A 57671-nucleotide genomic window follows, 5' to 3' on the forward strand; every position below is an offset into this window, starting at 1 on the left:
GCTTCCTTCAGATTCCACCTCACGATGGACACCCTTGCCTTCGGCTAATGGTTGGCACTACAAACCCCCATTCAGGACTTTCACCCTATAGCTATTTACCATGCACGGCACACCAAAATAAAAAAGGCCGACAAATGTCGACCTTTTTTTTGTGGGGAGTACTGGATTCGAACCAGTGACCCCCTGGGTGTAAACCAGGTGCTCTGAACCAACTGAGCTAACCCCCCAATATTTACTCTTACAGCGTTCTTTTTATTAGTTGCGATTGCTCTGAACCAATGCCGAAAAACCCAAATTTTTAACTTGCTGGTTTTTCGTGCATCCTCGATAAAAAACGAAATCATAGATTCCTGTTTTATCGGGACTGAGCTAACCCACCAAATATTTTAAAACAGTATCGAAGCACATTAAAAAAGAGGTCAACCAAAATCAACCTCTTTTGTGGGGAGTACTGGATTCGAACCAGTGACCCCCTGGGTGTAAACCAGGTGCTCTGAACCAACTGAGCTAACCCCCCCCAATATGCTTATTTCTGTTTCTGAACGCGCCCCCTTTTCAGTAAGGCGCTGCAAATATAAAACCTATTTTCAGTTCTGCAAAAATTTTTTCAAGAATTTTATCAAAGTACTTCCGCTACAACAAATGTACTGCCCCCTACAAATATCATATCCGTATCATCTGCAACAAGCTGCGCATTTTTATATGCCTCGCTTACTGATGGATACACCTGCCCGATTAAACCAAACTCCTTTGCTCGTGCTGCCAGCTCTTCGGCATCCATGGCCCGGGCAATATCTGCTTTTACAAAATAATAGTTCGCCTGTTTGGGCAAAAGTGCCAGAACTTTCGCCGGATCTTTATCGCCAACAGTGCCAAAAATAAAATGTAACTGTTTATAAGCTGTATTTTCCAGCTGTTGAACCAACGACTTCATTCCATCTTCGTTATGCCCGGTATCGCAAACCGTTAACGGATTGGTGCCGATTACCTGCCAGCGCCCCAGCAAGCCGGTAGTGGCAACCACATTTTCCAGTCCTTCGCGTAAGTTATCTTCTGTTATTTTATAGCCCTTCTCATTTAAAAGATCAACAGCTTTTAATACAACCGGTATATTTTTATGCTGGTATTGCCCCAATAAATCCAATGCTAATTGAGGGTAAACATCCTTTCCCTGCTTTTGCACATTAAGCTGTTGTTTGCCATCCATACTCAACATCGAATAGGCAACGTTGTATTCCTGATCCGCAAAATAAATTGAAGTATCCACTTCCTGCGCCTTTCTGTTAAAAACCGAAGCAGTTTCGTTTTGAGTTGTTCCAATTACCACCGGAACATCTCTTTTTATAATGCCTGCCTTTTCTCCGGCAATCTTCTGCAAAGTATCTCCCAGCAGGTTGGTATGATCTAAACCGATATTGGTAATAATACTTACATCGGGGGAAATAATATTGGTAGAATCGAGTCGTCCGCCTAGACCAACTTCCATTACCGCCACATCAATTTCCTGATCGGCAAAATAATCGAATGCCATGGCTACCGTCAATTCGAAGAACGACGGCTGAATTTTCCACAATTCGTTGTTAGCTTTAAAGTTACTAACCCAATCAACCACATCCGATTCCGGCATCATCTGCCCATTTATTTTTATGCGTTCGCGAAAATCTTTCAGGTGTGGCGAAGTATATAAACCGGTTTTATATCCGGCCGCCTGAAGCACCGAGGCCAGCATATGCGAAACCGATCCTTTTCCGTTTGTTCCGGCAACATGGATGGTTCGGTACTTTCGGTGCGGATGACCATAATTTTCATCCAGCTTCAAGGTATTTTCCAGGGTGTTTTTATAGGCAGCCGGCCCAGTTCGCTGAAACATAGGCAACTGACTAAACAGATAATCTAAAGTAGCTTTGTAATCCAATGAAACGTACATTATAATAAGTCTTTTTTATACAACGGAACTTGTTTATGTGAGCTCCATCTGTTACCACAGTAATTCAACCATTTTAAACAGATGAATTCAATATTTATTAACGGGTGCAAGTTTATTAATTTTTGGCGCATCAGCTCCGATTTCTACCGAAATTATATACATTTAAAACAAATCATTTAGATATGCTGAGTAAAACCAAAAAGAGTAAAATTTTCGTTCTTGATACAAACGTAATTTTACACGATCACACCTGTATTTACCAGTTCCAGGATAACGACATTATCCTTCCGATTACAGTACTCGAGGAGCTGGATAAATTTAAACGAGGAAACGACCTGATCAACTTTCAGGCACGCGAATTTACCCGAGTGCTCGATGAAATTGTTGGAGATGACATTTTTAACGGCGGGAAATCGCTGGGTGCAGGAAAAGGGCGCATACGAATTGAAACCGGAAAACCGTTCTCGGATGAGTTAAAAGCCTCATTTCGTGAAGATATTCCCGATCACAGAATCCTGGCGATAGCAGATTTTACCGCAAAAACTTATCCGCGCCGAAAAACGGTTCTGATCAGTAAAGACATCAACCTTCGGATGAAAGCCAAGTCGCTGGGAATTCAGGCTGAAGATTACAAAACCGACCAGGTAACCGACGAGAATGTGCTGGATAAAACCATCACGACCTTCGATAATTTTGACGATATAGTTATCGACCAGCTTTATCAGCAGGGATCATTTGCAAAGGCCGATGTAAAAGATTTTAATCCCGATGCCAACGAATGTTACATTTTCAGAGGCAACCAGTCGAGTGCACTGGCACGTTACGACGCCAAATCGGAGCGCATTTACCGGGTAGAGAAAAAATCGGCTTATGGCATAAAACCGCGAAATGCGGAACAGACGTTTAGTTTGAACATGCTGATGGATCCCGAAGTAAGGCTTATAGCGCTTACCGGAAAAGCCGGAACAGGAAAAACCCTGCTGGCTTTGGCTGCAGCAATTGAGCAACACCGCCAATACGAGCAAATACTTTTGGCCCGCCCAATTGTAGCATTAAGTAACCGCGACCTTGGCTATTTGCCCGGCGACGCCAGCGAAAAAATCAACCCGTATATGCAGCCGCTATACGATAACCTGGCTGTTATTAAGCATACTTTTAACCCGCGAAGCAACGAGTACCAGCTGATTGAAGAAATGGTGAAAGATGAAAAGCTAAACATAACACCGCTGGCCTACATCCGCGGCCGAAGTTTGTCAAATGCCTTTTTTATTATCGACGAAGCGCAAAACCTTACTCCGCACGAAATTAAAACCATTATTACCCGTGCCGGAGAAGGAACAAGAATGGTATTTACCGGCGATTTGTGGCAAATCGACTCGCCCTATCTCGATATGAAATCGAACGGGCTGGCTTACATGGTGGATCGTATGCGCAATCAGGAATTGTTTGCACACATTAATTTGGTGAAAGGCGAACGCAGTTATCTGGCCGAACTTGCCAGTAACTTGTTATAGAACGTTATTCCGTCCGTCAGCTGACGGATTCGGAATCTATTGAGTAATAAAGATGCTGAAATAAGTTCAGCATGACGTAACACAGAATAATAGATTCAGAAAGAAGTATTTGCAATAAGCAGCTTTTTTCTACCTTTGCAGCCTATTTAGAATAATTCAAGATAGCAAGATGAATTACAAGGGGAAGAAAGCTGCTTTTTACACCTTAGGCTGTAAACTTAATTTTTCAGAAACATCAACCATTGCCGGCTCGTTTAAAGAGGTTGGTTTTGAACGCGTTGAGTTTGATGAAAAAGCCGATGTGTACGTGATAAATACCTGCTCGGTTACCAACCAGGGCGATAAGGCCAGTCGTAATATTGTGCGCAAGGCCGTAAAACAAAACCCTGACGCCATGGTAATTGTGGTGGGTTGTTACTCGCAACTGAAACCCGATGAAGTGGGACACATTGAAGGTGTTGACATGGTGCTGGGGACACAGGAAAAGTTTCACATTCCGCACTACCTTGGCGATTTGCAAAAACGCGAAACCACCGAAATCAGAACCACACGTTTGGCCGATATAAAAAGTTACCACAAAGCATTTTCGTGGGGCGACCGCACGCGCAGTTTCCTGAAAGTGCAGGACGGATGCGACTATTACTGCTCGTTTTGCACCATTCCGTATGCACGCGGACGAAGCAGAAACGACAATATCGTCAACACGGTTAAAGAAGCACAAAAATCCGTTCATAAAGGCTACAAAGAAATTATACTCACCGGTGTAAATATTGGCGATTTCGGTAAATCTACCGGCGAGAATTTTCTTGATTTGCTAAAAGCGCTGGAACAGGTTGAGGGACTGGAACGACTTCGTTTAGGCTCGATTGAGCCAAACCTGTTAAAAGACGAAATCATCGAACTGGTATCCAAATCGAAAGTTATTATGCCACACTTTCATTTGCCTTTGCAATCCGGCTCCGATGAAATTTTGTCGCTGATGAAACGAAAATATTCTACCGATTTGTACCGAAAACGAGTGGAACGTATTCGCGAAATTGTACCACATGCGTTTATTGGTGTTGATGTAATTGCCGGTACCAATGGCGAAACCGAAAAGTATTTCCAGGAATCGTTCGACTTCCTTAACAGTCTGGAAATTTCGCAGCTGCATGCGTTTACCTACTCGGAAAGAAGTGGAACGCAAGCCTTGAAAATTCCGTGGAAAGTTGATGTGGAAGAACGCAAAAACCGCACGCAAAAATACATCAACTTATCGGAGAAAAAACTACGTGCTTTTTACGAAAAACACATAGGTTCATCACAATCGGCACTTTTTGAGGCACAGAAAAGCCAGGATAAAATGCATGGTTTTACCGAAAACTACATTAAAATAGAGGTGCCCTACCAGGAAGAACTGGTAAATAAGCTGGGCAGCGTAAAATTAAAGTCAATTCTGCCAAACGGTAACGTTGCGGTGGATTTCAACGCCTGATTTTTCAATACTTTTGTGCAAAACAGCTAAAAATGGATTACAAAGAACTTTGTTTTCAAGTACAAAATATAGCACACAGCACAGGTAATTTTATCCGTGGCGAGCAGAAAAAGATTTCGGAGAAAAATATTGAAATTAAAAGTGTTGCCAGTCTGGTAACTTACGTTGATAAAACGGCAGAAAAACAAATTGTTAATGCCTTAAAAGAGCTGCTTCCGGAGGCCGGTTTTGTTGCCGAGGAAGGAACTGCCAAATCAAATAATGAAAAATATACCTGGTTTGTCGATCCGCTGGATGGAACAACCAATTACCTGCACGGATTAGCACCGCACTCGGTGAGTATTGCGTTGGCCGAAGGTGATGAATTAGTTTTAGGCGTGGTTTACGAAATTGGCGCCGACGAAATGTTTTATTCATGGAAAGGTGGCCCTGCATACTGCAACGAAGTTATCATTGAAACAGCAAAACGATCAAAATCGGAAGACACCTTGATTGCTACCGGATTTCCTTATTACGATTTCGACAAAGTGGATGAGTACATTTCCGCGATGAAAGAACTGATGCAATCAACACGCGGAATTCGCCGTTTTGGATCGGCAGCCGTAGACTTGTGTTACGTTGCAGCCGGTCGTTTCGATGCATTTTACGAACATGCCCTGCATGCCTGGGATGTGGCAGCAGGCGTATTTATTCTCCAACAAGCCGGCGGAAAAACGACCGATTTTAGTGGAGGCGACAACTGGTTGTTTGGCGGCGAAATTGTTTCGGCCAGCGATGCTTATTTCCCCGAATTCTATGGAATAATCAATAAGCACCTGGGATAGGAACCGTTTTTTGCATATTTTTTCATGCATTTTGTGCCTATTTTTGCATTATAATATATGCACTTTAGGCTATATTTGTATATTAATTTATGCGATTAATGGAACAGATAAACATTCTATATCAAAGCATTCTTTCCCGTACAAACACAAAATTCATTCGATTTTTGTTTAATAAAATTAACCTGGAAAATCGGATGAATGCCATTATAGGATCGCGTGGAGCAGGAAAAACCACACTGCTTCTCCAACTTATAAAACAGAAACTCCCCATAACCAAAACACTCTACCTAAGTGCCGACAATATTTACCTTACAAATTTAAATCTGTTTGAACTGGCACAGAAATTTAGCAACACAGGCGGATTATTCCTTTTTATCGATGAAATCCACAAATACCCAAACTGGTCGCAGGAGCTTAAAATGATCTATGATTATTTGCCCGACCTGAAGGTTGTATTCACCGGATCATCAATCCTCGATATCTACAAAGGATATGCTGATTTGAGCCGTAGAGTACTTACCTATTATCTTCCGGGCTTGTCGTTCCGCGAATACATTGAATTCAAAACAAACAATAAATTACCGGTGTATTCTTTGGAACAAATCGTAAAAAACGAGATTTCATTTGATGGTTTTAAGCCACTGGAACAATTTAGCGAATACATCAAATCAGGCTATTTCCCGTTTTTTAAGGAGCCCGGTTATATCGAAAAACTAAACAACACCATAAACCTGACTTTAGAAACCGATATCCCCAACCATACCGGAATGAATATAGCCACAGTAAATAAGTTAAAGCAACTGCTATACATCGTCTCCCAATCAGTTCCGTTTAAACCAAACATGTCGAAAATAGCCGAAATGATTGGAATAAACAGAAACCAGGTAGCCGAATACCTCCATTATTTTGAACGCGCCGGACTGATTCTTCAACTTCGGGAAGCGACCAAAGGCATAAGGTTAATGGGAAAAGTTCAAAAAATATATCTTAATAACCCCAATTTCATTCATCTGTTTGCAGAAGGAAATCCCAACATTGGAAATATCCGTGAAACCTTTTTCTTTAATCAGATGAGCCCCTATCACCAGGTGTTTTCAGCACAAAAGGGGGATTTTACGGTAGATTCATTAACATTTGAAATTGGCGGAAAATCGAAAAACAACAGGCAAATAAAAAACGTGGAAAATTCATATATTGTTAAAGACGATATCGAATACGGGAGCGGTAACACAATTCCACTTTGGGCATTTGGCCTCACCTATTGATTGCTTTTCTTTGTATCTTGCAGAAAACAAAATACCATGGCAGAAAAACAAATTGCACTTCTTCGCGAACAGCTCGCAAAATTAGACGAAAAGAAATTCGATCTTGATGCCTGGAAAACGCACACCCTCATTTTTTTGGAGCGCATTTTCGGGAAAGACAACTCGAAGTTAAAGTTGATTCAGGACCTGCATTACGATTACTCGAGCTGGAGTTTGCGTGACACCGCTGCTGCCGGAAAAACAAAAGACAAAGACCCGGTAAAATTGCGCGCCAGCGAAATTCTGGAAGCAACTATTCTTGAGCTGGAAACACTCGGGCTTCCCGAAGGAGAAGAAGAACAGCAAAAACTCTGGAAATTACTTCAGGATGAGTTAACCGGAAAACAGGTGAAAGAAATTGAGGCTTTGGCAAAATCAGACGACAAAGAGAAAACAAAAAAAATCAGCGGAATTCTTGAAAACCTCGACAAAGAAAACCTTTCTTTGCTGATCGCAAAACTACTTTTGAGCTGATTTATGAGCAAAGACAAAAAAATTGCCATTGTAATTTTAAACTGGAACGGGCTTAAACTTTTCCCCGATTATCTCCCATCTGTAATCGAACATTCAAAAGGCGAAAACATTGAGCTAATTGTTGCAGACAACGGATCAACCGACCATTCGCTGGAATTTTTGAAAGCCAATTTTCCCGAAGTAACACTGCTCAACCTAAAAGAAAATTACGGCTTTGCCAAAGGCTACAATGTGGCTTTAAACCAGATTGAGGCTGATTATTTTGTGCTGCTGAATTCGGATGTTAAAGTGGAAGAAAACTGGATTCATCCGTGTATCGATCAGTTTGATCGCGATGAAAAAGTTGTTGCCGTTCAGCCAAAGATATTGAGCTTTAATAAACCCGAATTTTTCGAATACGCCGGAGCAGCCGGCGGTTTTATCGATAAATTTGGATATCCGTTTTGTCGTGGACGAATTCTGGACCATGTGGAGAAAGATGAAAATCAATACAATCAGCCGGGCGAAATTTTCTGGGCCACGGGAGCTTGCATGTTTGTTCGGGCCGAAGCTTTTAAAACCTCGGGCGGCCTGGATGCCGATTTCTGGGCACACATGGAAGAAATTGACTGGTGCTGGCGAATGAAAAACCAGGGCTACAAAATTGTGTACGAACCAGCCAGTGTTGTTTATCATTTGGGCGGAGGCAGCCTCGAGTATGGAAATCCCAAAAAGGTTTACCTTAATTTCCGCAACAACTTATACATGCTTTATAAGAACCTGCCGAAAAACAAATTCCTGCCCATCTTCTTAAGCCGAATGATATTGGATGGCGTTGCCGCTGCCAAGTTCCTGTTAGGAGCAGAGTTTAAAGCTTTTGGAGCCGTGGCTAAAGCACATCTCTTTTTCTACAAAAATCTTTCGGCACTGCGTAAAAAACGAAAGGAATTGTTAAAGTTGGCAAGTGTTAACAATCACAAACAGATTTACCCGAAAAGCATTATGTGGAAGTTCTTTGTTCAGAAAAAATATAAATTTGCCGAACTGAATTTCAAGCCGGAATAACCATGCAAAAATTAAAATTTCAAGAGCCCGTTTATACTTACCACATTGATTTTGTTGGACATGTTAACAACATTATTTACGTGCAATGGCTGGAAAATGCCCGGGTAAAACTTATTGAAGCCATGGGGTTGTCCATCGCGCAAATTGCTGTCGACGACGATATTTTACCCATTATTACAGAAACCAACATTCAATACAAAAAGCCCTTCTTCCTGAGTAACGAAGTGCATGTTGAAGTGTGGGTCTCGGAGATCTTCAACGTATCGGCCAACTTTAAATTCCGTTTCCGAAACGAAAAAGGTGAGATCTGCTCCACCGCACAACAAAAAGTTTTGTTCATCGATCGGGGCACACAACGCCCTTCGCGCAAGTTTGTGAAATACAGGGAGCTTTTTGAAAAATACCTTCTGAAAGACAGCGAAATTTAAGAGTACATTCATTAATCGTTTGAACGTCATCCTGAACCTGATTCGGGATTTTTATTTTCCGATTTATCAGGTCGAATAGATTCTGAATCCGTCAGCTGACGAACAGAATGACGTGCTCAGTCATTCTAAATAGTCTTTGACACCAGAACTTTCCTTTGCCAATTAAAAAATCCGTTATACCTTTACTCCCGATATTTACGCAATGGGGTGTCCCGATTAAACTTTGGGACTGAGATTATACTCAATGAACCTGATCCGGTTAGCACCGGCGTAGGGAGAGCGAAAAGGATTTGTTCCTACCTCATTGGTTAGTTTTTTAACCAATTATTCAAAAATGAAAAAATTTAGTTTAATGCTGCTGTTGCAACTAATGGCAGTAATTGCTTTCGGGCAAATGAATTTAACAGGCCTTGTTAAAGGAGACGGAGAAGCTTTGGCCGGTGCCAGCGTGGTAATCGAAAAATCGTTTTATGGCGTTTCAACCCGGGCCAACGGAAGTTTTGAATTTAAAAACCTGAAACCCGGCAATTACACCCTGCTGGTTTCGTTTGTCGGTTTCGAACCTCAGGAAGTTCCTGTTTCGGTGCCAACAACTGAGCCCCTTGAGATCAATCTTAAAGCCAGTAACTTTTTTACTGACGAAGTACAAATTACGGCCACACGTGCCGGAAACAAAACTCCGGTGGCATTTACCAACCTGTCGAAACAAGAACTGGATGCCAATAATTCGGGGCAGGACATTCCTTATTTACTGGGAATTACACCATCCCTGGTTCAGTCATCGGAAGCCGGGGCCGGAATCGGGTACACCAGTTTCAGAATTCGCGGAACCGATCCTACCCGCATAAACGTAACGATCGATGGTGTTCCGCTAAACGATTCGGAATCGCAAGGTGTTTTCTGGCCCAATATGCCCGATTTTGCCAGCTCGGTAGAAAACGTGCAGATACAACGTGGCGTGGGCACATCAACGAACGGAGCGGCGGCATTTGGCGCTACCATTAATTTCCAAACACAAAACGTTAATCCGAATAGCTATGCTGAAATTACGAGCATGGCCGGTTCGTTCAACACGTTTAAAAACAGCGTTAAAGTTGGAACCGGAATAATCAACGACCATTTTACATTTGATGCCCGCTTTTCGAAACTAAATTCTGACGGTTACATCGATTACGGATTTTCAGATCATAAATCAATGTACATGGCTGCCGGATACCACACCGAAAAAAGTTCGGTAAAAGCGAAGATAATCCATGGCGATCAGCGTACCGGAATTACCTGGTGGGGAAATCCCGACGTGGAAGGACTTGGCAGAACGTATAATCCGGCAGGCGAATACGTTGATGAATACGGGCAGACCCAATACTACGAAGATCAGACAGACAATTACAAACAGACACATTTTATCCTGAACTACTCTTCAAAATTGTCGGAATCTCTTCACTTCAACACCTCGTTACATTATACCCGCGGAAAAGGATATTACGAACAGTACAAACAAGATGAAAGTTTCCCGGATTACGGGTTGGAAGATGTGGTGTTAACCGGCGGTGAAATAATAAGCACTACTGATTTAATTCGTCAGAAATGGCTCGACAATCATTTTTACGGAATGGTTTTCGGTTTGAGCTACCAAAAAGAAGCACTGAACTTTACCCTGGGCGGTGGCTGGAACAAATACGACGGCGATCATTATGGGAATATTACTTGGATGCGCTACGCCGGAAAAAGCGAAAAGGATTATGAATGGTATTTAAACAACGGGAAAAAAACCGATTACAACCTTTATGCAAAAACAAGTTACCAGCTTACTGGGGTACTAAGCGCTTATGCCGATATTCAGCTGCGTGGAATTAACTATGATATTACCGGGATTGACGACGACAGAGTGGATATGACAATGAACCACGATTTTCTGTTTGTAAACCCGAAACTGGGATTGTTTGCACAACTCGATGCCAAAAATGCAGTTTATGCATCGTTTGCTTTGGCGCACCGCGAGCCTACACGTGCCAATTTTAAAGAGGCAAAAACCTATCCCTCTTTAACACCAAAAGACGAAGCCTTGTACGATTACGAAGCCGGATATAAATTTAACGGCAACACATCGGCATTTGGTGCCAACCTTTACTATATGTTTTACCGCGACCAATTGGTACCAACAGGTGAAAAAAGTTCAGTGGGTTACGATATTATGACCAATGTTGACAAAAGCTACCGACTGGGAATTGAATTAACCGGTGGATTAAAAATCACAACCTGGTTAAAATGGGACGCAAATCTTACCCTTAGCAGCAATAAAATTATTGATTACGTTGACCATACATCGGGAGCAGGCGGCGATGGCGTTAACTTTAAAGAACTGGGAAATACCGACATCTCCTATTCTCCGAATGTTATTGCAAATAATATTGTAAGCGTTATGCCGTTCAGCAACTTCGATATCAAATTAATAAGCAAGTATGTAGGTGAACAACATTTTGACAACACCTCGAGCACCGACCGGGTAATTGAGGCCTATTTTGTAAACGACCTGAGATTTGATTATTCGCTGGATAACGTTCTGTTCTCGCAGGTAAATCTCTTTGCTCAGATAAATAATTTATTCGATGCCAAATACAGCAACAATGCTTACGGAGGGCACTGGTACGAAAACGGGAAAGATTATACCTGGGCATATTATTTTCCGCAGGCCGGAACAAACTTCATGCTTGGAGCAAGCTTTACGTTTTAACCACAACTTACCAGATATCGCTATAAATAAAAACGGCCGCACTATCTTGTGCAGCCGTTTTTTTTATTGAATATTGTTCTATTGCAAAATCACTTTGCCCTCTATTTCTACCAACAGATCATCGCGGCAAATATCGGCCAGAATATAAACTACCGGCAAATCGCCGTAAAACTTTTTCACCACATCACGAATTTTAGTGTAATCTGTACGGTTCTTAACGTAAACGCGGGTGTGTCCGAATTCCGGATGAGCAACCTCATCGGGTAAAGCAGCCAAAACCTCATCGGCATACAAACGTTGCATATTCTGAATGGTCACTTCGGTTTGTTTTGCCGCATCGCCAACTCCAACCGTATTTTCGCCAATAATAGATGCTGTTCCTGAAATAAAAATCAACTTTTTGTTGCGATACCTGAGATAACGGGCGCGCTCGAACTTTGGAGTGGTTTTCAGGTTACACGCTTCGCCAACCAAAACCTGGTCGGTGTACTGATGTGCCGAAACCTGATCGGGATTATCAACCGGCTGCGTTAGAACTTCTTTTGATTTTACCGCTACATACTCAATTAGCACACCACCGTGAGTCATACCAATTCCCGTTGCTGCCGGGTAGCCGCCTTGCTCAAAAACTTTCCCGTAGGCATCCGAGCGCACGTTGTTAAACTCTTGATAACGCTGCTCTTCGCCATCAAACCCCAGAATATCTTCCAGGTAATTCCACTGGCGAACAATCGAATTTAACGGAAACTGTGCTTCCTCGAAAGTTTCAACCAACTCATCAAAAGCCTTTTCGGCATTTAACTTACAATTGCTGTTTTGATTGGCATGAACGGTTCCCAGCAAAATTTCGGTTGTGCCGTTCAGAAACAAGGCCGTACTATTTTCGCCTTCTGAAAGCATCTGGCAATCCCAGCTTTCCGGATCGTAATAATACGCCTCAACGATTACCTTGCAACTTAATGGCGCCTGCGAAATAAAGCTGATCAGAATTTCGTTTCCAAATCGTTCTTTTACCTGATTACGAACATCCTTTAGCAGTTTATCGTACTCTGAATTTGAATTGGTATCGACAAAGAAATTTAGTTTGAAAATCCGTTTCCCTGAATTGACTTTCTCCAGCTGCTCCAGGCAGTTATTAATTTGCAAACCTAAGCCTTTACAACCGTTTTCAGGTTCTATATATGTTCTGTCTCCGTTTAGAAAATACATCCTACTCCCTCACTCAAAAAAGAAATGAAGCACAAATATGCGCGTTTTTTACTTGAAAATGGTGATTTCAGTCAAAATTCTTGTCATAAGTACAAAGAGCTTATTTCGATAATTCGTATTAACCACCATAAACATTCATCATTACCGGGAATCATGAACCGAAATGAAAGTTAAACAATGTTCGACAAACTCGCCCTCATTCCCTCTCTTCACGAAAAGAGAGACGATTGTATCGCAGGCACAATTAGTGCGAGTCAATAAATTCCGAAGCATATTTTGCTATTAATTTCCACTTGACTTTCGGAAAAAGTTAAGCCACTAATAATCGCCGGTTGCTGTGGCACCGTTTAGCACGGCCTCTGTTGAGCCAATACCCAAACGATCGGCGCCTTGCTCCAAAAAGGCAACTGCCGTTTCCCAGTCGCGAATACCACCCGAAGGCTTTACCTGCATTTTATCGCCAACGGTTTTTACCATTACTTCAATGTATTCAGGCTTCGCTCCGCCGGGGCCAAATCCGGTTGATGTTTTTACAAAGTCGGCACCGGCTTCGTACGATAATTTGCAGGCTTTGGCAATTTGCTCCAGCGTTAAATGACCGCTTTCCTGTATAACTTTTACCAGCACATTGTGTTGGTGCGCCACTTCAACAACGGCTTTAATATCCTCGCGAACATAGTCGTATTCGCCCGATAAAAAGCGGCCGATATTCATTACCATATCAATTTCGTCGGTTCCGTCTTCAATGGCCTGTTTGGCCTGAAATGCTTTTACCGGTGTTGCATCAGCTCCGTGCGGAAAACTGAGTACGCACGATACTTTTACACCACTGTTGTTCAATAATTCTTTGGCGGCTTTTATATCGCAGGGTTTTACGCACATACTGAAAACCTTATTTTTAATGCACATCTCGGCATTTTCTTTTAAATCGGCCAGTGTTTGTTCAGGTTTTAAAACCGCGTGGTCGATGGTTTGTGCTACTTGTTCTTTTGTGTACATATTCTATTCTTCTGTTAATGCTTTTAATATTTCCTGTGCTTGCGCAAAATCGGTGTCAACCACAAACAAATCAATGGCCGAAGGAACACCATCTCCATAACCGGCGGCGAGCCCCTGCTTAAATCTGTCTTTTATCAATGCATTGATACCGGCAGCTTCCAATTCCTGTTTTACCCGATTAATGATCACATCATCTCCGGTAATAAGTTTTACAATTTTATCTTGCTGTTCCATAAGGGGATATTTCGATGTTAATCTTCCATTTCTTTTAAAATCTGCTCCACCTGCTCGTTGGTTTTCGTTAATTTTTCTTTGCAGGTTTTAAGTAAAACCGATACGCGTTTTACTTTTTCGGCCAGTTCATCCACATCCAGCTCTTCGTTTTCAATTTTTTCCAGAATTTCTTCTATCTCGGCCATTGCCTCGCTGTATGATATTTTTTTTGCTGCCATTCTATTTCTTTTTTATGATTTTACTTTCAACAGTCCCATCGGCAAAACGGGTTTCCAGTTGTTCACCAACCGCCACATCGTTGCTCGATTTAATTATTTTTCCGTCTTTCAAAGTTAATGTAAATCCTCGTTTCAATACATTTTCAGGATTTAATAAACGTACTGAATTTTCGTTTATCAGAATGCGATCGCGCTCTTTTGCCAACAGGTTTTGTACACGTCCCGCTAACAGATCCTGCTGATGGTTTAATTTTGCGTCCGCTTTAAATACCGCCTCACCAACCAGCCGCCTCAGCATTCGTTGTGTTTTGCCCATATTATTTTTTGCTTCCACAAACCACACCGAAAGGCCGGAATCCAAACTATGTCGCAGCTCTGTTAGTTCGTTTTGTTTTTTAAACGAAAACCGACTAACATTTTGCTGCAGTTCGTTGCCGCGTTTGCTTAGCTGCCTTTGCCTGTCGTTAATAAAATCGGCAACCGAATATTTTAATCCTTCGGCTATTCTTTCCAGCTTATCCTGCTGAAATTCGAGCGTTTCGCGGGTTAATTGAACAATGCCGTTTTCCAGTTCGAGCAAACGTTCGTAGTAGCGTTCCACACCGCTCACAAAAAATTCGGCTACTGCTGTTGGCGTTTTCATGCGGGTGTGCGCCACCAAATCGATTATCGTATCATCTTTTTCGTGTCCAATTCCGGTAATCACCGGCAACGGAAACTGGGTAATATTCATCGCCAGGTCGTAATCATCGAAACTACTCAAATCGGCCGTTGCTCCACCTCCACGAATTATAGCTACTGCATCAAAAAAGTCGTCGTGAGCAAAAATCCGTTCCAGCGCATGAATTATCGACGGCACGGTTTCGGCTCCCTGCATATACGCCTCAAACAATTTGGTGTAGAACTTAAAACCGTATTCGTTGTTTTCCAGCTGGTTCATAAAATCCTGGTAACCGGCAGCCGTTGCCGACGAAATAACAGCGATTTTTTGCGGCACCAGCGGCAGTGACAGTTCCTTGTTCATATCAAAAACACCTTCGGCCTTCAAACGATTTATAATCTCTTTTCGCTGCATGGCCATGTCGCCAACCGTGTAAGTCGGGTCGATGTCTTTAATATTCAAACTCAAGCCATACGCCGAATGATATTCGACCGTTGCCTGAACCAACACTTTTATGCCTTCGGAAAAAAGCTGCCCGGTACTGGTTTCGAAATACGGTTTTAGCATGCGGTAGGTGTACGACCAGATTGTTGCCCGCGAACGTGCCGTTATGGTGTTGCCTTCTTTTTCAACCAACTCCAGGTAACAGTGGCCACTTCGGTTGTGCTTTAACTCGCTCACCTCGGCAACTACCCACACCGTTCCCGGAAATGCATCAAGCAAGGCATCTTTAATTTTTTGATTCAGTTCCGAAAGGGTAAATTTCTGGTTCATTCTTTACCTGATTTTATTGATTTTAAAGGTTTCAACACCATCTTTTGTTTTTACCAGAAGTAGAAAAATACCCGACTCTGTAGTCTCCAGATTATTTAACGTAACAATGGGGGCAGCCGGGAGTTGCCAGTTGTTTACCATCCGTCCATCCAGCGCGTAAAGTTTTATATCGAGACGGCCTGCCTGAATATTTGTTGCCGACTTCAACACAATCCGGTCTTTTACAGGATTTGGAAAGATTGTCCAGCTCCTGTTCTCCGTTGTAATATCTGCCGCTGCCGGGTTCAATAACGAACACGCCACTTGCATATTCGGAACTCCGTAACCTTGCAATGAATCGGGCGAATTATAAAGATGGCCGCTTTCTTCCAGCGCCGTTTTTATTTCTACAGCTGTTTTTTCAGGGTAGGCCTGCCACAACGATGCCGCCATTCCGGCCAATACCGGCGACGAAAACGAGGTTCCATTGGCAATTCCCACTGTTCCGTTAGAGCGTTGCAAAGTGGTTGAGTAGCCCATTGCTGACACATTGGGTTTTAAAGCACCATCGACAGCCGGACCGGCAGAGGAAAAAAATGCCGGAGAAAAGTTTGCATCTACTGCCGCAACACCTATAACATTCACCCCGTCAGACGGAGCAACAATACGAAACCAGGAATTATCCCGCTCGTTGCCGGCACTTGCAAACACCAGCATTCCGCGCGAGGCCGCTATATTCGCGCCCCTTGTTACACGTGTTGTTTTTCCATCCAGGTCGGCATAAGTGTGGTTGGTGGAGGCATCATCAAATTCGGTATATCCCAACGACGCATTAATAATATCAACTCCAACACTGTCGGCAAATTCAGCTGCTGCTACCCAGTTGTCTTCTTCCACTATGTATTCAGAGTCATTTTCTTCGGATCGTAACAACCAATAAGAAGCCTTGGGTGCAGTGCCAATCAATTCTCCGGGAATATTTCCGCCCATACAGGATAGCACACTCATTCCGTGATAGTTGGTAGAAAAGAAATCATCGCCGGGATTTACAAAATCCTTTGTTCCCAAAATCTGGTTATTCGCCCACAGGCTGTCGAAAGCGGGGAGCTCATCAACTTTGTAAAAGCCGGCATCCAACACGGCAATTTGTATTCCCTGTCCGCGAAAGTTCTCATTGTGCAACACTTGTCCTTCCATCATCCCAATCTGGTGAACGGAAGCACCATAAACAGAAGTATCGATGGGAGCCCGGTCGCTTAGTTGCTCATCAGCGAATTTGTTGTGGAGGCTTTTTGTGGACATACCGGGTTTCGTTAGCTGAACCTCGCGGATAAAACTCCAGTTACCGAGGCTGTCGGCTAATGTCGCCGAATCGCAGCGAACGGTAATACCATTGAGCCATTTTGAGGCATGTACCAATTCCACCTCGAGCGTGAGTACCGAGTCGATATAAGTCTGTTTTACCGGAAGGTCTAATGAATCGACAGCAATATTTTGATTGATACGGCGCTGAATAGCCCGCTCTGAAAGATACATTTCAGGATGATCAAGCGAATACTCCGAATTATTTTTATCGGTAAAACCGATCCAGAAATAATTCTGCGCATGAATAGCTTGCACCCCCAACCACAGCATGCCAAGGAGTAAAATTATATACCTCATTCTAATTAAATGTTCAATACCTATTAAACGTCCAAGTTAATGAATAAATAGCTTTTTACCTTGAACGGCAATCAGTTTTATCGCTGTCGTTGATCACGCATCATATATTCCGACGGGTCTTGTAAAAACTTTTCAGGATCGGGAATAGTGCCTTTGTTTTTTTCCAGGGCTTTCATTTTTAGGTTATCAAAACTGTCGCGAACAGCCGGATTCAGGATTTGTCCGTTATCGTAATAAAGTGTGTACTGCAGGTTGCCCTCTTTATCGAAGTACTTCCACTCGCCGTGGCGCAGGTTATTCCGGTATTCGGCAACCATTTCCTGGCGGCCGTTTTCATAACTTACCAAAAACAAACCATGCCGCATTCCCTGTTTCATTTTGCACTGCATGTAGGGTTCGCCGCTTTTATAAAAAATCTGGTAATCGCCGTCTTCCTTTTCGTTTACCCATTCTTTTTCTTCCATCACTTCGCCGGTATCGTAATACTGATGCGATTTACCGTTTTTCACCCCAAGCTTATATTCTTCGTCGGCAGTAAGCTGCCCATTCTTGTAAATTTTCCAAACACCTTCCTTCTGCTGATTTACATAATTTCCTTCGGCCACTTTTTTGCGCCAAACATCAAAAAGTTGCGTGTAGGCCGTGTCGCCTTTATACTCGATAATTGCTTTAACTTGCCCGCCCGGATGGTAGCGTTTCCACTCTCCTACCGGTTTGTCATCTTTAAAATATCCTTCGTAAAGCAAACGCCCGTTGTCCTGTTTTTTTTGCCAAAGCCCCTGGCGCAAACCATTGGCATCGGTTTGGTTGGTTTGTGCAAAAACCAACGTAGGAAGGAAGATGAGTAAAGCAAGCAAATATCTCATAACACACTATTTTAGGTAGAACGCGAAATTAGGGATTTATTTCAGTTGGCATAAAAAAAGCTTTCCATCAATCGATGAAAAGCCTGTAATTATCAAATTGCAATGTGTCTTTAATAAATTTCTTTGGTCATTCGCTCGGTAGCGATCATGTAGTAACGTGCAAAGTTATCGTCTTTCATAAAAACGTTAAGTTGCTCGCGCCAGCCTTCTGCCTCTTCTGAAAGTTCGGCAATACGTCGACCGGCTTCTTTATCGTTTGGATCGGCACGAAATGTTTTAATCACCGGAATAAATTCATCCATCCAGTCTTCGTAGCGGTCCATCAATTTTTGCTGATCGGCTTCCAACGGAAATTCAGCCTTATCGTTTAATACTTTGGCCGAGAGTTTTTCTCCTGCCACAAGGCTGGCTCCAAGTGTTAAGCCCAATTTAGTCAGAAAGCTTCTTCTGGTTTCTTCGTATTCGTTGCTCATTTCTGTGTTTTTTTAATCCACATTTCAGAAACACAATTTCGTTGGGAATGTTTACAGAACAAAGAAAAATCCTTCTTCATCATCCGATTTTAAGAAATTGAATTCATTTTCTTACATCTCAAACCTTCTTCCACAAAACATACAACACTTATTCAATGCTAGTTACACAACACAAAACCAACACCATCCAAATCCAATTCTTCTCTCTGACTTCAGCAATTGATTATCTCGATCAAAAAACTAATTTTTAATTTTATTTTCTTTGAAATATCATCTTTTTAATTTTTTTAATATGTTTTCTTTGCAGAAAGATACTGCATCAGAATAAATCAGAAAGCGGGTATCAAACAACAAATCACAAAGCTGATAAAACAGCAATGCTTGTAACAAAAACAAAAGAAAACATATTAAAATGAAACCTACATTGTTAGTATTAGCGGCCGGAATGGGAAGCCGCTACGGAGGATTAAAACAGATGGATCCGATTGGTCCATCGAACGAAACGATTATCGACTACTCGATTTACGATGCCATTGAGGCCGGATTTGGCAAAATAGTATTTGTTATTCGGGAAAGTTTTGCGCAGGAATTTAAAGCACTTTTTAACGCAAAAATCGCGGGCCGGATTGAAACAAAGTATGTAACACAGGAGATTGATAAAGTTCCGCAGAATTCTAAATACAATCCGGAAAGAGAAAAACCCTGGGGAACAGGACACGCCATTTTAATGGCAAAAGACTGCATAAACGAACCATTTGCAGTAATTAACGCCGACGATTATTACGGTGCGGGTGCATTTAAAACGATGGCCGATTTTCTGGCAACTGAAGCTACCGACAAGCAAAACTGCATGATTGGCTACGAACTGGAAAACACAATTTCAGAAAATGGCTACGTCTCAAGAGGCGTTTGTTCCATTGATGAAAACGGTTTCCTGCAAGAGGTAAACGAACGCACACACATTGAGCAAACCAAAGAAGGCATCGCCTACAAAGAAAATGACCAGTGGATTTCTCTCGCTCCTGATGCAGCTGTATCGATGAATTTTTGGGGCTTTACACCACAACTGTTCGGTCGTTTGGAAACGCAGTTTACCACCTTCCTGGAAGAAAAAGGCCAGGAACTAAAATCGGAGTTCTACATACCATTTGTAGTTTCAGAAATTATTAAGAACGAAACTACGCAGTTTAAAGTGCTGAAGTCGGATGCGCAATGGTTTGGTGTTACTTACAGCGAAGACAAAGCGAAAGCGGTAGAAGCTATAAACAGCCTGATCGACCAGAATGTGTACCCGTCCAAACTCTGGTAAAACAAAAGTTTACCAATAAATTAAGATAGTAATACCATCGAAAAAGCATTGAACGAAACCTTTTGCTTTTTACGATAGTGAATTAAAAACAAAGCGACAGACAAATAAGATGGCACTAATAAGCTCAATATCAGGAATCCGCGGAACAATTGGCGGACAACCCGGAGAGTCGCTCTCTCCTTTTGATATTTTAAAATTTACAGGTGCGTATGGAACCTGGATAAAACAATCGGCAGAAAAACCAACCGTAGTTATTGGTCGCGATGCGCGCGTGTCGGGACCAATGATTCTGAATTTAATTGTGGGAACGCTGAACAGCCTCGGAATCGATGTAATTGATTTGGGACTGGCAACAACCCCAACCGTGGAAATTGCCATCCCAATGGAAAAGGCAGATGGCGGAATTATCATCACTGCCAGCCACAACCCCGGCAACTGGAATGCGCTAAAATTACTGAACCACAAAGGCGAGTTTATTTCGCAGGCCGATGGCGAAGAAATCCTGAAACAGGCGCAAAAAGCCACTTTCGATTTTGTGGAAGCACAACAAATTGGCACCTACAAAACAAACGAAACGTATATCGACAAGCACATCGAAAGCATTCTGAACCTGCCACTGGTAGATAAAGAAGCAATAAAAGAGGCACAGCTAAAAGTAGCTGTTGATAGTGTAAATTCGGTTGGCAATCCATCAATCCCGAAATTGCTAAAAGCCTTGGCTGTTGCGGAAGTAGTAGAAATATTTGCCGAGCCTCATGGCCGCTTTTCCAGGGTTGCCGAGCCGCTTGAAGAAAACTTAACCGAATTGTGCAAAACCGTAAGCGAAAACAATCTGGACCTGGCAATTGCGGTCGATCCCGATGTGGACCGGCTGGCACTGGTTGACGAAAACGGAAAAGCCTTTGGCGAAGAATATACTTTAGTATCGATATCGGATTATATTTTATCGCACACACCCGGTAGCATTGCTGCCAACCTTTCGTCAACCAACGCTTTAAAAGACATTGCCAAAAAACACGATGTTCAGTTTTACGAGTCGGCAGTTGGCGAAGTAAATGTTGTGGAGCAAATGAAAAAAGTAAATGCGGTTATTGGTGGCGAAGGAAACGGAGGTGTGATTTATCCCGAGCTTCATTATGGGCGCGATGCTTTGGTGGGAATTGCATTGTTTCTTACCCAACTGGCAAAGTCGAAAAAAAGTGCATCAGCAATCAGAGCGCAATACCCGAACTACGAAATGTTGAAAGACAAAATTGAGTTTGATGCGCAAGTTGATTTAAACCAATTATTGCAAGACGTAAAAGCATCATTCCCTGATTGCAAAACCAACGAAATTGACGGCTTAAAACTCTATTTCGAAGATGGTTGGGCACACATGCGCAAATCGAACACCGAGCCAATTGTAAGGATTTACATCGAAAGCACATCGATTGACAGGGCTAAAGAGATAAATACCAAAATTCGTTCAATCACTAAAACCAATTAATATGAACACTGATCTAAAACAAATTGCAGGTAATTTCCAGATCGAAGGAGAAATTGAGTCGATAAAACCTCTTGGCGAGGGATTTATTAACGACACTTTTTACTTAAAAACCGTTGAGGAAAGTACTCCCGACTATCTGCTGCAACGTAAAAACAAAGCCATTTTTACCGACATTCCGGCAATGATGGACAACATCGAGCGCGTTACGCGGCATTTAAAAGAAAAGATAAAATGCAATGGCGGCGATCCCATGCGCGAAGCAATGACGGTAACAAAAAGCAAAAGCAATGAACTTTTTTACCAGGATGAAGAAGGCGAATACTGGGCGATGTGCTACTTTATAAAAGACAGTGTTACCTACGAAAAAGCCGACAGCCCGGAACTGGCTTACGCCGGAGGACGGGGAATTGGCAAATTTCAGGCAATGACTTCTGATTTTGAAGGAACACTGGCTGATATCCTGCCCGGATTTCATAACATCCGCTACCGTTTTCAGCAGTGGGACAAGGTCCTTGCCGAAGATCCGGTGCAAAGAAAAGCAGAAGTTCAGGAGGAAATCGGCTGGATTGAAAGCCGCAAAGAAGAAATGCTTAACTTCTGGAAGTTGGTAGAAAACGGCACCATTCCGGCACGTGTAACACACAACGACACAAAAATCAACAACATACTTTTTGATGATAAAGGCGATGTGTTATGCGTGATCGACCTCGACACGGTATTGAGCAGCACTGCCCTAAATGATTTTGGAGATGCCATCCGATCGTATACCAACACCGGTTTGGAAGACGATGAAAACCTTGAAAACGTTTCGATGGATATGGAAACTTTTACCGCCTACGCCAAAGGTTACCTCTCGGAAACCCGCTCATTTCTTACAAAACCGGAACTGGATTATTTAGCATTTTCGGCCAAATACATTACCTACGAGCAGGTACTCCGCTTTTTAATGGACTACATTGACGGCGACAATTATTACAAAATAAAAAGCCCAAAGCATAACCTCGTTCGTACGCATGCCCAATACAAATTACTGCAAAGCATTGAGGAACAATTTGAAGAAATGAAAAAGGTTGTAAGCAGCTTAACGACTAATTAGGCATAAAAAATGGACATCCATTCTATGTTATCTTTAGTACCTGGCACGTCATGCTGAACTCGTTTCAGCATCTTTCCCGTCCAATAATGAGCGGACTGAGAGAGATTCTGAATCCGTCAGCTGACGGACAGGGTGACGTTCCGGATGTGATTAATTGCTGACATTCAAATAAAAAAAAATCACCAGAAGACAATTGGTATAAATTGCCTTTTGGTGATTTGTTCGGTATTAACTTCTACGCTAACTCCCGAAATATTTAAATTGAATTATTCCTGTGGCAGCGCACTAAAGTCGATGTCGGGAGCCACTCCCAAAACCGGGCGCTCGTGATTGGTATCAATCGGAGAAGTTTCGTTGAAAAACCCACAGTTTTTTAGATAAAAACCATTGTCGCCGCTAATGTAACCTCCCGCGTAATCCAATCGGGCCTTATCGCGTGCAGTAGGATCGGCCGTAAACTTTGCTTTGGTAACTTCGTGCCATGCGCCGTTTGTGTCGTAAACCCACTGATTGTTGTAGTAAGCCATACGTTCAATCGGGCCGGTTTTGGTGTCGAAGTTCTCCAAAAACGAATACATACCGGTTAAAAAGGTAGCCAATTTCGGACGTCTCCAGGTGGCAACAAAAAGCCACTCTTCCTGCTCGGTATCGAAAAACCAGGCCGAATAATCGGTAGTATTTTCGCCACTGGGTTCCGCTTTCAGCAAAAAGCGGTAAGTTGTCCCGGCTTTCCAATTCAACTGCATATAACTTTGTCCGCCCGAACCTTCATTCCCAAAATCGTTGGTTGTTGTATTGGCGCCTTTGGCAATCAGTTGTACGCGCTGATCTTCAGGAATCGTACTTGGATCATCAGTAGAATACGGACTCCACACCGAAAACAGCACTCTTCGTTCGGTAGTAGAATTTACCTGCATGCCAAAGTAACCCTGTCCAAAACCGTTTGCCATGTAATACGATCCGATCACATCGTTACCTTCAGGAACCGTTACTTCGTTGTAAAAATATACAACATCCGATGCCTCAGCTGGCACCGTGTACCCTAAATGCACCGACGGGCCACGGCGTCCCCAATAGAAATAATCTTCGTTTGAAAAATGCACGCCTGATTTGCAGGCATCGCCGCCCAGCGAAACCGATTCAACTGTTGCAAACTGATCGGCAGTTTTATCTACACCTTGTAAATCGAGGTAATAATAGCCAGGCTCCGACACGGTGAACGAGCCTACAAATTCCATCCGGTTGGTGGTATTATCAAAAACAAGCTCAGTGGTCTCGTTTAAAAAAGTAGCTTTTAGCGTTGAACTGCCGCTGCTTACTTTTGCATTTACGCCAATATGAATGCTGCCTGCCGACTCTACCCGAAAATAAGTGCGCAACACTGAATATTTTGTACTCCAGCTAAAATTTTTAAAATCATCGGTTTTTACCTGGTTTCCACCAACATTGGTAACAAACCAACTGTTTCCTTCGCACGGAATTTGGTACGACATCGCTGGTATTTCCTTTTCTTCTATTACTTCATCTTTTTGGCATGAAATAACTGAAAGCGGAAAAACCAACAATACAAATAACAAGTTCAGTTTAAATTTTTGTCTCATCTGGCTGCTGTTTGAAAAAAATCAGACTTTCGAGATGCAAAGATACACCACAAAAGTCTGATTTATTATCATTTATAATTGATTACGGATTTTGAATTAAGTTTGGCTGTGCCAAAATCTGAGCTTCCGGAATATAATCCACAACACGAGCACTGGATGCCGGCACTGTTAACAGTGGGTTTGCGCCCCTGTCGTGCGTTCCCGGATATCTTCTGTCCAATGTTAAACCATTTCTGAAAATATCGTAACGGCGGTGTGCTTCGAAAGCCAACTCTAAACGGCGTTCATCAAGAACAATCTCCATTATGGTTTTGCCTTCAGGAACTTCATCGTAAGTAGGAATATTTGCTCTTTCCCTGATCAGGTTCACATCTTCAAGAGCTCCATCGGTATCGCCGGTTTTTGCGCGTGCTTCTGCACGGTTCAGATACATTTCGGCTAAGCGCGAAATAATTGGAGAGAACAATTGTGGCTGACCTTCCTGGTTCGAACATTTTATTACAAAGAACTTAGGATATCCCTGACGTACCGGCATTTTTTTATCCAAACGCACGTAAGTTTTTCCGCTAATGAATTCGCCTTCGGTGATGTAATATTTTGTTACGCCATCAACGTCTTCAGTCATTACTGTTTGTGTTCCGTTGTACTCGTACTCCCAGTTTTCGCCATTAAGCGTAACATCATACATTTTAAACATTCTCGAGCCTGCAGGAGAAGACTTGTCGTACGAATAAGTGATTTCGTAAGTGTCGCCATCGTTGTACTGCGGATCGATAAATTTGTGTCTTCTGTCGCTTGGATTTTCATCCAGCAAATCCCGGTATGGTTCTGATGCGTACATTTCGCCCCAACCCACTCCGTCGATTGTTGCATACATGCCACCAAAGGCATACCAGCCGTAATCATCTTCGTCTTTTAAAGCACGGCAGGCAAAAATAACTTCTGAGTTTTTTTCAGGAACCATGGTTGGGAATGTTTCGTAATCCGATCCCTGTAACAATGCGAAATTATTTGATTCAATAACTTCTGTAGCAAAACCTGCTGCTTTTGCGTTGTCTTCCATGTACAAATAAACTCTCGATAACAAAGCTTTTGCAGCTTGTTCCGAAGCATAAATATTGTACTCGGCATCAACACGCTTAAAATTACTCATCAGTTCGGCAGCTGTTGTCAGGTCTTCGATAATCAGATCGTAAACCTCTTTTACCGTAGCACGCGGAGGCATGTTATCCACATCAGGTTCTGCATCTAAAACGATAGGCACACCTAAATTGTTGGTAGGATCCTGATTGTAAGGACGGCCCCAAATATTTACCAGGTTGAAGTAAAAGAAAGCGCGCAGATAATACATTTCGCCAATTACGTGGTTCATGCGGTCGGTTCCCTGTTGCGCTTTATCGATAACTTTGTTGGCGTTAACAATACCTTTGTAGCAGGTTGACCACAAACTGTTTAAATGCCCGTTTGTTGGTGTATGCTGGTAGTTGTACATGTAATACAAGTGGTCGGTGGTAGATCCGCTCAATGCAATGTTATCGCCACCAAATTCGCCATGAAAATGGTAAGGGCGCATAAATTCATTGGTTTTTAATAAGGCGTAAGTCCCAAGTGCTGCCGCCTCAATTCCTAATTCGTCGGCAAACACCATTTCATCTGATAAATCCTGAAACGGGTCTCTTGTAATATCGCAGGCTGCGAAAGAGAGCGCAACAAGAATGGCTATAAAAGAATATATTTTTTTCATCTTATTTTTATTATTCATGAATACTGTTTTTGCTAAAAGTTGATTTTCACACCAGCCAATATCTTTTTCGACAATGGGTAAAGCGCTCCTGATTCCGGATCCATACCCGACCAATCGGTAATAGTTACCAGGTTGTCGCCACTGATATAAACTGAAGCGTTTTTAACTTTAATAGCGTCGGTGGCTACTTTTGGCAAACGGTACGACAGTGTTACATTACGCAAACGGATGTAACTGGCATCTTCCAGGTAACGCGATGAAGGTTTGTTGGCATTCACTCCGCCATTAAATGGTTTTGGATGCGTAGCAATATCACCTGGTTTTTCCCAACGGCTCCAGCCATCGGCAAGATTCATATTATTGAACGAAGCATACGAACCATCGCTGTCGAATAACTCGCGGTTGCCATTGTATTTGTATATATCCTCAACAAAACCAATGTTTGCTCTTAAAGTAAAATTGTTGTAAGTAAAGGTATTCAATACTCCACCGGTGTAGCTTGGTGTAGCTTTCGATCCGACATACTGCAAAGTGGCATCGGCGTAATTCGATGTCAACTCAACCGATTCAGTACCATCTTCGTTTACTACAATTTGCTCCCACAATGGTTCGCCATTTGATGGATTTGCGCCGTACCAAATACGCTGGTAGTACGAATCCATATCGTAACCCTGCTCAATACGAACGTTTCCTGATGTATAAGCTTTATCTTCATACAATTCCTCTACCCGGTTTTTGTTATAGGCAAAGTTGATGGTCATGTCCCAGTTAAATTTCGATGTTTTTACGATCTCAGGCGTAACCGACAATTCGTAACCTTTGTTGGTAACACGACCAACGTTCATCCAAACCCCATTATAACCCGACAATGCAGGAAGCGGAACATAAGTTAACAGATTGTCGCTGTTTTTATAGTATAAATCGAGGTTTAAACCAACGCGATTAAACAAACGTGTGTTAATGGCTGTGTTGTAGCTGGTAACTTTCTCCCAGCTAATATCGGGATTCCCTTTTTGGTAGGGCGTTGCAGCACTGTTTCCGTTATATTGAGCCACAAAAGCATAGTAACCAAGGTACTGGAATCCGTCCGGAGCGTTACCAACCTGCCCCATACTGGCCGACCATTTTAATACATCAACCCATTTTACATTGCTCATAAAGTCTTCGTGGTGCAGGTTCCAACCTAAACTTGCCGACCAGAAATTACCGTATTGGTTGTTCGGACCGAAACTACTTGACCCCTGACGGTTGAATGATGCTGTTGCCAAATATTTGTTATCGTAAGCATACTGTAAGTTAACCAACATACTTTGTTTTGCACTTTCCCATTTTCCTCCTCCAACGCTAACAGCTTCGGCAGTGGCATTAAGCACAGTTAAACCTGCCGCAACACCTTTACCAGTTGCTTCTGAATTATCAGCATGGTAATCGCTGTATTCCCAGGCCACAAAGGCATTCAGGTTATGCTGGTCGAACGTTTTTTTGAAACGGAGCATTTGGTTGGTGAAACGTGTTCTGCTAAAACTGTATTTTTCGTATAATCTACCTCTGTCGGCCTGACCCCCAATCGAACGTGGATCGGTATAAGATTCTTCCTGTCCGTTACCCAGCGCAATGTTGTTCATTGACGAGAATGTAAGCCACTCGTTAATTTTATAATCAACGCCAATGTTAATGCGTAAATTGTTACCACGCGTTGTGCCGTAATTGTATTGCAGGTCGTACAAATAGTTGTTTTCGTCGCGGCCGTACCATACTTTACCATTTTCAAGCAGGTATTCTTTTCCACTGTCAACGCGTGGATCCAAAACCGATCCGTCAGGTAAATAAGGTTCGTCCCATGGCATGTAAGTAAACATGTTATAAGTTGAGTGTTCCTGGTTGAATGTATTTGTATAGTTACCCGAAAGATTTGTTTTGATCAAAAGTCGTTCTGTTGCATTGATCTCAAGGTTGGCAATACCCGAAAAACGCTCGTATTCGTAGCCTTTTAAAGCACCTGTTTCGTTGTAGTAAGTACCCGACAAGTAAGCCAGAATTTTATCGTTTCCACCCGAGTAGTTTACGTTGTATTCCTGAGCCTGCCCGGTTTGTGTACCAATGTTCATCCAGTCGGTATCGGTATTCAATACATCTTCAGTAACGTTCGGATTCCAGGTTTTTTGGTAGTCGTACAACTCCTGCGAGTTCATTAACGAAAAGTTTCCGGTATTAAATGTAGTAGCACCGTACGATGCGTTAACATTAACAACCGACATACCTTTTTCAGCTCGTTTGGTTTGCAACAGAATAACACCGTTTGCAGCCAGCGAACCATACAACGAGGTGGCCGATGCATCTTTTAAAACGGTAATACTTTCAATATCATCGGGGCTAAAACCCGGATCGTCGTTGCCCATAATAATACCATCAACAACCCAAAGCGGTTTTGTTGTACCCGACAGCGAACCTTTACCACGAATAGTAATTTCGGTGCTGGCTCCCGGCTTACCACTGCTTGTGCTGGTGTGCATACCGGCTACTTTACCTTGTAACATTGATGCTACGTTTGGTGCAAAAACATCTTTTAGTTCTTCAGCATCGATAGCAACTGCCGATCCTGTTAAATTCGATTTTTTGGTGGTCCCGTAGGCCACAACCATTACCTCGTCGAGATCGGTAGTAGAACTAACCAACGAAACATTAATCGTAGTTTTGCCTTCTGTTGCAATCTCCTGTTTTTCGTAACCTACAAACGAAAATACCAGCGTTGCATTGGCTTCGGGCACTTCAAGCGAATAATTGCCATCAAAATCGCTGGTAATCCCAATGGTGGTACCTTTAACAACAATACTTACACCCGGTAACGATTCGTTGGTTTGGCTATCGGTTACGGTACCGGAAATTGTGGTTGACTGTGCATTTGCAAATGTTGCAAACAAGAACATAAACATAAGCAGGCTGAATGCCTTGTTTATGCCCGAAACGAAAATGTTTTTATTGTTTTTTCGATCAGAAACGAAATTTTGTATATATCTCATAATTTTTGTCTTTGTTCTGTAATTTTAGAATGACTTGTTATCCGCCGTGCCTTAATAAGCCAGCAAACCATCGTCGAATACTTTAAATTCACTCATTGTAGTGTGGGTTAATCCCGGAGTGCGAGTTTCAATAATTCGAATTCTAAAATATTTTGATGAATAGTTTTTGTCGAGCGAAACGGTGTTGGCATCAGGACGGGTTGCAGTTTCCAACACATCCGAAGTCCACACAGTAGTATAATCCACTCCGTCGGCACTGGTTTGCACATCAAATTGTACCGGGTCGTTTCCTCTTGTACCGGTGCTTCGTGTCCAGAACTGGAAACCACCAATATTTTTAGCTTCAGCAAAAGTTATTTGAATGTGGTGTGGCAGCGGTGCAACACCATCCGACCATGCCGAGTGCCAGTAGCTATCAAAATTGTCATCCACTAACGCGTCTTTTGGCCCTTCCGATTCTTCCTGCGTATAAGTATCAATCATATCAGGCGTTAAAGCATGGAAAGTTTTTCCGGCCTTTGTAGAGAAAGAAATGGTTTCGCCATACGAAGTGCCGGCTTCGTTGGCTGCGTAGGCCCGTACTTTGTAATCCGATTTTGCGGTTAAACCATTCAGGGTAATCGAATAGTTCCAGTATTCTTCCGCTATCCCATCCAGGGTAAATTTTCCAACCGGAACAAAATTGTCCATTGTTGTTGGCTCCCGGTCTTCATCAGTCCAGCAAATTCCTAAAGCCAGAATGTCTGATCCTCCGTTGTCGGTAACACTTCCACTAACCACAGCGTTAATGTCAGCAATTTCGGTAACCTCTCCGGTTACTGTGGTTGGCAGCGTGCCAACTTTCTCATCGTCGCAACTGGCAGTAAAGAACACTACCGCCAATGCAAGCATAAAAACGGAGAGTTTGGAAACCCCGTTGTGCAGCATTTTTTCATAATTACTTCTTTTCATTTTTTTCGATTTTTGTAGATTAATTTGTTTGACATAAATAATTCTCTCAACTAATTATTAATACTTGTGTCTCCTCTTAGCGTGGCTTATAAACAATCTCGCGCCAATTATTTATAAACTGACGAGCCTCAAACGGGGGCACCCTATGCAAAAAATTGATTAAAACGAAACAAAAGCAAACAATTGTCGTTTTTAAAGACACTTTGATTTACATTATTCTTTTTAACAGAACACATAATAGACACATGACACTAGCCAAGAACTTATAATGCCATGTTTTGTATAAGCCTCAACCTTAGAAAGCTGAAGCACTGAAGTAAAATAATCCGGATCAGGAATAAGCTTCTCCGAACCTGTTCAATTCCAGGATTCCGATTTTTCTGCCTTTAGTTTGTATAAGTCGTTTTTTTCGTAAGTCTGATAATATTCGTATGGTATTTTCTTCGTTGGCTCCAATATGTCCGGCAATTTCAATACGTTTTATCGAAACGTTAATCATATTGTCCTGATCCAGGTTAAATCGTTCACGCAAATCGAGTAACAGATCAATAACCCGTTGTCGGTTCGATTTCTGTGAAAAACTGATAATGGTGTTTTGTGCGGCTCCCAACTCGCGGCAACTCAATTGCAAAAGCTGCATTCGAACCTGTACGTTTTCAGCAAATAGTTTGTTTACAATTTCAATAGGAACAAAAATCAACCGGGCCTTTTCCATGCAGGTTGTAAACTCGGTTGCAGGTATTTGGTTTAATGCCGAGTCGAAGCCCACCATATCGTTATAGCTGAGAATCTGATAGATTTGCTCCTTATTTTTCGACCCGATTTTGTATTGTTTTAAAACGCCGCGCTCGATAAAATAAATCCCTTTTAATTTTTGTCCGGGACGATAAAGCGCTTCTCCAACATTCAGCTCAACCAGGTGTAAATGCTTACTCAGGTCAGCCAGCTCCTGAAGCGTTAAGTGCTTAAATAAATGAATAAACCTTAGGTTAACGGTTGTACTATTTATTCTACTCTTTTTCAATTCAATCTCACTATTAAATTACTGAATGATGCAGTTTGTCTGCCATTTGTTTATTGACGAAAGTGAGACGCACGTACCCTACTCTGGGAAACTAAAATCCGCAACGATTTTTTATTTCACGCAGATATTTTGCGGAAATGAGGCGTGAATTAAAATGGTGATATTTTGAAAAGCAGCATTAGAAGCGGGAGATAATCTTTCAGTTCGGTACGTAATGTTTTTAACGCCCGGCTAATCAGCGCTTCAACAGCTTTCACCGAGATCCCCATTTTTTCGGCAATCTCGGGGTAAGTAAGATTTTCGAAGCGGCTGTATTCAAAAGCCATCCGGCAGCGCTCGGGTAAATTCGACAAGGCTATAACCAGTTTTTCCTCGAATTCGTGCGCCAGGACCAGGTTTTCGGTGGTGTTTTCAACCTCATCTGTTGTTGCTCCCTGCTGATGCGTTTTATTCAACACATTAACCTTTCGTAGGTGGTCGATACACTGGTTACGCACCATTGAAGTGAGGTAGCTGGGCAGGTTTTTTATCGACTCTGCCTCTTCGCGTTTCCCCCAAAGTTTTATAAACGATTCCTGAACAATGCCCTGAGCTTCATCAATATCTTTAACATACACTGCTGCCTGGGCACAAAGTGCTTTGTAGTATTTTCTGAAAATAAAGTCGAACGCTCTTTCCTGCCCCCTGGCAAGCTCAGCTAATACGAAACTATTATTTTGGATTTCGCTTTCCGGCATTCCTGTTTTCTTGCGGCCCAAATATAGCCATTAAAGCCTAAATTCTTTGGTTAATCACATTCGTATTCCTATTTAACAAAACACTAAGCACGACTAATAATGCCCGTTTCAGCGCATCTCCTTCAACATTTTCAAGGCCGGTTCGTAATTCATTCCGGCTGCAATTTGCAAGTCGTTCCTTGCCGAGGTTTTATCGTTGGTTTGCATAAAAAACATGGCCCGGTTAAAATACGTTTCGGGATCATTCACCGCTTGCGAAACAGCCTGCGAATACACCTCCAGCGCCTTGTTATTTTCCTTTATCTCCTGATATACTTTTGCTTTACCAAAATAGGCCGATAAATCCGACGGGTTTAAGCCAATCGAAGCATCAAAATCGGCCAGTGCCTCGTCGTATTTTTTGGTAATAGCATAAATAACTCCACGGTTGATATACGTTACATTACTTTCGGGATTCAACTCAATCGACCGGTTAAAATCGGCCAAAGCTTTTTCCAGGTTTCGTTTTTGGCGCCACAACATTCCGCGATTACTGTATGCCATAAAATTTAACTCGTCGATGGCAATTGCCCGGTTAAAATCATCTAACGCTTTATCCTCATTTTTTAAGGTAAGATTGGCATTTCCGCGGCTCAGCAAATATTCCGCTTTCCCGGGATTCAGTTGCACTGCCTTGTTAAAATGCGTCATTGCTTCAGTTGGCTGTTTCAACATCATTAGCGCATGTGCTAAGCCGTGATGTGCATCCGGGTTTTTGGGATTAAATTCAAGCGCGTTCTTAAAATATTTCAGCGCTTCCTCATACTTTTTTACCTTCGATTTGATCTCGCCCATTCGCAATGCAAAAGCATCGTCTTCCAAAAACTTTGGTACAATTTCAAATTTGGCATCCGGCGACATATTTATGAATTCCGGAATATTGGCAGCCCGATTTCCAGCGGCGAAATACTCGAGATAAACTGGTGGCGAATCATTACCGTCTTCATCAATATGGGTGAGCAGCAACTGTGTATAAGGACCGTATTTTTTCGATGAAAAAACCATCCAGCGACTATTGGGAGAAGTCGAATGCCACGAGTTCATGTTATCCGAATTACAATTCATTAAACGTGTTTCGCCCCCATCAACCGGTTGAATATACAATTTACTGTCGGGCATCAGCAACATAAAACTTTCGGCTTTACAGAAGATCATGTATTTGCCATCGGGAGTAAAACGTGGGAAATAATTGCTCATGCCGTTGTTCGATGCTCCCGGTACCGGCTCGGCTTTTCCGCCTTTGCCGTTGTTAAACGGAATGCGGTAAATATCGAACTTAAAAAGTTTTTCGCGCTCCAGAAAGGCATTCAAAAACTTGTTGTAGGCTTTATAATCGACGGCTTGCGAACCTCTGAAAATTCCACTCTCCTCCAAATGGGCAGCACTCGAGCGTGTAAAATAAATGTACTCGCCATTTGGCCCCCAGCTGGGATTACTGTGCACGTAATTGGTATCGTTGGCTCCTTCCAACTCGAAGTATTTCTCTTCTACCCGGTCATAAACACTCAAAATACCTTTAAACGGAAAAAACAGCTGCGAATATTCCAGGTCGTTGCGATCGACAAAAATCTCCGAGTCTTTTAATGTGCTAACCACATACCGGCTGTCGGGCGAAATTTGCGAAAGCAGCCCGTAAGTAAACTCACCGTTTACAAAATTGCTCCAATTCATTATCTCCTTCTCCGACATAACGGTTTCTTCGCCCACCTCAACAATGGCATAGGCCCCTTTTTCGTCGCGGGCATCAACATCCATCGCCAAAGTGCCTCCATCGGCCGAAACCGAATGGCAGTTTCCACAAACCGGAATATCGCTTAAAACGGTAGCCGGTGCGTCGGCTGAACCAATGTTGCCCAGTTGCCAGCGCACCTCGGTTAAATTCTCGCGGGCAAATTTAAAAGGCAGCGGAACGGAGCGGTAAAAAATGGGTGCACCAACCGAATCGGCAGAAAACTGAAAGGAAACCGTATCCACCGGAATTGCTTTTTGCATCTCATCGATAGCCGCCAAAACAAGCGATACGGGTTGCTGTTTTGCCTGTTGTTTTAACGCCTCCCAAACTTCATACGAAGGAGACCAACGCCTCTCTACACTAACTTTTGATTCATGCAAAACTTGATTTTCTGCATCCAAAACACTTACCTTCCACGTAGAATTTGTGTTGCCAGTGGTTTCCCAAAAACAAGTAGGTGGCGGAAATTCGGGAGGAAAAACAGTTCCATCCGCCGGATAGCTGATTTTCGCATCAAATGTTTTGGGTGGCTGCTTGCCACATGCCAGCATTAAAACACTTAAGGTGAATAATAAAATTGTTTTTACGATGATAACTTTATTTTGCATAGAAATTGATTAACAATGCCCCATTTGGCACTACGGATTTTGAACTAAATTATCCTGCACAAGAATTTGCGATTCGGGAATGTAAAACACAACCCGCGGATGATCGGGGGGCACAAATAACAAGGCATCGCCCTGTTCGTGGGTTCCCGGGTAATTACGATCCAGCGTTAAACCATTCCGGAAAATATCCCATTTTCGTTGCGCTTCAAAAGCCAGTTCTAAACGGCGCTCTTCAAGCACCACATGAAATACACTTTCACGGCCTTTTAAATCGTTTGGCGAATACAGCGCATCCCCACTTAACCCGGCACGTTCACGAATTATATTCACATCATCGATGGCTTCGTCGTTTAAGCCCAGTTTGACATTGGCCTCGGCGCGATTTAAATACATTTCGGCTAAACGCAGGTAAACCGGAGAACTTAACGTGGGCCGCTCTTCCTGCATCGAAAACTTGTTGATGTAGTAAATCGGGTAGCCATTGCGCTCCTTTAAAGTTACACCATCGCTTTCGTATTGCGGCTCGATAAAAGCATGGCGGGCATCTTCGGCATTCTCGTCAAGCAAATCGCGGTAAGGTTCGGATGCATACATTTCGCCCCAACCCTGGCTTGCGATGTGGTTGTACATGGAACCGATCGATTCCCAGCCACGATCGTCAACATCAACGTTGTGTTTTACCGCAAATATTGTTTCGGTATTTTGCTCGGGCAATTTCCGGAAATAGGTTTTGTAATCTTCGGTTCCCAAAAGCCTGTATCGGTCGGATTCGATGACTTTACCGGCATATTCCTTTGCTTTTTGCGCATAACTTAAATTCGGGTTTTCGGGTGTGCCCGACATGTACAGATACACGCGCGAAAGCAGGGCCTGCGCCACTTCTTTCGAGGCATAAATATTCGACCGCTCGCTTCCCATCAACGCTTCGGCCTGCAATAAATCGGCAATTATCCGGTCGTAAACTTCCTTTACGGTTCCACGGGTTGGAACATTTATAACCTGGTCGTCTAATTTCATGGGAACACCCAAATTTGTTTCAGGACTTTGGTAATAAGGTCTTCCAAAAGTGTTTACCAAATGAAACAGCGTTTGCGCACGGAGATACAGGTTTTCGCCTTTCAACTGTTTTAATTCAGCTGATGAATTGTCGTCGATGGAAAGAATTACTTTGTTGCAACCAACCATTAACTGGTAAGCTTTTTCCCAGAAATAGGTGGTGTTAGTCATGGCCGGAAAATGCTCGTAGTTGTAGCAAAAAAATAAATGATCGCTGGTTGTTCCGCTTAACGAAACATTATCGCCGCCATATTCGCCAAAAAAGTGAAAATTGCGCTGGTAATAACCATCTTTCAAATAGTTATAATTCCCAATTGTGGCCCCATTCAACCCAATTATATCTTCTTTCAGTTCCGATTCAGGAATCCCATCGTAAGGCTGGTAATTTAAGTTACAGCCAAAAGCAACGAATAACATTAGCAGGTATAAAAACAATCTCCTTATCATCGTGAATTCCATTTGCTGATTTAAAAGTTTATTTCCAATCCCAATATATACTTGCGCGTTACCGGATACAGTGTTCCGCCATATCCTTCAATTCCCACTTCAGGATCCATTCCCGAAAAGTTGCTTAATGTCCACAGGTTTTCGCCACTTAACTTTAGTTCGGCCCGGTTTAATCCCACTTTTTGAACCAAAGTGCCTGGTAAGGTGTATGATAAACTCAGGTAATTCAGGCGAAGGTAACTTCCATCCTCCAAATAACGCGACGATGGTTTGTTCGACAACTTGTTACCCAATAACACCGGCCGTGGATGTGTGGCAATATCGCCCGGTTTTTCCCAACGACTCCAACCGTCGGGTAATTTTATGGCGTTGTAGGTGGGATAAGCGCCGTCGTTATCCAGCGACTCTCGTAACAAATGATATATTTTATTGCCATAAACAAAGTTAAAACTGGCATCCAATTTAAACTGTTTGTAAACGAAGGTATTCATAAAACCTCCAAAAAATTTAGGCGACGAGCTATCCATATTTTGTAGCGTTGCCTCACTGTATTTCGATGTTTTCTCAATGATTTTCGTGCCATCTGCGGCGGTGGTAACTTTTTCCCATAAAGGATTACCGTTCGATGGATCAACTCCGGCCCACTTTCGCATGTACCAGGTGTTAATGTCCCAGCCTTCGCGAATGATTTTATTGCCCATCGAAATGTCTTTCCCGTCGTTTAACCTCAGCACTTTGTTTTTATTAAAACTCATATTAAGGCTGGTATTCCATAAAAACGGAGACGACTTTACAATTTCGGTTTCCAGGCTGAATTCCAGTCCGCGGTTTTGAATGGAGCCCACATTATCGGTAAACCAATAAAAGCCGGTTACCAATGGCAGCGGAACATCTTGCAGCAGGTTGTCTGTCCGTTTATCATAGGCATCAACGGTTACGTTTACCCGATCGAATAATCGCGTATCAACCCCGAAGTTGAAGTTTTTATTCGATTCCCAGGTAAGGTCGGGATTGGGCAGCCTGCGCGGAAATCCTCCCGGTTCGCCATTGTATTGAACGGTCATGTTATAAAGCCCCAGCGCCACGTAATCGGCAATATTGGCATTTCCTACCGAGCCATAACTAAGGCGGAGTTTCAAATTATTTACCCACCCCACCGATTGCATAAAATTCTCTTTCGTAACAACCCACGACGTACCCACCGAATAAAAATCACCGAATCGTTGGTTGGAGCCAAATCTCGACGATCCGTCGCGGCGGTACGAAAGCTGCATCATGTACTTGTTTTTGTACACGTATTGCACATTCGACAATATGGATAAAAAGGCCGATTTTGACTTACTTCCACCAATTGATTTTGACTCCGACGCTCCGTTCAGAATTTCAAGCGACGGATAAATTCCTTTTCCTTCGCCGTTCATTCCATCAATGTACGATTGCGTATATTCGTATGCCACAATACCAAATACCGAGTGATCGGTATTTTCTTTGTTAAAACGCAACACATTACTGGTCGATAAATCACGTACATATCCATAAGCGTTATACAGAATTCCGGAATCGGCTTGTCCATCCGCCGTGCGCGAATCAGCCAGTTGTTCACCTCGCGATGTTCTTGTTTTTATCCGGTTATTCGAAACGAAAGTCAGCCAATCGGTGAGTTTATATTCCACACCCACATCGTTCATGTACTGCATGCTCCGGCTTGCAATGTAGTTGTATTGCATGTCGTATAAGGGATTCCCCTGATTTCGACTATACCACTTCACTCCGTCAACTTCTGTTCGGCCAACTTTTACTGTGCCATCGCTGAAATAAGGATTATCCCACGGAAGCAGCACATACGAGCCAAACACCAAATCGTTTTCGTTATTGAAGCTATTTTGGTATATCCCTTCCACTTTCAAAATTAACTTTAGTTTATCCGAAGCTTTATAGTCGAGGTTTACGCGACCCGAAAACCGTTCCCATTGGTGCCCGCGCGCAGCTCCTTCTTCGTTAAAATAGCCGAAACTGGTGTACAACATTGTTTTTTCATTCCCGCCGCTGTACGATAAATTATAATCGTGAACTATGCCGTTTTGAAAGGCGATATCCTGCCAATCGACTCCATTTATCACGCTTTCAGAATTAGCCGGAGGAAACTGCCCCGGCAATTTATCGCCATCCATCGACATTACGTAATCGTACAACTCCTGTCCATTCATCAGGGTGAGGTTACCTTGGTTTACCCGTGTAATTCCGGTACTGGTTTTCAGGTTGAAACTCGATGTGTTTATTTTCCCGGTTTTTGTGCGCACCATGATCACACCGTTTGATGCCCGCGATCCGTACAAGGCCGCTGCTGCTGCATCTTTCAGCACTGAAACCGATTCAATATCGTTGGGATTTATATCCGGCGAAGCAGGCCCAAAAATTACACCATCAACCACCCACAACGGTTCGTTGGTGTAGTTTATCGATCCCTCGCCACGTATGCGCAGGCCGGGTTTTTCGCCGGGTGTTCCTGAAGAATTGGCAACCAACACTCCTGTTGCTTCACCCTGCAATTTAGTTAGCAAATGCGGACTGGTTACATTCGCCAATTGTTGCTGGTTAAATGCCTGAACTGAGCCCGTAAGCGAAGATGCCGACTGGGTGCCGTAAGCTACAACTATTACCTCATCAATATTGCGGCTCAACGGGTTCATGGTAACAATTAAAAAATCCTGATCGCCATAGGCCAAAGCCTGGCTTTCCAATCCAATAAACGAGAATTCGAGAATTGCCGGTTCTTCAGCTATGTTTAGTTGAAAATTACCTTCAGCATCAGTAACTGTGCCCAATATGGTTCCGCGAATGACAACGGCAACTCCGGGCAGTGCTTGCCCCAATCTGTCAACAACTTTTCCTTCAACAAGTATTCTGTCGCTTTTAATTTCTGAATCATCGACCGGAAACAAAATTACGAGCTGGTCTTTTATGGTATAATCCACATTCTGCCCCTCGAAAAGAAGTTCTACAACTTCGTTTATGCTTTGGTTTTGAATGTTTAGATTTACTTTTCGCTCAACATCCATTAAATTATTGTTGTAGAGGAAATAATATTGATTTTGATTTTCAATTTCCAGTAAAGCTTCCTTAATGCTAACATCAACCAGATTTAGGCTAATGCGCGAGTTCTGCGAATTAGCCGTTATGGAAATAAACGAGAGGGCCAGTAATGTTGCTACAAAAATTACCAGTTTCATAACCTAATACACTTTAAAAAAATGGTATCAACAGGCAACACCTGTGAATCTGCATTTTTTATTACTTTTGGCGTGAATTAGATTCAATCAAATTTAATACCTGAGGGCAATTCAGGTAAGCTTGCACAGGGAAGAGCTCAAATCTTCCCTGTGTTTTTTTTCTTAAAACTTAAAAACTATTTCTCCTTATTGTTGCGCTCCTTTCAATATGATTTTTCTCTTTGAATAAATACCATTCGAATCTTTCGAGGCCGGAAGTATGGAGTATTCAATGGGCGATGAGATACTTAAATAGCTAAGAACCTGGTCGATTGATCCGTTAATGAATGTTCCGGTAAAGATCAATTCATTTAAATCATCTTCAGCAAGTTCAATATCCACATTGTACCAATTTTCGAGTTTTTGTACTACCGTTTCAATTCCATCCTCAAAAAATACAAGTTTACCCTCTTTCCAGGCATTGTATTTATTCAAACTCTTTTCTTTTTGAATTACGATATTATCTTTTTCGTTATTGTAAATTGCCACTTCGTTTGGTGATAACGAAACCAGGGTGCTCTTATCGTCGGAATTTGCTTTAAGAAGACTTACTTTCCCTTCTTTAAGTGCAACGGTTAACTCCGGAGCATTTTCGTAGGCCGAAATATTAAAAGCCGTTCCCAGCACTTTCACATCAAGCGCCGATGTTTGCACAATAAATGGTTTCGCTGCATTTTTCGTCACCTCCAAAAAGGCTTCACCTACCAGTTCAATACGTCTTTCTTTCAAATTGTCGAAAGAGTTTGGATAGTGCAGACGGCTTCCGGAATTTAACCAAACTTTGGTACCATCAGCCAGTTCTAACTGTGTTTGTGTACCATAGGAAGTTGATATATCCTGATATACAACATGCTCCTTCCCGGCTGATGAAACATACGTATATAACGACGAGATGGCAATGGACACCAATAATACCGCGGCTACCTGGCGTGCAATAATCAACCACCGTTTCTTCGATCCGGAAAATGAAATTCGCTCTTTTGTTTTTAGCAACGAAGCTTCCACGTCGATAGCGTCACCAACAACCAAATCTTCCGACTTTTTCCAAAGTTGCTGATAAGCCTCGTATTCACGGGCATTCTCTTCCGATTCTGAAATCCACTTCTCGAGCTGCAATTTCTCCTCATCGCTTAAAGCACCAAAAACGGATTTCGAGAGCAGGTATTCGCTATTTTTATTCGTACCAGACATTAATTTAAATTGATTCCTTAAAATAGAGGCATCCAGCGTGTGCCCTTACATCAAATTTTAATTGAGTTAAGGCACACTGCAAATCTTAAGCTCCTAAATAATAGCTCAAAATTATAATTCTTAAGCTGAATACTTCTGTTAGCACAGGTATTTTTTCGGTGCTGCTTATCCTACGTTTAACTGTCCTTCCGAGTTGGCCTTACCCAGGTTGTGTACTTTTGTTGTTCCACCGCCCTTTAAGGTTAACTCAATTGGTTTATTTGTTTTCCAGGCACCGCGCGTAAAATCAGGAATGTCAATTGGCTTGGAACCATTTGCAATCGACCATTCGCTTAACGGAGTAATACACGACCATGTTGCTGCATCATAAACATCCATATCCATAGGCAAACCATTACGCAAACAGTCGATTAAACGCCAGTCCATAAGGAAGTCCATTCCTCCATGACCTCCAACTTGTTTTGCCATGGTACCAATTCGTTTTACAATTTCAGGTGTGTACTTTTCTTCCAACTCCTTCATTTTTGCCTCATCAGCTACGTTATGACCAAATGCAATGTGTTGCAGAGGCCATTTCTGTGCAAAACACTTTGTTCCACTCAACATGTGAATGCGTGAGTATGGGCGCGGCGATGAAATATCATGCTGAATCATGATTGTGCGCCCTTTCACGGTACGAATCATCTGCATATCCATATTACCACGCATTTCTACGCCTACAAACTGCTGTAAATCCGGACGATCGGGCGCTAATTCTTTTATGCGGTTTTTTAAAGTAAAATCGTCCGATATCATTGCCGTAAGGTAATCCAAACGGTCGCCCCTGTTAATATCCATTGCCTGGCAAATTGGGCCTAAACCATGAGTTGGGTAAACGTTTGCTTTGCGCGTGTTTTCGTGCAGACGCCATAATTTATCGTAAGCTCCGTCGCCACGTGGTTTATCGTCTTGTGGTTTGTTAAAGTGCCAGTAATCCAAATCATGAATGTAAGCCCCTTCGCCGTGCACCAGGTCGCCAAACACACCCTGCCGTGCCATGTTTAAGGTTAACAGCTCAAAGAAATCGTAACAACAATTTTCAAGAATTACACAGTGTTTTTGGGTTTGTTCCGAAACTTCAACCATTTCCCAACATTCGTCCATCGTTTTTGCGGTAGAAACTTCTACTGCGGCATGATTTCCGCCACGCATGGCTGCCAAAGCAACAGGTACGTGCCACTCCCAGGGGGTTGCAATGTAAACAAGGTCAACCAGTCCGCTATCGCACAGTTCTTTAAACGCGGTATCGCTTCCTGTAAATTCTTTTGCTTTAGGCAAACCGGATTTTGCCAATGAAGCCTGCGCACCATCAATGGCTGCCTGACGAGTGTCGCAAAGGGCAGTAACTTCAACTCCATCAATAAAACCCATACGATCAACTGCTCCAATGCCCCTGTCGCCAATCCCTACAAAACCAATTCGTACTTTATCCAGTTTTGGTGCGGCATAACCACACATGTTAAAGTTCATTGCCGGAACATGCTCAGCCGATTTGCGGATAAATTTAACCTGTTCTTTTTCACTAACACTTGCCGAGGCCATTAGTGGTGTACTGGCAACAACACCTGCTCCAAGGCCAATATTTTTTAAAAATGTTCTACGATTTGTACTCATTTTATTCGTTAATTTTAGTTTTCGTACCTGTTTTGATTTATTGACGAATACTTTCCACTTCTACCCTACACTGAAATGCAGAATATGTTAAGAAAGAAACAGCGATTACCGGATGTAAAAACAAACTGGCAGCCCAAACAGCAAAAAAGTATTCACCTCTCTTTCAATACTTACACCCGACCAAAAGGGTTACAAAATATGTTTAAGGCACACAATATTTACAGGGGTTTGATTTTAAAATATTTCGACAGAAAGTTATAATTTCCCCGTTTTGCATGTAACCCACTGCTGAAACAACGGGTTATTTTCAGAACATTTCGATGGATACATTTTATACTTCCTGAAAGGATTAACAACAAAAAAAGCGCAGCAAGTTGAAACCTACTGCGCTTTAATCTATTGATTATTTTTTAATCTTATTTTACTTCTTCAAAAATAACCATATATGATTATCAGCATCTTAAGAACCAATGGTACAAATATGACACAAAATAACCATCTATTTTTCTACGCCACATCGGTATCATTTCCGTTCTCAATAAAACAAAAATACTTAAGAAATACCGGATTGTCATCATTTTAGTTTTAAATGATTTTATTTCGTTGATGAATATTTTGAAATAAAATTCTGGGATCTGATGCAAAAGTCAAGCTTTACTTACATGCAATAATTTTTAAGAAGAGAAATTAACTTATTACGGTCAAAAGGTTTGGCAATATACCCATCGCAGCGTGCATTACGGACTTTATCCTCATCGCCGGATGCAGCATGGGCCGTTACGGCAATAATGGGTAGTTCAGGTCGGAATTCCCTAATCTTTTTAGTCGCTTCCAATCCATCCATTACCGGCATTTTAATATCCATTAATACCACATCGATTTCCAGATGTGTTCTACACTTTTCGATAGCTTCTTTTCCATTACTTGCCAATAAAGTTTCAATCCCTTCCATCTCAATGATTGTTCTTAAATACAGGCGGTTTACCTCATCGTCTTCAACAATAAGTATAATCGGGGTAACTTTTTTATAATTACCAATACGTGTCGTTTTCGACTCAGTTTCCATTAATTGATCACCAGGCAAAGTAAAAAGCACCTTTGTTCCCTTACTTTCAACTGATTTAATCGATATTTGCCCTCCTAGTAATTCGACTAACCCTTTTGCGATTGATAGGCCTAAACCACTCCCTTCGTAACCTCTGGAAATCCGTGTATCTCCCTGAACAAAATCCCTAAAAACAGTATTTAAAACCACTGTATCGATGCCAACACCAGTATCTTCAACAAAAAATTCAAGTTCATTTTGTTTTAAGTTGCACCCAAAACTTACTGTTCCTTCATGAGTAAATTTGAAAGCATTATCCAATAAATGAATCAGTATTTTATTCAGTTTTTCCTCATCTGTAATCATCTCAAAATCAGAAGAGAGCTTATCCATGTTAAATATAAGGTCCTTTTTCTGCCCATAACTTTCAAAACGTTCATATATATCTGAAAGTAATTTGTTTATCGACACGGAATTCTTTTGGATTGTAACGTTCCCAGAAGTTATCAAAGAAATATCCATGTAGGCAGTGATGGTATCAATTAAGCGATTACTGCTTTTCTGTAAGATATTATAATATGTTTCTTTTTCCTGTTGAGAGATTCCATCCTGCACCACCATTTCTCCGAATCCAAGAATCGCATTTAAAGGTGTTCTTACTTCGTGAGATATATTATTTAAAAAGGCAGATTTTAAACGATCAGCTGCCTGTGCATTCTCCTTTTCAGTTTTTAAATCTTCAATAAACTTTTTTCTTTCAATAGCAAGACTGATAGCTGGCGCGGCAAATTCAAGTAATTTTAAATCATCATAAGTCAGCATTCTCTCCCCCTCATAACTCTGAATAACCATTACTCCAATTGCTACATTTTGTTCGAAAAGCGGCACGCCTATCCAAACTTCAGGCGTTGGTCCAACCAGATCAACCTCTCCTTCATCGATTAACTTTAAAAGTGTATTTTTATCAATAATCTGCGATTGTTTTGTTCTTAAAACATAATTTGACAGCGTTTTACCTGCGGGAAAATCAATAATATCATCATCTTTGCTATCAAACATAAATATAGTAGAGAACATTTTTGTCTGTTCCTGATATAAGGAAACAAAAAAGTTTTTTGTGTTGATAATTGATGTGAGCTCAGTGTAAATGAGTTGAAAAAATTCGTCGAGACTTTGTTTGGAAACAATGGCATCAGAAATATTTATTAACACTTGTTGAATAATTTCCAACTTTTTCCGCTCTGTTATATCTTCCTTAATACCAACAAAATGCGTGATTTCTCCTGCTTTATTTACCAACGATGATATACTTGATCTTACCCAATAGAGTTCACCATTTTTCTTTTTGTTTTGAAATTCGCTATGCCACTCCTTTCCTGACAAAATAGTATTCCACAGTTCTTTGTAAAAAGATTCAGGTTGCTTTCCGGATTTCAGTATTCTTGAATTCATACCAACCACCTCGTCAAAGGTATAGCCTGTAATTTTTGTGAATTGCGGATTTACATATTCAATATTCCCTTTTACATCAGTTATAGATATACTAACAGGACTTTGAATAACAGCCCGTGAAAGTTTCCGCAACTCATCCTGCGCAGCTTTACGTTTCGATATATCCCGGGAAACACCCAATATACCTATGGGCTTCAATTCTGAATCGGTTGAAATAGTTAACTTGATTTCTGCCCAGATGGTGGAGCCATCTTTTTTGAACATTTCTAATTCCAACATCTGTGGCTCAATGAATAAATTCTCTTTCCGTTTTATTTCAGGCAGCATCCTATTTATTGCTGCTTTTACAACTTGTAATGATGAAATAGTAAGAACATCCGATAATTTTTGCTTCAGTACTTCTTCAGGCGTAAATCCACGGAAACTATATACTGCCGGACTGATGTATGTGTAATTCAAATCAAAATCAAGTGTAAAAATTACATCTCCTGAATTTTCTGCCAAAAGTCGGTATTTAGCTTCGCTTTCAATCAACGCTTTTTGTTTGCGTTGCAATTCGCAATTTTGAAATGCTCCGGTTATAAGGGATGGGAGCCGGTTGAGGTAATTTTCTCGTTTCACAAAATAGTCGCTCGCACCTATTTTTAATGCCTGAACAGCAACTTCTTCATTACCATGTCCGGTAACAATCAGGATAGGGATATTAAGTTTTTGTTCCTGCCTGATCTCTTTAATTAGTTCAAGGGCATTCATCCCCGGAAGGCGATAATCCATAAGAATCACCTGATATATTTCTTTGCCCGGAGTTTTACTTGTTTTTGAAAGGAGTTCAAGGGCCTTCTCCCCATCCGGGACATTTGTAATTTTGATGTATGGGGCATAGCGTGCGAGATGGCGTCTTGTTAAATCCACATCTGTCAGATCATGTTCAATATACAACACATGAATAATCCCTGATTCGCGTTCTTTAAATTGTCGATGATTCTCGAGGGCAAACTTTACGGAATGGGGAACTTTATCTGTGTAACCAGGCTTTTTTACGGTGTAGTCGTCAGCACCTGCTTTTAATGCAGCTGTAGCAACTTCTTCATCTCCGGATCCGGTAAGCATAGCGACTGCAATATCAAATGCTTTTTCCCTGATTTCCATTAAAATGTCCATCCCGTTACCATCTGGTAACTGCATATCAAGCAATGCAACATCAAAATTGGAATCTCGATTAAGAATTTTTCGAGCGTCTTTTATGGAATAAACATGTTCGATTACACATTCGGGCCAGCTTTTTTTCAAGACACGAGAAGTGAGATCTGTATCGGAGGCATTGTCTTCTAGTAATAAAAATCTCATTATAGACAGTTTTATTCGTCAACTTTATTCAGCACCCGCCAGTACAATTCAATTTGTTTTGCTACATCTAAGAATTTTTCAAAATCAACAGGTTTTACAATATAAGAATTAGCACCAAGTTGGTAAGCATCGCGTACATCAGTCGATTCTGAAGAAGTGGTTAAGACAACAATTGGTATAGTTTTTAATCGTGGGTGCGTTTTTAGTTCCTTAAGAACTTCAAGTCCATTCACCTTTGGCATCTTCAAATCCAACAAGATAACAACAGGGCGAGGTTCTCCCTTTTCCCATTTTTCAATAAAATCCAAGGCTTCTTCACCATCTCGGGCAGTTAGAATAGGATTATCAAGCTTCTGTGATTTAAACGCCCTAAGAGTTAGGTCTAAGTCTACCGGATTGTCTTCTACAATCAAAATGGGTTGTTGATGGCTTCTTTTATTCATGATATAATATTAATTAGGTAGTTCAACAAAAAAGGTTGCTCCTTCACCGAGAGAGCTTTCAGCCCATACCTTTCCATTCATCCGCTGTACCGCCTTAGCAACCATTGCCAGCCCAATGCCCGTTCCCGGAAAATCTTCAGACCGGTGCAGTCTTTGAAATATTTCAAATATACGATTGTGGTATTTCATATCAAAACCAACACCATTGTCCTTTACACTAATAATCCCAAACGCGTTCTTCTTTTCCCAATTTATCTCTATTCTAGGCTTCGGTTTATCTCGTGTAAATTTAATGGCATTCTCCAACAGATTTCTTAATACAATAGAAAGTCCTCTGGAATCGGTTACGATGTGTACTTGATGAATGTTCAATTCAACAGTAATTCCTCCATTTTTAATTTCATCACTCAAATCGGAGACCAGCGTTTTTAACAACGATCTTAATTCAATTCTTTCAGATTTTAAATTACTCCTTTCCAACCGGGAATATGCAAGCAGGTCTTCGATGAGTTGGTTCATATGAAGCGTTGAACTTCGAATTGTTTTAATAAAATGGGATGCCTCTTCATTCAGGCTGTTTCCATATTCATTTAGCAGTAGTTTACTGTAACCATCAATTCCGCGCAGTGGCGCTTTTAGATCGTGGGAAACAGAATAAGTAAATGTTTCCAGTTCTTTGTTTGCTATTTGTAGTTGTTCTGTACGACGTTTTACACGGTCTTCCAGCTCGGTGTACAACTTTATATTCTCAATTGTACGAGCAGCTGCATCTGCTAGGGTTTGCAATAATTGCAACTCGGTTTCAGTGGGGATATACCTTTCTTTCCAGTAGTTACCTATAGCTCCAATCGGTTCACTGATATTGACTGGGACCATAGCCAGGCTTTTCACAAAAGTGGGGCTGTACAAATCTTTCGGAATTCGATCGTCGGTAAAAATATCGTTAATAACAACTGGCTTTTTATTTTCTATCACCCATCCACTAATGCACGTATTTATGGGAAACTTTTTCCCTTTCCAGAGTGGTTGAATGGCATCCTCATTCACGTAAAAACACTGATCACCCTCACGGAAAACAAGTGTGGCCCCGTCAGCCCCAATAAGTTTTCTGGCCGATTTAGCCACGATATCCTCAACATCGTCAAGTAATTGTGCTGAAGATAACAGTTGAATCGAATCAACTAATATCTCAAGTCTTTGGTTCAGTTTTTTGATTTCTTCTTCTTTATTTTTCTGTTCTGTTATATCGATTAGGGTACCACGCACCTTTAAACCCTGGCCATTTTCAGATCGTTCAATAACACGACCGTGTACTAATAACCAACGGATTGAATTGTCGGGGAAAACTACACGAAAATCGAAACTGTAATCGTCAGAGCCACCCGATGCCACAGCATTCATAATAAAATCATTCGAATATTCCCTATCATCGTGATGAGTCGCATTAAGAAAAGTGGTTATGTCCCATTTATCCTGCCAGTGAAGCCCATACAATTTGTCGTGGTTTTGGGATCGCGACATGGTATTGGTGATAAAATCATATTCCCACACTGCAATATTCGCCCTGTCGGTGGCTAATCGCAAGCGTTCTTCACTTTCAGCCAATTCCATTTCTGCAATTTTTCGTTCGGTTATATCAACAATTATTCCAACAAAATATTGAAATCTATTGATTGAGTCATGAATAGGCGACACGGTAAGTTGTGCCCATATTGTTTGCCCATCCTTTTTAATGTACCTTTTTTCGGTTCTGTAAACACCAATTTCACCTGTCATCATTTTTTTTGCCTGAGAAAAGTCTCTCGCTTTGTCATCTGGATGAGTGATATCGGCGAAAGTAAGTTGTTGGAGTTTTTCCTCAGGGTACCCGATCATTTCACAGAAGGTTCGGTTTGCCATAAGAAACTTAAATCCTTTATCTGCCATCACCATACCGCTTGCTCCGTCTTCGTACAATTTCCTGAAACGGGCTTCGCTTTCCTTTAATTTTTCTTCTGTCTTCTTTCGTTTGGCATCGGTAAACAATTGCGATATCAAATTTGTGGCAGCACTCAAGAACGATTTTTCGTCTGTTTCCCATTTTCGGATAGGTCCTCGATGTTCAACTGATAAAACACCAATAAGCTGTCCATCCTGTTGAATGGCTGAATCTAGTAAGGATGTAATTTGCAAAGGAATAAAATAATTTTTGTTCAATCCCCTCGTACGACTATCGTTTTGTGCATCTTCTGCATCAATCTGACTATCATTTCGAAGCGCTTCAAAATAGGAGGAGATGTCAGCTGTCTCCAAAACTTCAATTTGCGAATCAGAACCAAATGCGGCGTCATACAACATTCGGCGTTGTAATTTTGTATTATCATCGGAAAGAAGCCAGACACTTACTCTGTCAACCTGCATAATCTGCGCAAGTTTAGATGTAATAATTTTCAGTGCATCATCAACGTCACGATTGAAAACAGATTCTTCAAAAGTTAACCTGGCAATCAGGTTTCGTTGCATTTTTGCACGTTCCGCGCTTTTCCGGTTCAATTCTTCCGCCAGTTTGCGTTCAGTAATATCCACAAAGGTAACTGCGCATTGTTTTGGTCCGGCCTTAAATGCGGAAACGGAATAATAATACCCTAATAGTTCCGAGCCTTGTTCAAACTGAATTGCTTCACCCGTTATAGCAACCTTGGAGTATGTTCCAATCCAATCAGCGTCATCTTTTTCAATGCCTGGCAGAACTTCTGTAAGCTTACTTCCAATAGCATTTCTCAATTTTAAACCTGTTGTCTCTTCAAATCCTTCATTTGCAGCTGCTACAATAAGATCAATCGGAATCCCTTGTTTATTTTGACAGACTTCGAAAAGGACAAAACCAGCATTCATGTTTTCAAAAAGGGAACGATACCGCTTTTCACTTTCCTTAAGGGCTTCTTCAGCCTCCATCCTATTAGTCACATCATTTGCCAGTACCAATCTGGCCGGGATATTTTCAAAATCAATCAGGTGAGAGACTATTTCGACAGAAATTATTTCACCATTCTTTTTCCGATGTTGCCAAATACCTGCCTTATTATAACTTTTATAAGTATCAGCTACATCTTCCAACAACAAGCCAACCTCTTCTTCCGGTCTTATATCCCTAATTGTCATTGATTTAAACTCAGCTTCAGAATAACCATAATGAAGAATAGCAGCTTCATTTACTTCCATAAAGGCAAGAGTTTCTAAATTATATATCCACATGGGTAATGGGTTGTTATTGAAAAGATAGCGGTATTTCTTTTCACTTAACTTCAATTCTTCTTCTGCCTGCTTTTGTTCTGAAATATCCTCTACACTGGACCAAATGTATTTCTCTCCTGCTCTTTCAATAATCTGTCCCTTTAAACGTACGGGCACCAGGTTCCCGTTTTTGTGAATGTATTCCTTTTCATATGGTCCGTACCGTCCGGTTTTTTCCAAAAGTTTAAGTTGTTCCTGTTCCTTGAGATTGTATTTTTCAGGTGTAATATCCCAATAAGTTAATTGTTTTGTTTCTTCCACAGTACGCCCTATTATTATCGCATAAGCCGGATTGATATCTACCAATTTGCCATCCATTCCGGTTAAAGCCAAACCAATTACCGATTGTTCAAACAAAGTCCGGTTATATGCCTGACTATCTATTAACGCTTGTTCTGATTTTTTATATTCAGTAATAACTTCTGAAAAAAGAATAATTCCTCCAATTTCCATATCGTTCCTGAACCAGGGGCGTATTTCCCATCGTATCCAGTCCATTTCTCCATTAGTCCTTGGAAAAGGGTCATTATCAGCCGATATAATTTCTCCCTTTAAAGCACGTTTATGAATTTCCTTCCAACGTTCTGGTATTTCAGGAAAAACTTCGTAATGCGACAGACCAACTATGTTCCGATCTCCTAAATTATAGTCTGTGAGAAAACGACGGCTGGCTATCAGGTAACACATATTGTTATCAAACATAGCAATGGATGCAGGTGAGTACTCAACAAAAAGTCTCAAAGTACGTTCGCTTGTTTTAACAGCCTCGTTTAGTTGCATTTGTTCCAGCTTCTGAAAGGATATTTCGCTGATCATCTGAGTCATATTCAGTAAAAAATCCATTGCTGCGATTACCTTATCTTTGGATAGAACAGGTACTTCACTGATGGATTTGAGGTAATTTTCTTCATCGAATCCATACTTTTGGGCTTGTTTCTTAAAATATTCCTTATCCGGCTCCTCAAAAAAGAATTGACCTGAAAACAAATTTGCAATATGCTCATTACCAATCACGATGGGCACAGATACATCAACCAAGCCATTTAAACATTGGTAGAAATGATAACTTTCGTTCTTGCCCATTTTACTGGCTAAGGTGGTATCACTTATTGTGCACTTTTTCGAGGTTTCGGGATTCACCCGGTGAAACGCTGTACAAGCTTGTCTCCAACCAGATTTCGATAAAATATTTCCATCAAGGTCTAAAATGGCAGTCACAAATCCGGTTGATTTATTAAAGCCTTCAAGCAGTATATCCACTTTTTCGAAGTCGATTAGATCTAAAATTTTAGTTTTCATTATTAGCTATCTCCCTTTGTTCGTTGAATATGATTAAGAACAACCATCCAGTTTTTTCATGAACGTTTATACTACGATACCAATCTATTGAATGGGTCAACTTAATTTCTGCAATAAAGGTATTGCCCCATGTTTATTTCTTTAAAACATAAACGGCTCTTGACCATACCGTTATGTTATGTTCCTTTCCACCAAAATCTTGTTGCATAATCAACAAGGTCCTAACACCAACAGATTATTGACTTTGCAATTATGAGCAACATTCTATATCCAATGGTCTACGTTTGTAATTTCTTTGATTCCACAATTGTAATGATCAAGTTGTTCCCGAATCGAAAAATTTACCCAATAATTTACTAAGTAAACTATCAGTTATTAAAAGTAATAAAAGAATAAAAAAAACTGATATTGAATTGAAACTAACGTTTCTGTCAGATTGGCATTCCAATCAATAGTTGTTCGTAAAAAGTATAGTACCAGCCAATAGTTACAGAAAAATTTCCTTCTAATATTTACAATTCTTTAGTTATCAAAAATATTGTATATGACAAGTAAAATATGAATAGAATTGCAGCCTCCCAACGGTCGAGTTTTTTTCTTTTCCCGGTTAACATTGAGATAAAAAGAAATGCTGTTCCTCCCAGTAAAATAAACAGGTCTGTATTAAATTTTGTGTTGTATGCAATTGGATTTATAACACCACTAATTGCAAGAATTAGCAGAATATTAAAAATATTTGAACCAATAACATTTCCAATTGCAATATCAGAATTCTTTTTAACTGCAGCAATAACTGATGTTACCAACTCTGGCAGCGAAGTGCCTGCTGCAACAATGGTAAGTCCAATTATTTTTTCACTAACCCCCAAGTGATTGGCAATTTGAACACTGTTAATCACAACTAACTGTCCTCCTATAATTAAACCGGACAATCCTGCAACAACCAATATCAATATTTTAATTATCGACTTATTGTTTAATGTTGCTTGGCCAACAGTATCACGTTTCATTTGTTTAAAAACATAAAGCAGAAACAACAAAAACAAAAGCAGTAACACTGCCCCCTCGAACCTTACAAGACTGCCTTGCCCTATGAAAAAAAAATCATTTACAAACAACAATATCAATCCTGTTACAAAAAATGAGATAGGTATTTCTTTCCATGCCGTGGATGATTGAACAGTAATAGGCAGAATTATTCCCGAAATGCCAAGAATTATGAATAAATTAAAATTATTGCTACCTATAACGTTGCCAAAAACAATGTCAGAATACCCATTAAGTGAACCTATAATATTCACAACCAACTCTGGTGCAGAAGTACCAAAAGCAACAATTGTTAAACCGATGGCCAAATCCGAAACCTTATATTTTTTAGCCAAAGCCGATGCTCCGTCAACAAGCCAGTTTGCGCCAAAAATGAGACATACAAAGCCTAATACAACAAGAAGAATAGTTAACAGCATGTGAAATTATTTTTTGTTTATTCTAGCGTTTATATCGTATTGGGTTTTACTCTCCAAATCTTGTCACAATAGTCTTTAATAGACCGGTCTGATGAAAATTTCCCCATTCTTGCAACGTTTAGAATAGCCATTTTATCCCATATATCCTGCTTTTTCCAGGTTTCTGAAACCAACTCCTGACAAGAAATGTACAAAGGGTAATCAGCCATGAGCATATAAGGATCGTGATTTAGTAAATTCTCAATAACAGGTTCAAATAGGTTTTTATCGCCATTCGACAAGAGCCCGGATTTAATAAGGTTAATGACCTCCCTCAATTCATCATTCCTTTCATAAATAAACCTTGGATTATAATTATGCTGCCTGGTTTGTTCAACCTGTGCCGCAGTAAGTCCAAATAAAAAGAAATTTTCTGCCCCCACTTCTTCTCTGATTTCAATGTTAGCTCCATCCAATGTACCAATGGTTAGTGCACCATTCATAGAAAATTTCATGTTTCCTGTGCCGCTAGCCTCTTTGCCTGCCATTGAAATTTGTTCGGATAAATCAGCTGCGGGATAAATTAATTGCGCATTTTTCACGTTGAAATCCGGGAAAAACACCACTTTCAAATACTTGTTAACAGCACTATCATTATTAACCAAATCACCAACTGCATTAATCAGTTTGATTAATAGCTTTGCCATAAAATAACCTGGCGCAGCTTTCCCTCCAAAAATAAACGTACGAGGTGCAGTAGCTGTTGAAGATTCGTTTTTAATACGCAAATACAACGTTAAAATATGCAAAATGTTAAGATGTTGTCTTTTATATTCGTGTATACGTTTTGCCTGAACATCAAACATCGATTCAGGATTAACGATTATACCTGTTCTTTCTTTTATGATAGAAGTTAGTTGCTGCTTATTGTTAAGTTTTACTTGTCGAAACTGTTCTCTAAAAGCGGGATCATCCGCGAATGGTTCAAGTTGCCTTAATTCATTTAGCTTTTGAGGCCAGGAATTGCCAATTTTAGTCGATATCAACCTTGTTAATCCCGGATTTGACAATACGACAAATCGGCGAGGAGTAACACCATTGGTGACATTATAAAAACGTTCAGGATACATGGCTACCCAATCATTCAAAACATTCTTTTTGAGTAATTCAGTATGTAAAGATGCTACTCCATTAACTGCGTAACTACCAGCACAGGCCAGATTAGCCATCCTAATATAGGAACTTCCCGTTTCATCGATTATTGATAAGCGTGATAACAAGTTATTATCTCCGGGGTATTGGGCTTTTACTTCTTCCAATAATCTAAAATTTATCTCATATATAATTTCCAATAATCGCGGGAGAAGTGTTTTAAACATTTCCAGCGGCCATTTCTCTAAGGCTTCGGGCAATAAAGTATGGTTAGTGTAACTAAATGTTTTTCGGGTTGTCTCCCATGCAGTTTCCCAACCTATTTTATGCTCATCTAAAAGTATCCTCATTAATTCGGCAACAGATACGGCCGGGTGGGTGTCGTTTAATTGTATGGCCCACCTTTTATAGAATTCGGTAGGCTCACCATTGTATTTAAGGTGCATTCGCATCATATCCTGCAATGAACAGGAAACAAAAAAATATTGTTGTTTTAAGCGCAATTCTTTTCCCTGTGGCATCTCATCATTTGGGTAAAGAACTTTACTAATGTTTTCTGACTCTACCTTTGATAACACTGCCTTATAATAATCGCCATGATTAAACGATGAAAAATCAAAAGATTCCACTGCTTCCGATTTCCACAAACGAAGAAAGTTACACGAAGTTACTTTGTATCCCATTTCAGGAGTGTCGTAGGGTACACCTTTAACCATATACGCAGGTATCCAACGACAGTAGTTGTTCCCATCCTTTTCTGTGTACCATTCGGTAGTCCCGCCAAAGTTTACGTTTATTGATGATTCAGGTCGTGCAATTTCCCACGGATTGCCATAACGCAGCCACTTGTCTGTTATTTCAACCTGCCAACCGTTTACTATTTCCTGGTCGAAAATGCCAAATTCATACCGAATTCCATAGCCAACTGCCGGAATTTCAAGCGAGGCAAGTGAATCCATATAGCAAGCAGCCAACCTGCCCAAACCTCCGTTTCCCAATCCCGGTTCTTCTTCATGTGCCAATACAGCATTAAAATCAAAACCAAGCTCGGTTACTGCCTGCTTCATTTCCTCATATATGTTTAAGTCGATCAAATTGGCTCCCAATTGTGGTCCCATTAAAAACTCTGCTGAAAGGTAACCGATCAAACGAATATTTTCCGTTTCCAATACGGTGTCAAATGTTTTTAATCCATGCCGCAGAAGCCTGTCGCGAAGAGCACAAGAAGCAGCCAGATAAACATCATTTATTGTTGCTTCACCCGGATTTCGTCCCTGTCGGTAAAATAATTGGTCCAGAATTGCGTCTTTCAGACAATCTTTATCCATACCGGTGCGAATATTACACATGATCATTTTGTCATTCTCTGCATTCTTTTTGAGGATATCGTTAGTTTTTTTCATCGTGGTAATGATTCAATATGTTGATAAAAAATACGTTTCAAATAAGAATCAAAAAAAGCTACTTCTCCTGCTTCTGGATTTCATCGTAATTCCCCTGATCATCATTTGGGTCATCATACATTTTTGAAACTCCTCCTGAAACAATAAACTTCATAACTACTGCTGGATTAATATCTATTGGTTTTACCTGTTCTTTTGGAACTATAAACATTTCGCCAGAAAAATTATAAGAATGCGGAAAATACACTGCTACTTTTTCTGTTTCACCTATATTTCCGAGATCTTCTTCGGTAAGGAATCCAAGTTTTTCCAGATTAGAGATAGGATTAACAAGCACAATTACAGGTTTATTAAACTTCTTTTCTTTCCCGACAAATGCGGAAAATAAATCGTTCATGGCAGAAAAAACAAATCGTAACAATGGCACTTTCTCCAATAACTTTTTAAATAGTTTCTGAAACGGACGTGCAATTATACTTTGCCCAATAATACCTACTATTATGAGAAAGCCAACAATAACAAGAATACCAAGACCCGGTATATCAATACCTAATGACTTTTCAAGATAATCATCCAATAAATTATCAATGAAATTAAATATCAGATAAATTACATAAATTGTTATACCCAGTGGAGCAATATAAAGCAACCCTTGTAATAAATAATTAAACAGTTTTTTCATGTGTCTATAATTGGTTTTTACAATTCCTCTTGGCTATCGGCCTAAAATATCGGCCCGTTATTTTTTCCATTTTTGCTCAACTGTTTAAGTTAGCCATTTTAAAATAAGACAGCTTTGTTTATTTTGCAGAATCCTTATCCCTTTCAATTTGTTCGATAATACTTTTCTCAATATGCTCTTTCATTTCGTCATATCTCTTAATTGTAGATTTTATCCTTTCAATCTCCTTATCATCTTTCAAATTCTTTAGTTTTTCTTTTAGAACTACTTGTTTTTTATCAATGTCTTTAAGGTAATCCTTTTTTGTTACAAGTTTTTCTGATTTGATTGCTTCATCAAATATTAAATCCTCTGGAGACTTTTCAGCAACGGGTTCAGTTAATTCCTCAACCTGTTTTGGGATAAATTCCTTTTCATCGACACGTCGTTGGTTCATGAAAGTTGGTGATACAATTTCTATTTTCTCAGCATGAAGTTTATCCATAACTTTAGCATTAAGCAATGAACTCGTACTGAAATATGTACTACTATCTTCTAAAAATCCATGAATTTTGTAAACAACAGAGAAATCACCCAAGCTTGTTATATACACGTAAGGGTCAGATAACCCAGTTTCTTTGGCTGCATCTCTTAAAGCTCCCTCAATTTTTTCACGGGATATGTCATATCCTAGCGAAACTGAGGCAGAAATGACGGTATTTGTCTTGCGTGTTAATTTAACAGGGTTGTTTGCGATGTAGAGATTGGGAATTGTAATAAAATTGCTGTCTTCCAGTTGAATTTCTGTGTGAAATATACTTTTTCTAATTACTCTACCATGCAAGTTCCCAATTTTTATCAGGTCTCCATTCCTAAAACGGTTCATGGAATTATTCATAATACCTGCTATCATGTTACCTAGAACTGTGGTTGAACTTAAAGCAATTCCCGCACTAATTATAATTCCGAGGAAGGCTAATATTTGTCCTTGTAGAGCTTTATCAATTGGCAAGACTAAAATAAATGACAATACACCAATAAGAACTAAGAAAAAAGCAATAGCTCCTTTTGTAATATTTCCATCAGATGTTGTTGATTTAATTCTTTTAAAAATCCACGAATTTAAAATCAGAAGGATTATTAAAACTAGTAATACAACTGTAGGTTCAATTAATGTTCCGAATATTTTTTGTATATGTTCCATCTTCAATTATATACTAAGTTTTTGCTTATAGGTGCTAACTTTCCTTTTTTAGGAGTTCGTATTTCTTCTGTTTTTCATGCCGTAGCTTAATAGTGAATTACTTCATATCGAAGTAAAAGTCAAACTTTCATGTTAACTCTTTTTTCCTTGTTTCGTGTCACTTGATTTTAATCAAAGAACTAAAATTAAACAATTTATGTTAGCACTAATCATTAACATTGTCAATTGTGTAATACAAAATAAAATTCTTGCCAGGTAAATTTTCATTCATATTTAAAACCATTTATGTTTTTTGAAATAATACAACATCGTGCCTGCTACAACCACCATTACACCCCACATAACAAAGTAGGCATTTTTAAAATGCAGTTCAGGTACATATTCAAAGTTGGTACCATAAATACCAGCAATAAAGGTTAATGGAATAAAAATGGAGGCAAAAATGGTTAACACTTTCATTACTTCATTTACCTTATTACTTAAGTTGGTATTGTATAGATTAATCAAGTCATTGGTCATTCCAAAATAGCTATCGGCTGCTTCAATCGCTTGTTCTTCGATATCATATAATTCCTGATAAAATACTAAATGTTCTTCGCTAATTATTTCAGATTTAGCTCTTAATATTCGAGTAAGAACTTCTTTAAGTGGTTTTATTGATTTTCTTAAATAGGAGATTTCAGTTTTGTATCTAAACAAGGTCTTGCTAATCTCTTTTGTAGGATTATCCAGTTTCTCTTCTAAAGCTTCAATATTTAAACCGATTTGTTCAAGATTTATAAGGTAATTATCTACTAAACTATCGGTTAAGGCATAAAGCAGATAATCTGTTTTCCTTTGTCGAATTTTACCAAAACTACTTCGAATACGATTACGAACAGGCTCAAAATGGTCACCGATTTGTTCCTGAAAACTAATCAAAACATTTTCAAGTAGTATAAATGAAATTTGCTCTACGGATACTTTGTTATCTTCCTGATTATAATAAACAGCTTTTGTAATAAGGGTAACAGAATTGTTGTCTTCAAAAAATTTTGCTCTTTGTCCTGTATTTAAAATATTCTCTAATGCCAATGGTGAGATTTTAAAATGTTCACCAATCTGCTTTATCAATTCAGTATTATGAAGTCCATCAATATTTAACCAATTGTTCTGGGTATTATTTATGTTTTTTAGTGCTTCATCA

39 protein-coding genes, 2 tRNA genes and 1 riboswitch (1 of these 42 running past the window's edge) are annotated in these 57671 nt (G+C 40.8%); of the genes, 11 read left to right on the forward strand and 30 right to left on the reverse strand.

Translation table 11 applies throughout. The features are described from left to right. Positions 1 to 152: 152 nt before the first annotated feature. The 3 genes from BMW53_RS09605 to BMW53_RS09615 all read right to left on the reverse strand — a co-directional run bounded on the left by BMW53_RS09605 (position 153) and on the right by BMW53_RS09615 (position 1927). Positions 153 to 227, reverse strand: a tRNA-Val gene (locus BMW53_RS09605). Between the two features lie 215 nt (positions 228 to 442). Beyond that, positions 443 to 517: transfer RNA gene (locus BMW53_RS09610), tRNA-Val, on the reverse strand. Positions 518 to 619: 102 nt separating this feature from the next. Further along, complete coding sequence (locus tag BMW53_RS09615; protein ID WP_245749033.1) at positions 620 to 1927, reverse strand: bifunctional folylpolyglutamate synthase/dihydrofolate synthase; 1308 nt, start codon at positions 1925 to 1927, stop codon at positions 620 to 622. Positions 1928 to 2109: 182 nt separating this feature from the next. Between BMW53_RS09615 and BMW53_RS09620 the strand changes: the two genes are divergently transcribed. The 8 genes from BMW53_RS09620 to BMW53_RS09655 all read left to right on the forward strand — a co-directional run bounded on the left by BMW53_RS09620 (position 2110) and on the right by BMW53_RS09655 (position 11723). Further along, complete coding sequence (locus tag BMW53_RS09620; RefSeq protein ID WP_038555548.1) at positions 2110 to 3441, forward strand: PhoH family protein; 1332 nt, start codon at positions 2110 to 2112, stop codon at positions 3439 to 3441. A 169-nt stretch (positions 3442 to 3610) separates the two neighbouring features. Next, the gene (mtaB, locus tag BMW53_RS09625) at positions 3611 to 4915 is read left to right on the forward strand and encodes a tRNA (N(6)-L-threonylcarbamoyladenosine(37)-C(2))-methylthiotransferase MtaB (protein ID WP_217642925.1); all 1305 of its coding nucleotides are present in this window, start codon (positions 3611 to 3613) and stop codon (positions 4913 to 4915) included. A 32-nt stretch (positions 4916 to 4947) separates the two neighbouring features. Continuing rightward, positions 4948 to 5739, forward strand: coding sequence for an inositol monophosphatase family protein (locus BMW53_RS09630; RefSeq protein ID WP_038555553.1), 792 nt, complete (start codon positions 4948 to 4950; stop codon positions 5737 to 5739). Between the two features lie 98 nt (positions 5740 to 5837). Next, complete coding sequence (locus BMW53_RS09635) at positions 5838 to 7004, forward strand: ATP-binding protein (RefSeq protein ID WP_038555558.1); 1167 nt, start codon at positions 5838 to 5840, stop codon at positions 7002 to 7004. 36 nt (positions 7005 to 7040) lie between these two features. After that, complete coding sequence (locus BMW53_RS09640) at positions 7041 to 7517, forward strand: hypothetical protein (protein ID WP_074780581.1); 477 nt, start codon at positions 7041 to 7043, stop codon at positions 7515 to 7517. A gap of 3 nt (positions 7518 to 7520) precedes the next feature. Beyond that, positions 7521 to 8561, forward strand: a complete 1041-nt coding sequence (locus tag BMW53_RS09645) for a glycosyltransferase family 2 protein (protein WP_038555562.1) — start codon at positions 7521 to 7523, stop codon at positions 8559 to 8561. 2 nt (positions 8562 to 8563) lie between these two features. Further along, positions 8564 to 8989, forward strand: coding sequence for an acyl-CoA thioesterase (locus BMW53_RS09650; RefSeq protein WP_038555565.1), 426 nt, complete (start codon positions 8564 to 8566; stop codon positions 8987 to 8989). 193 nt (positions 8990 to 9182) lie between these two features. Continuing rightward, positions 9183 to 9283: riboswitch (TPP riboswitch) on the forward strand. Between the two features lie 40 nt (positions 9284 to 9323). Beyond that, positions 9324 to 11723, forward strand: a complete 2400-nt coding sequence (locus tag BMW53_RS09655; protein ID WP_038563739.1) for a TonB-dependent receptor — start codon at positions 9324 to 9326, stop codon at positions 11721 to 11723. 78 nt (positions 11724 to 11801) lie between these two features. Here BMW53_RS09655 and BMW53_RS09660 read toward each other — a convergent pair whose 3' ends face one another. From BMW53_RS09660 to BMW53_RS09690, 8 genes are all read right to left on the reverse strand, one after another. Continuing rightward, positions 11802 to 12932: a chorismate transformation FkbO/Hyg5 family protein gene (locus tag BMW53_RS09660; RefSeq protein WP_038555568.1), complete on the reverse strand. Its 1131-nt coding sequence runs from the start codon at positions 12930 to 12932 to the stop codon at positions 11802 to 11804. A gap of 318 nt (positions 12933 to 13250) precedes the next feature. After that, positions 13251 to 13931 carry a deoxyribose-phosphate aldolase gene (gene deoC, locus BMW53_RS09665; protein ID WP_038555577.1) on the reverse strand — a complete coding sequence of 227 codons (681 nt, stop codon included), beginning with the start codon at positions 13929 to 13931 and terminating at the stop codon, positions 13251 to 13253. Positions 13932 to 13934: 3 nt separating this feature from the next. Beyond that, positions 13935 to 14165 (reverse strand): putative signal transducing protein, encoded by a 231-nt coding sequence (locus BMW53_RS20635; protein ID WP_038555581.1) that lies wholly within the window; start codon positions 14163 to 14165, stop codon positions 13935 to 13937. Between the two features lie 17 nt (positions 14166 to 14182). Then, positions 14183 to 14383 carry an exodeoxyribonuclease VII small subunit gene (xseB, locus tag BMW53_RS09670; protein ID WP_038555584.1) on the reverse strand — a complete coding sequence of 67 codons (201 nt, stop codon included), beginning with the start codon at positions 14381 to 14383 and terminating at the stop codon, positions 14183 to 14185. Between the two features lies 1 nt (position 14384). Then, positions 14385 to 15818, reverse strand: a complete 1434-nt coding sequence (gene xseA, locus BMW53_RS09675) for an exodeoxyribonuclease VII large subunit (RefSeq protein ID WP_038555587.1) — start codon at positions 15816 to 15818, stop codon at positions 14385 to 14387. A 3-nt stretch (positions 15819 to 15821) separates the two neighbouring features. Then, positions 15822 to 17459: a S8 family serine peptidase gene (locus BMW53_RS09680; protein ID WP_081804751.1), complete on the reverse strand. Its 1638-nt coding sequence runs from the start codon at positions 17457 to 17459 to the stop codon at positions 15822 to 15824. A 77-nt stretch (positions 17460 to 17536) separates the two neighbouring features. Continuing rightward, a complete protein-coding gene (locus BMW53_RS09685; protein WP_074780584.1) occupies positions 17537 to 18325 on the reverse strand; it encodes a toxin-antitoxin system YwqK family antitoxin in 789 nt (262 codons plus the stop codon). 110 nt (positions 18326 to 18435) lie between these two features. Beyond that, positions 18436 to 18798, reverse strand: coding sequence for a hypothetical protein (locus BMW53_RS09690; protein WP_038555594.1), 363 nt, complete (start codon positions 18796 to 18798; stop codon positions 18436 to 18438). Positions 18799 to 19210: 412 nt separating this feature from the next. Here BMW53_RS09690 and BMW53_RS09695 point away from each other — a divergent pair, with 412 nt between their 5' ends. The 3 genes from BMW53_RS09695 (at position 19211) to BMW53_RS09705 (ending at position 22689) form a co-directional block, all read left to right on the forward strand. After that, positions 19211 to 20107 carry a nucleotidyltransferase family protein gene (locus BMW53_RS09695; protein WP_038555597.1) on the forward strand — a complete coding sequence of 299 codons (897 nt, stop codon included), beginning with the start codon at positions 19211 to 19213 and terminating at the stop codon, positions 20105 to 20107. Positions 20108 to 20216: 109 nt separating this feature from the next. Further along, complete coding sequence (gene glmM, locus BMW53_RS09700) at positions 20217 to 21593, forward strand: phosphoglucosamine mutase (protein ID WP_038555600.1); 1377 nt, start codon at positions 20217 to 20219, stop codon at positions 21591 to 21593. Between the two features lies 1 nt (position 21594). Continuing rightward, positions 21595 to 22689, forward strand: coding sequence for a phosphotransferase enzyme family protein (locus BMW53_RS09705; RefSeq protein ID WP_038555602.1), 1095 nt, complete (start codon positions 21595 to 21597; stop codon positions 22687 to 22689). 266 nt (positions 22690 to 22955) lie between these two features. Here the strand turns inward: BMW53_RS09705 and BMW53_RS09710 are convergent, their stop codons facing one another. The 19 genes from BMW53_RS09710 to corA form a co-directional block, all read right to left on the reverse strand. After that, positions 22956 to 24290 carry a DUF3472 domain-containing protein gene (locus tag BMW53_RS09710; protein WP_038555604.1) on the reverse strand — a complete coding sequence of 445 codons (1335 nt, stop codon included), beginning with the start codon at positions 24288 to 24290 and terminating at the stop codon, positions 22956 to 22958. Between the two features lie 82 nt (positions 24291 to 24372). Beyond that, the gene (locus tag BMW53_RS09715) at positions 24373 to 26034 is read right to left on the reverse strand and encodes a RagB/SusD family nutrient uptake outer membrane protein (RefSeq protein ID WP_038555606.1); all 1662 of its coding nucleotides are present in this window, start codon (positions 26032 to 26034) and stop codon (positions 24373 to 24375) included. 32 nt (positions 26035 to 26066) lie between these two features. Next, positions 26067 to 29054, reverse strand: coding sequence for a SusC/RagA family TonB-linked outer membrane protein (locus BMW53_RS09720; protein WP_051567570.1), 2988 nt, complete (start codon positions 29052 to 29054; stop codon positions 26067 to 26069). Between the two features lie 51 nt (positions 29055 to 29105). Next, positions 29106 to 30005 carry a discoidin domain-containing protein gene (locus BMW53_RS09725; protein WP_038555613.1) on the reverse strand — a complete coding sequence of 300 codons (900 nt, stop codon included), beginning with the start codon at positions 30003 to 30005 and terminating at the stop codon, positions 29106 to 29108. 331 nt (positions 30006 to 30336) lie between these two features. Next, complete coding sequence (locus tag BMW53_RS09730; RefSeq protein WP_038555615.1) at positions 30337 to 31029, reverse strand: Crp/Fnr family transcriptional regulator; 693 nt, start codon at positions 31027 to 31029, stop codon at positions 30337 to 30339. A 149-nt stretch (positions 31030 to 31178) separates the two neighbouring features. Further along, a complete protein-coding gene (locus tag BMW53_RS09735) occupies positions 31179 to 31787 on the reverse strand; it encodes an RNA polymerase sigma-70 factor (protein ID WP_083404953.1) in 609 nt (202 codons plus the stop codon). A gap of 87 nt (positions 31788 to 31874) precedes the next feature. Next, positions 31875 to 34145 (reverse strand): tetratricopeptide repeat protein, encoded by a 2271-nt coding sequence (locus BMW53_RS09740; RefSeq protein ID WP_038555621.1) that lies wholly within the window; start codon positions 34143 to 34145, stop codon positions 31875 to 31877. A gap of 30 nt (positions 34146 to 34175) precedes the next feature. After that, positions 34176 to 35648: a RagB/SusD family nutrient uptake outer membrane protein gene (locus BMW53_RS09745; RefSeq protein ID WP_217642926.1), complete on the reverse strand. Its 1473-nt coding sequence runs from the start codon at positions 35646 to 35648 to the stop codon at positions 34176 to 34178. Positions 35649 to 35668: 20 nt separating this feature from the next. Beyond that, on the reverse strand, positions 35669 to 38878 hold the full coding sequence (locus BMW53_RS09750) for a SusC/RagA family TonB-linked outer membrane protein (RefSeq protein ID WP_051567572.1): 3210 nt from the start codon (positions 38876 to 38878) through the stop codon (positions 35669 to 35671). A 186-nt stretch (positions 38879 to 39064) separates the two neighbouring features. Continuing rightward, on the reverse strand, positions 39065 to 40108 hold the full coding sequence (locus BMW53_RS09755) for a FecR family protein (protein ID WP_038555625.1): 1044 nt from the start codon (positions 40106 to 40108) through the stop codon (positions 39065 to 39067). A gap of 165 nt (positions 40109 to 40273) precedes the next feature. Next, positions 40274 to 41761: a Gfo/Idh/MocA family protein gene (locus tag BMW53_RS09760; RefSeq protein WP_038555628.1), complete on the reverse strand. Its 1488-nt coding sequence runs from the start codon at positions 41759 to 41761 to the stop codon at positions 40274 to 40276. A gap of 658 nt (positions 41762 to 42419) precedes the next feature. Further along, positions 42420 to 45605 carry a response regulator gene (locus BMW53_RS09770; RefSeq protein WP_074780587.1) on the reverse strand — a complete coding sequence of 1062 codons (3186 nt, stop codon included), beginning with the start codon at positions 45603 to 45605 and terminating at the stop codon, positions 42420 to 42422. 11 nt (positions 45606 to 45616) lie between these two features. Beyond that, entirely contained in the window at positions 45617 to 46048 is a 432-nt protein-coding gene (locus BMW53_RS09775; protein WP_038555636.1) for a response regulator, read from the reverse strand. Positions 46049 to 46057: 9 nt separating this feature from the next. Beyond that, on the reverse strand, positions 46058 to 50620 hold the full coding sequence (locus BMW53_RS20640; protein ID WP_051567573.1) for a PAS domain S-box protein: 4563 nt from the start codon (positions 50618 to 50620) through the stop codon (positions 46058 to 46060). A 512-nt stretch (positions 50621 to 51132) separates the two neighbouring features. Beyond that, complete coding sequence (locus tag BMW53_RS09820) at positions 51133 to 52086, reverse strand: calcium/sodium antiporter (protein ID WP_038555639.1); 954 nt, start codon at positions 52084 to 52086, stop codon at positions 51133 to 51135. 29 nt (positions 52087 to 52115) lie between these two features. After that, positions 52116 to 54620, reverse strand: coding sequence for a glycogen/starch/alpha-glucan phosphorylase (locus BMW53_RS09825; RefSeq protein ID WP_038563754.1), 2505 nt, complete (start codon positions 54618 to 54620; stop codon positions 52116 to 52118). A 58-nt stretch (positions 54621 to 54678) separates the two neighbouring features. Then, positions 54679 to 55302 (reverse strand): DUF502 domain-containing protein, encoded by a 624-nt coding sequence (locus BMW53_RS09830; protein WP_051567574.1) that lies wholly within the window; start codon positions 55300 to 55302, stop codon positions 54679 to 54681. Positions 55303 to 55420: 118 nt separating this feature from the next. Continuing rightward, positions 55421 to 56485: a mechanosensitive ion channel family protein gene (locus BMW53_RS09835; protein WP_051567575.1), complete on the reverse strand. Its 1065-nt coding sequence runs from the start codon at positions 56483 to 56485 to the stop codon at positions 55421 to 55423. Positions 56486 to 56758: 273 nt separating this feature from the next. Then, a protein-coding gene (gene corA / locus BMW53_RS09840) for a magnesium/cobalt transporter CorA (protein WP_074780600.1) crosses the window boundary here: on the reverse strand, positions 56759 to 57671 show its 3' portion. It continues 149 nt past the right edge of the window; only the last 913 of its 1062 coding nucleotides appear in the window; the start codon falls outside the window, past its right edge — the gene reads right to left on this strand; the stop codon is at positions 56759 to 56761.

The sequence above is a fragment of the Draconibacterium orientale genome, assembly GCF_900111425.1.
In the GTDB taxonomy this organism is placed as follows: domain Bacteria; phylum Bacteroidota; class Bacteroidia; order Bacteroidales; family Prolixibacteraceae; genus Draconibacterium; species Draconibacterium orientale.

What these genes read in the sequence shown, in the direction of transcription:
- BMW53_RS09645 (WP_038555562.1), top strand. Translation starts at nt 7,521, where the DNA reads ATGAGCAAAGACAAAAAAATTGCCATTGTAATTTTAAACTGGAACGGG.
- mtaB (WP_217642925.1), top strand. Translation starts at nt 3,611, where the DNA reads ATGAATTACAAGGGGAAGAAAGCTGCTTTTTACACCTTAGGCTGTAAA.
- deoC (WP_038555577.1), bottom strand. Translation starts at nt 13,931, where the DNA reads ATGTACACAAAAGAACAAGTAGCACAAACCATCGACCACGCGGTTTTA.
- xseB (WP_038555584.1), bottom strand. Translation starts at nt 14,383, where the DNA reads ATGGCAGCAAAAAAAATATCATACAGCGAGGCAATGGCCGAGATAGAA.
- BMW53_RS09720 (WP_051567570.1), bottom strand. Translation starts at nt 29,054, where the DNA reads ATGAGATATATACAAAATTTCGTTTCTGATCGAAAAAACAATAAAAAC.
- BMW53_RS09680 (WP_081804751.1), bottom strand. Translation starts at nt 17,459, where the DNA reads ATGAGGTATATAATTTTACTCCTTGGCATGCTGTGGTTGGGGGTGCAA.
- BMW53_RS09760 (WP_038555628.1), bottom strand. Translation starts at nt 41,761, where the DNA reads ATGAGTACAAATCGTAGAACATTTTTAAAAAATATTGGCCTTGGAGCA.
- BMW53_RS09750 (WP_051567572.1), bottom strand. Translation starts at nt 38,878, where the DNA reads ATGAAACTGGTAATTTTTGTAGCAACATTACTGGCCCTCTCGTTTATT.
- BMW53_RS09705 (WP_038555602.1), top strand. Translation starts at nt 21,595, where the DNA reads ATGAACACTGATCTAAAACAAATTGCAGGTAATTTCCAGATCGAAGGA.
- BMW53_RS09655 (WP_038563739.1), top strand. Translation starts at nt 9,324, where the DNA reads ATGAAAAAATTTAGTTTAATGCTGCTGTTGCAACTAATGGCAGTAATT.
- BMW53_RS09685 (WP_074780584.1), bottom strand. Translation starts at nt 18,325, where the DNA reads ATGAGATATTTGCTTGCTTTACTCATCTTCCTTCCTACGTTGGTTTTT.
- BMW53_RS09820 (WP_038555639.1), bottom strand. Translation starts at nt 52,086, where the DNA reads ATGCTGTTAACTATTCTTCTTGTTGTATTAGGCTTTGTATGTCTCATT.
- BMW53_RS09650 (WP_038555565.1), top strand. Translation starts at nt 8,564, where the DNA reads ATGCAAAAATTAAAATTTCAAGAGCCCGTTTATACTTACCACATTGAT.
- BMW53_RS09635 (WP_038555558.1), top strand. Translation starts at nt 5,838, where the DNA reads ATGGAACAGATAAACATTCTATATCAAAGCATTCTTTCCCGTACAAAC.
- BMW53_RS09740 (WP_038555621.1), bottom strand. Translation starts at nt 34,145, where the DNA reads ATGCAAAATAAAGTTATCATCGTAAAAACAATTTTATTATTCACCTTA.
- BMW53_RS09725 (WP_038555613.1), bottom strand. Translation starts at nt 30,005, where the DNA reads ATGAAAAGAAGTAATTATGAAAAAATGCTGCACAACGGGGTTTCCAAA.
- BMW53_RS09695 (WP_038555597.1), top strand. Translation starts at nt 19,211, where the DNA reads ATGAAACCTACATTGTTAGTATTAGCGGCCGGAATGGGAAGCCGCTAC.
- BMW53_RS09660 (WP_038555568.1), bottom strand. Translation starts at nt 12,932, where the DNA reads ATGTATTTTCTAAACGGAGACAGAACATATATAGAACCTGAAAACGGT.
- xseA (WP_038555587.1), bottom strand. Translation starts at nt 15,818, where the DNA reads ATGAACCAGAAATTTACCCTTTCGGAACTGAATCAAAAAATTAAAGAT.
- BMW53_RS09715 (WP_038555606.1), bottom strand. Translation starts at nt 26,034, where the DNA reads ATGAAAAAAATATATTCTTTTATAGCCATTCTTGTTGCGCTCTCTTTC.
- BMW53_RS09830 (WP_051567574.1), bottom strand. Translation starts at nt 55,302, where the DNA reads ATGAAAAAACTGTTTAATTATTTATTACAAGGGTTGCTTTATATTGCT.
- BMW53_RS09620 (WP_038555548.1), top strand. Translation starts at nt 2,110, where the DNA reads ATGCTGAGTAAAACCAAAAAGAGTAAAATTTTCGTTCTTGATACAAAC.
- BMW53_RS09745 (WP_217642926.1), bottom strand. Translation starts at nt 35,648, where the DNA reads ATGATAAGGAGATTGTTTTTATACCTGCTAATGTTATTCGTTGCTTTT.
- glmM (WP_038555600.1), top strand. Translation starts at nt 20,217, where the DNA reads ATGGCACTAATAAGCTCAATATCAGGAATCCGCGGAACAATTGGCGGA.
- BMW53_RS09630 (WP_038555553.1), top strand. Translation starts at nt 4,948, where the DNA reads ATGGATTACAAAGAACTTTGTTTTCAAGTACAAAATATAGCACACAGC.
- BMW53_RS09640 (WP_074780581.1), top strand. Translation starts at nt 7,041, where the DNA reads ATGGCAGAAAAACAAATTGCACTTCTTCGCGAACAGCTCGCAAAATTA.
- BMW53_RS09710 (WP_038555604.1), bottom strand. Translation starts at nt 24,290, where the DNA reads ATGAGACAAAAATTTAAACTGAACTTGTTATTTGTATTGTTGGTTTTT.
- BMW53_RS09775 (WP_038555636.1), bottom strand. Translation starts at nt 46,048, where the DNA reads ATGAATAAAAGAAGCCATCAACAACCCATTTTGATTGTAGAAGACAAT.
- BMW53_RS09755 (WP_038555625.1), bottom strand. Translation starts at nt 40,108, where the DNA reads ATGTCTGGTACGAATAAAAATAGCGAATACCTGCTCTCGAAATCCGTT.
- BMW53_RS09690 (WP_038555594.1), bottom strand. Translation starts at nt 18,798, where the DNA reads ATGAGCAACGAATACGAAGAAACCAGAAGAAGCTTTCTGACTAAATTG.
- BMW53_RS09825 (WP_038563754.1), bottom strand. Translation starts at nt 54,620, where the DNA reads ATGAAAAAAACTAACGATATCCTCAAAAAGAATGCAGAGAATGACAAA.
- BMW53_RS09615 (WP_245749033.1), bottom strand. Translation starts at nt 1,927, where the DNA reads ATGTACGTTTCATTGGATTACAAAGCTACTTTAGATTATCTGTTTAGT.
- BMW53_RS09835 (WP_051567575.1), bottom strand. Translation starts at nt 56,485, where the DNA reads ATGGAACATATACAAAAAATATTCGGAACATTAATTGAACCTACAGTT.
- BMW53_RS20640 (WP_051567573.1), bottom strand. Translation starts at nt 50,620, where the DNA reads ATGAAAACTAAAATTTTAGATCTAATCGACTTCGAAAAAGTGGATATA.
- BMW53_RS20635 (WP_038555581.1), bottom strand. Translation starts at nt 14,165, where the DNA reads ATGGAACAGCAAGATAAAATTGTAAAACTTATTACCGGAGATGATGTG.
- BMW53_RS09770 (WP_074780587.1), bottom strand. Translation starts at nt 45,605, where the DNA reads ATGAGATTTTTATTACTAGAAGACAATGCCTCCGATACAGATCTCACT.